49 protein-coding genes and 4 pseudogenes (1 of these 53 running past the window's edge) are annotated in these 57,671 nt (G+C 68.1%); 22 read left to right on the top strand and 31 right to left on the bottom strand.

All coding sequences use genetic code 11. From position 1 onward, the window contains the following. The 9 genes and pseudogenes from AAW14_RS20950 to AAW14_RS20910 form a co-directional block, all read left to right on the top strand. Positions 1-259 carry the 3' end of an enoyl-CoA hydratase/isomerase family protein gene (locus AAW14_RS20950; RefSeq protein ID WP_265565438.1) on the top strand. 491 nt of this gene lie to the left of the window's left edge, so the window shows 259 of its 750 coding nt (coding positions 492-750); its start codon lies off the left edge, out of view; its stop codon occupies positions 257-259. Continuing rightward, positions 256-1,110: a 3-hydroxyacyl-CoA dehydrogenase family protein gene (locus tag AAW14_RS20945; protein ID WP_265565437.1), complete on the top strand. Its 855-nt coding sequence runs from the start codon at positions 256-258 to the stop codon at positions 1,108-1,110. The genes AAW14_RS20950 and AAW14_RS20945 overlap by 4 nt, the downstream gene beginning before the upstream one ends. Continuing rightward, entirely contained in the window at positions 1,101-1,367 is a 267-nt protein-coding gene (locus AAW14_RS20940; protein ID WP_265565436.1) for a hypothetical protein, read from the top strand. The genes AAW14_RS20945 and AAW14_RS20940 overlap by 10 nt, the downstream gene beginning before the upstream one ends. An 83-nt stretch (positions 1,368-1,450) precedes the next feature. Continuing rightward, positions 1,451-2,437: a 1,2-phenylacetyl-CoA epoxidase subunit PaaA gene (gene paaA, locus AAW14_RS20935; protein WP_265565435.1), complete on the top strand. Its 987-nt coding sequence runs from the start codon at positions 1,451-1,453 to the stop codon at positions 2,435-2,437. Next, positions 2,434-2,736, top strand: a complete 303-nt coding sequence (gene paaB, locus AAW14_RS20930) for a 1,2-phenylacetyl-CoA epoxidase subunit PaaB (protein ID WP_265565434.1) — start codon at positions 2,434-2,436, stop codon at positions 2,734-2,736. The genes paaA and paaB overlap by 4 nt, the downstream gene beginning before the upstream one ends. A 9-nt stretch (positions 2,737-2,745) precedes the next feature. Beyond that, positions 2,746-3,576, top strand: a complete 831-nt coding sequence (gene paaC, locus AAW14_RS20925; RefSeq protein ID WP_265565433.1) for a 1,2-phenylacetyl-CoA epoxidase subunit PaaC — start codon at positions 2,746-2,748, stop codon at positions 3,574-3,576. Continuing rightward, on the top strand, positions 3,570-4,085 hold the full coding sequence (gene paaD, locus AAW14_RS20920; RefSeq protein ID WP_265565432.1) for a 1,2-phenylacetyl-CoA epoxidase subunit PaaD: 516 nt from the start codon (positions 3,570-3,572) through the stop codon (positions 4,083-4,085). The genes paaC and paaD overlap by 7 nt, the downstream gene beginning before the upstream one ends. Beyond that, positions 4,085-5,203 (top strand): 1,2-phenylacetyl-CoA epoxidase subunit PaaE, encoded by a 1,119-nt coding sequence (gene paaE, locus AAW14_RS20915; RefSeq protein ID WP_265565431.1) that lies wholly within the window; start codon positions 4,085-4,087, stop codon positions 5,201-5,203. Before paaD ends, paaE begins: the two co-directional genes overlap by 1 nt. A 9-nt stretch (positions 5,204-5,212) precedes the next feature. Continuing rightward, positions 5,213-5,463: pseudogene (locus AAW14_RS20910) on the top strand (enoyl-CoA hydratase/isomerase family protein); the annotation flags it as partial. Between the two features lie 230 nt (positions 5,464-5,693). Here AAW14_RS20910 and AAW14_RS20905 read toward each other — a convergent pair. After that, positions 5,694-6,710, bottom strand: coding sequence for a L,D-transpeptidase (locus AAW14_RS20905; protein ID WP_265565430.1), 1,017 nt, complete (start codon positions 6,708-6,710; stop codon positions 5,694-5,696). A 353-nt stretch (positions 6,711-7,063) separates the two neighbouring features. Here AAW14_RS20905 and AAW14_RS39780 point away from each other — a divergent pair. Then, positions 7,064-7,216: pseudogene (locus AAW14_RS39780) on the top strand (IS701 family transposase); the annotation flags it as partial. A 52-nt stretch (positions 7,217-7,268) separates the two neighbouring features. Here AAW14_RS39780 and AAW14_RS20900 read toward each other — a convergent pair. Continuing rightward, positions 7,269-8,258: a CHRD domain-containing protein gene (locus AAW14_RS20900; RefSeq protein ID WP_265565429.1), complete on the bottom strand. Its 990-nt coding sequence runs from the start codon at positions 8,256-8,258 to the stop codon at positions 7,269-7,271. A 245-nt stretch (positions 8,259-8,503) separates the two neighbouring features. On the opposite strand from AAW14_RS20900, the gene AAW14_RS20895 reads away from it, so the two are divergent. Beyond that, positions 8,504-8,983 (top strand): hypothetical protein, encoded by a 480-nt coding sequence (locus AAW14_RS20895; protein WP_265565428.1) that lies wholly within the window; start codon positions 8,504-8,506, stop codon positions 8,981-8,983. 724 nt (positions 8,984-9,707) lie between these two features. Next, positions 9,708-10,328: a C39 family peptidase gene (locus tag AAW14_RS20890; RefSeq protein WP_265565427.1), complete on the top strand. Its 621-nt coding sequence runs from the start codon at positions 9,708-9,710 to the stop codon at positions 10,326-10,328. Between the two features lie 263 nt (positions 10,329-10,591). Here AAW14_RS20890 and AAW14_RS20885 read toward each other — a convergent pair whose 3' ends face one another. The 6 genes from AAW14_RS20885 to AAW14_RS20860 all read right to left on the bottom strand — a co-directional run bounded on the left by AAW14_RS20885 (position 10,592) and on the right by AAW14_RS20860 (position 21,959). Beyond that, a complete protein-coding gene (locus AAW14_RS20885; protein ID WP_265565426.1) occupies positions 10,592-12,094 on the bottom strand; it encodes a hypothetical protein in 1,503 nt (500 codons plus the stop codon). A 1,838-nt stretch (positions 12,095-13,932) separates the two neighbouring features. After that, on the bottom strand, positions 13,933-15,336 hold the full coding sequence (locus AAW14_RS20880; protein ID WP_265565425.1) for a hypothetical protein: 1,404 nt from the start codon (positions 15,334-15,336) through the stop codon (positions 13,933-13,935). A 908-nt stretch (positions 15,337-16,244) separates the two neighbouring features. Beyond that, the gene (locus AAW14_RS20875) at positions 16,245-16,658 is read right to left on the bottom strand and encodes a hypothetical protein (RefSeq protein ID WP_265565424.1); all 414 of its coding nucleotides are present in this window, start codon (positions 16,656-16,658) and stop codon (positions 16,245-16,247) included. 528 nt (positions 16,659-17,186) lie between these two features. After that, positions 17,187-17,798: a hypothetical protein gene (locus AAW14_RS20870; protein ID WP_265565423.1), complete on the bottom strand. Its 612-nt coding sequence runs from the start codon at positions 17,796-17,798 to the stop codon at positions 17,187-17,189. Positions 17,799-18,813: 1,015 nt separating this feature from the next. Then, on the bottom strand, positions 18,814-20,370 hold the full coding sequence (locus AAW14_RS20865; protein ID WP_416223346.1) for an MDR family MFS transporter: 1,557 nt from the start codon (positions 20,368-20,370) through the stop codon (positions 18,814-18,816). 143 nt (positions 20,371-20,513) lie between these two features. Next, positions 20,514-21,959: an aldehyde dehydrogenase gene (locus AAW14_RS20860; RefSeq protein ID WP_265565422.1), complete on the bottom strand. Its 1,446-nt coding sequence runs from the start codon at positions 21,957-21,959 to the stop codon at positions 20,514-20,516. 131 nt (positions 21,960-22,090) lie between these two features. Between AAW14_RS20860 and AAW14_RS20855 the strand changes: the two genes are divergently transcribed. Then, positions 22,091-22,633: a TetR/AcrR family transcriptional regulator gene (locus AAW14_RS20855; protein ID WP_265565421.1), complete on the top strand. Its 543-nt coding sequence runs from the start codon at positions 22,091-22,093 to the stop codon at positions 22,631-22,633. An 832-nt stretch (positions 22,634-23,465) separates the two neighbouring features. Here the strand turns inward: AAW14_RS20855 and AAW14_RS20850 are convergent. Beyond that, positions 23,466-24,266 (bottom strand): alpha/beta fold hydrolase, encoded by an 801-nt coding sequence (locus AAW14_RS20850; RefSeq protein ID WP_265565420.1) that lies wholly within the window; start codon positions 24,264-24,266, stop codon positions 23,466-23,468. 120 nt (positions 24,267-24,386) lie between these two features. On the opposite strand from AAW14_RS20850, the gene AAW14_RS20845 reads away from it, so the two are divergent. Further along, positions 24,387-25,352, top strand: a complete 966-nt coding sequence (locus AAW14_RS20845; RefSeq protein ID WP_265565419.1) for an AraC family transcriptional regulator — start codon at positions 24,387-24,389, stop codon at positions 25,350-25,352. A gap of 137 nt (positions 25,353-25,489) precedes the next feature. On the opposite strand, the gene AAW14_RS20840 is transcribed toward AAW14_RS20845, so the two are convergent. The 4 genes and pseudogenes from AAW14_RS20840 to AAW14_RS20825 all read right to left on the bottom strand — a co-directional run bounded on the left by AAW14_RS20840 (position 25,490) and on the right by AAW14_RS20825 (position 28,729). After that, positions 25,490-25,738 (bottom strand): hypothetical protein, encoded by a 249-nt coding sequence (locus AAW14_RS20840; RefSeq protein ID WP_265565418.1) that lies wholly within the window; start codon positions 25,736-25,738, stop codon positions 25,490-25,492. 767 nt (positions 25,739-26,505) lie between these two features. Continuing rightward, a complete protein-coding gene (locus AAW14_RS20835) occupies positions 26,506-27,333 on the bottom strand; it encodes a hypothetical protein (protein WP_265565417.1) in 828 nt (275 codons plus the stop codon). Positions 27,334-27,476: 143 nt separating this feature from the next. Continuing rightward, positions 27,477-27,662: pseudogene (gene tpg / locus AAW14_RS20830) on the bottom strand (telomere-protecting terminal protein Tpg); the annotation flags it as partial. Positions 27,663-27,913: 251 nt separating this feature from the next. After that, on the bottom strand, positions 27,914-28,729 hold the full coding sequence (locus AAW14_RS20825) for a hypothetical protein (protein ID WP_265565416.1): 816 nt from the start codon (positions 28,727-28,729) through the stop codon (positions 27,914-27,916). A gap of 469 nt (positions 28,730-29,198) precedes the next feature. On the opposite strand from AAW14_RS20825, the gene AAW14_RS20820 reads away from it, so the two are divergent. Beyond that, on the top strand, positions 29,199-32,099 hold the full coding sequence (locus AAW14_RS20820) for a SpoIIE family protein phosphatase (RefSeq protein WP_265565415.1): 2,901 nt from the start codon (positions 29,199-29,201) through the stop codon (positions 32,097-32,099). A gap of 159 nt (positions 32,100-32,258) precedes the next feature. Here AAW14_RS20820 and AAW14_RS20815 read toward each other — a convergent pair whose 3' ends face one another. From AAW14_RS20815 to AAW14_RS20755, 13 genes are all read right to left on the bottom strand, one after another. Next, on the bottom strand, positions 32,259-33,758 hold the full coding sequence (locus AAW14_RS20815) for a carboxylesterase/lipase family protein (protein ID WP_265565414.1): 1,500 nt from the start codon (positions 33,756-33,758) through the stop codon (positions 32,259-32,261). Beyond that, positions 33,755-34,783, bottom strand: coding sequence for an ACP S-malonyltransferase (locus tag AAW14_RS20810; protein ID WP_265565413.1), 1,029 nt, complete (start codon positions 34,781-34,783; stop codon positions 33,755-33,757). The genes AAW14_RS20815 and AAW14_RS20810 overlap by 4 nt, the downstream gene beginning before the upstream one ends. Then, complete coding sequence (locus tag AAW14_RS20805) at positions 34,780-35,454, bottom strand: malonate decarboxylase holo-ACP synthase (RefSeq protein WP_265565412.1); 675 nt, start codon at positions 35,452-35,454, stop codon at positions 34,780-34,782. The genes AAW14_RS20810 and AAW14_RS20805 overlap by 4 nt, the downstream gene beginning before the upstream one ends. Continuing rightward, positions 35,451-36,299 (bottom strand): biotin-independent malonate decarboxylase subunit gamma, encoded by an 849-nt coding sequence (gene mdcE / locus AAW14_RS20800; RefSeq protein WP_265565411.1) that lies wholly within the window; start codon positions 36,297-36,299, stop codon positions 35,451-35,453. The genes AAW14_RS20805 and mdcE overlap by 4 nt, the downstream gene beginning before the upstream one ends. Then, on the bottom strand, positions 36,296-37,156 hold the full coding sequence (locus AAW14_RS20795; RefSeq protein WP_265565410.1) for a biotin-independent malonate decarboxylase subunit beta: 861 nt from the start codon (positions 37,154-37,156) through the stop codon (positions 36,296-36,298). The genes mdcE and AAW14_RS20795 overlap by 4 nt, the downstream gene beginning before the upstream one ends. Further along, positions 37,153-37,443 carry a malonate decarboxylase acyl carrier protein gene (mdcC, locus tag AAW14_RS20790; protein WP_265565409.1) on the bottom strand — a complete coding sequence of 97 codons (291 nt, stop codon included), beginning with the start codon at positions 37,441-37,443 and terminating at the stop codon, positions 37,153-37,155. The genes AAW14_RS20795 and mdcC overlap by 4 nt, the downstream gene beginning before the upstream one ends. 2 nt (positions 37,444-37,445) lie before the next feature. Next, positions 37,446-38,312 carry a triphosphoribosyl-dephospho-CoA synthase gene (locus AAW14_RS20785; protein ID WP_265565408.1) on the bottom strand — a complete coding sequence of 289 codons (867 nt, stop codon included), beginning with the start codon at positions 38,310-38,312 and terminating at the stop codon, positions 37,446-37,448. Positions 38,313-38,314: 2 nt separating this feature from the next. After that, the gene (mdcA, locus tag AAW14_RS20780) at positions 38,315-39,940 is read right to left on the bottom strand and encodes a malonate decarboxylase subunit alpha (RefSeq protein ID WP_265565407.1); all 1,626 of its coding nucleotides are present in this window, start codon (positions 39,938-39,940) and stop codon (positions 38,315-38,317) included. A 182-nt stretch (positions 39,941-40,122) separates the two neighbouring features. Continuing rightward, positions 40,123-41,034, bottom strand: coding sequence for an alpha/beta hydrolase (locus AAW14_RS20775; protein ID WP_265565406.1), 912 nt, complete (start codon positions 41,032-41,034; stop codon positions 40,123-40,125). Positions 41,035-41,356: 322 nt separating this feature from the next. Continuing rightward, entirely contained in the window at positions 41,357-42,016 is a 660-nt protein-coding gene (locus tag AAW14_RS20770; RefSeq protein ID WP_265565405.1) for an alpha/beta hydrolase, read from the bottom strand. A 302-nt stretch (positions 42,017-42,318) separates the two neighbouring features. Beyond that, positions 42,319-43,758, bottom strand: a complete 1,440-nt coding sequence (gene pntB / locus AAW14_RS20765) for a Re/Si-specific NAD(P)(+) transhydrogenase subunit beta (protein ID WP_265565404.1) — start codon at positions 43,756-43,758, stop codon at positions 42,319-42,321. Between the two features lie 8 nt (positions 43,759-43,766). After that, complete coding sequence (locus AAW14_RS20760) at positions 43,767-45,317, bottom strand: Re/Si-specific NAD(P)(+) transhydrogenase subunit alpha (protein WP_265565403.1); 1,551 nt, start codon at positions 45,315-45,317, stop codon at positions 43,767-43,769. Positions 45,318-45,621: 304 nt separating this feature from the next. Beyond that, on the bottom strand, positions 45,622-46,341 hold the full coding sequence (locus AAW14_RS20755; RefSeq protein ID WP_265565402.1) for an SDR family oxidoreductase: 720 nt from the start codon (positions 46,339-46,341) through the stop codon (positions 45,622-45,624). 566 nt (positions 46,342-46,907) lie between these two features. Here AAW14_RS20755 and AAW14_RS20750 point away from each other — a divergent pair. Next, positions 46,908-47,774 (top strand): NAD-dependent epimerase/dehydratase family protein, encoded by an 867-nt coding sequence (locus AAW14_RS20750; protein ID WP_265565401.1) that lies wholly within the window; start codon positions 46,908-46,910, stop codon positions 47,772-47,774. 55 nt (positions 47,775-47,829) lie between these two features. Then, entirely contained in the window at positions 47,830-48,690 is an 861-nt protein-coding gene (locus tag AAW14_RS20745; RefSeq protein ID WP_265565400.1) for a LysR family transcriptional regulator, read from the top strand. Positions 48,691-48,837: 147 nt separating this feature from the next. On the opposite strand, the pseudogene AAW14_RS39775 reads toward AAW14_RS20745, so the two are convergent. Then, positions 48,838-48,915 (bottom strand): annotated as a pseudogene (locus tag AAW14_RS39775) (HAD family phosphatase); the annotation flags it as partial. Between the two features lie 103 nt (positions 48,916-49,018). After that, positions 49,019-49,312, bottom strand: a complete 294-nt coding sequence (locus AAW14_RS20740) for a hypothetical protein (protein ID WP_265565399.1) — start codon at positions 49,310-49,312, stop codon at positions 49,019-49,021. 140 nt (positions 49,313-49,452) lie between these two features. Here AAW14_RS20740 and AAW14_RS20735 point away from each other — a divergent pair, with 140 nt between their 5' ends. From AAW14_RS20735 to AAW14_RS20725, 3 genes are all read left to right on the top strand, one after another. Then, positions 49,453-50,397 (top strand): CehA/McbA family metallohydrolase, encoded by a 945-nt coding sequence (locus AAW14_RS20735; RefSeq protein ID WP_265565398.1) that lies wholly within the window; start codon positions 49,453-49,455, stop codon positions 50,395-50,397. A gap of 45 nt (positions 50,398-50,442) precedes the next feature. After that, a complete protein-coding gene (locus tag AAW14_RS20730) occupies positions 50,443-51,006 on the top strand; it encodes a hypothetical protein (protein ID WP_265565397.1) in 564 nt (187 codons plus the stop codon). 64 nt (positions 51,007-51,070) lie between these two features. Beyond that, positions 51,071-53,152, top strand: a complete 2,082-nt coding sequence (locus tag AAW14_RS20725; protein WP_265565396.1) for a hypothetical protein — start codon at positions 51,071-51,073, stop codon at positions 53,150-53,152. A gap of 158 nt (positions 53,153-53,310) precedes the next feature. On the opposite strand, the gene AAW14_RS20720 is transcribed toward AAW14_RS20725, so the two are convergent. The 3 genes from AAW14_RS20720 to AAW14_RS20710 form a co-directional block, all read right to left on the bottom strand. Then, positions 53,311-54,006: a DUF4232 domain-containing protein gene (locus tag AAW14_RS20720; protein ID WP_265565395.1), complete on the bottom strand. Its 696-nt coding sequence runs from the start codon at positions 54,004-54,006 to the stop codon at positions 53,311-53,313. Positions 54,007-54,145: 139 nt separating this feature from the next. Continuing rightward, complete coding sequence (locus AAW14_RS20715; protein ID WP_265565495.1) at positions 54,146-54,889, bottom strand: VTT domain-containing protein; 744 nt, start codon at positions 54,887-54,889, stop codon at positions 54,146-54,148. A gap of 2 nt (positions 54,890-54,891) precedes the next feature. Further along, a complete protein-coding gene (locus tag AAW14_RS20710) occupies positions 54,892-55,308 on the bottom strand; it encodes a hypothetical protein (RefSeq protein ID WP_416223345.1) in 417 nt (138 codons plus the stop codon). 633 nt (positions 55,309-55,941) lie between these two features. On the opposite strand from AAW14_RS20710, the gene AAW14_RS20705 reads away from it, so the two are divergent. Beyond that, positions 55,942-57,054, top strand: coding sequence for an FAD-dependent oxidoreductase (locus tag AAW14_RS20705; protein ID WP_265565394.1), 1,113 nt, complete (start codon positions 55,942-55,944; stop codon positions 57,052-57,054). Positions 57,055-57,283: 229 nt separating this feature from the next. Continuing rightward, positions 57,284-57,671: cupin domain-containing protein (locus AAW14_RS20700; protein WP_265565393.1), on the top strand; the 388-nt coding region annotated here is incomplete at its 3' end.

Below are 57,671 nucleotides of genomic sequence, written 5' to 3'. Positions count from 1 at the left end.
GAACCTCGACGCGCCGGCGGCGCTGGCGGCCGGGCTGGTCATCGCCGTTGTCCCGGCAGACAAGCTGCTGGACGAAGCGCACGCGCTGCTGGACCGCATGGCCCGCTCCTCGGCCATGGCCCTGCGCCTGACGAAACTCGTCGTCGACTCCCCCGGCGCCCACCCGGTCGCCGACGACCTGGCCCAGGCCCTGCTGTTCGAAGGAGAGGACAAGAAGGACCGCATGGCACGTTTCCTGGAAAAGAGGAGCCGCGCATGACCTCAGCACCCGCAGTCGTCGGGGTGATCGGCGGCGGCCGTATGGGCGCCGGGATCGCGCAGTCCTTCGCGGCGGCCGGCTCGTCGGTGACCGTCGTGGAAAGCAGCCACGGCGCCGCTGTCGCGGCCTTGGACCGCGTCGCCGTCGGCCTGCAGCGAGCCGCCGAGCGCAACCTGCTGTCCGAGCCCGCCCAGCAGGTGCTCGCCCGCGTGTCGACGATTCAGCGCGTCGACGCCCTGCCCCCGGAGGCAGACCTGGTCGTGGAGGCCGTTTTTGAGGACGCCGCGCTCAAGGCCCGTCTCCTGGCCGCCGCCGAGAAGGCCGTGAGCCCGAGCACGGTGCTGGCAAGCAACACCAGTTCCTTGTCGGTCGCCGAACTCGCCTGCGCGCTCACCCGGCCCGGCCGCTTCCTGGGCATGCACTTCTTCAACCCCGTGCCGGCCTCCGAGCTGGTCGAGATCGTCCTCGCGCCCGGCACCGACGCCGGCACCCTGCACCGTGCACTCGGCTGGACGCGCTGCCTCGGCAAGAAGGATGTCGTCGTCAAGGACTCCCCCGGCTTCGCCAGCAGCCGCCTCGGCGTGGCGCTGGGCCTGGAGGCGATCCGCATGGTCGAGGAGGGCGTCGCTCAGCCGGAGGCCATCGACGACGCCATGCGGCTCGGCTACAAGCACCCGATGGGTCCGCTGCGCCTGACCGACCTGGTCGGGCTCGACGTACGTCTCGCCATCGCCGAGCACCTGCACACCACGCTCGGCGAGCGCTTCGCTCCGCCCCGGCTGCTGCGGGAGAAGGTCGCCCGCGGCGAGCTGGGGCGCAAGAGCGGACTGGGGTTTTACACATGGCAGTGAGCACCACCGCCTCGGCCGTGGCCGAACCACCGCGGCACGGCACTGTCAGCCGCTGCGCACCTCCGCGTCCCGCCGCAGGTCCCACGACCGCGTACCCCGGGGCCAAGGCGCTGCTGCGCAGCGGGGGCGCGGCAGGTGCTCCCGCCCTACCACGACGCGAGGCTGTGGCGCAGGAACCGCTGGGCAGCACAAAGGACCACCAGGGCGCGGTGCGGGTCCTCCTCGCGCACCGGCAGCCGTCCTTCTCGGGACGCTGAACCAGGCCCCGCACATGGCAGAAGCACGAGGGACTCACCACAACATGATCCAGAAGAACGGTCGGTAGGGGAAGGTGGTACAGATGGCCACGTCACAATCAAGCCGGTCGACGGCGGGCGGCGCCGGGTCGGATCTCCAGGAACACTTCGACGCCACAATCGCGCTCAATCAGCGGATCGAGCCACGCGACTGGATGCCGGAGGGCTACCGCAAGACGCTGATCCGGCAGGTGGCGCAGCACGCGCACTCGGAGATCATCGGCATGCAGCCGGAGGGCGAGTGGATCACCCGCGCCCCCTCGCTGCGGCGCAAGGCGATCTTGTTCGCGAAGGTGCAGGACGAGGCCGGCCACGGGCTCTACCTGTACTCGGCGGCCGAAACCCTGGGCGCCGACCGCGCGCAGCTCACCGAGTGGCTCATCGAGGGACGCCAGAAGTATTCGTCGATCTTCAACTACCCGACGCCGAACTTCGCCGACGTCGGCGTGATCGGCTGGTTCGTCGATGGCGCGGCCATCTGCAATCAAGTGCCGCTGTGCCGCAGCTCGTACGGGCCCTATGCGCGTGCCATGGTGCGGATCTGCAAGGAGGAGTCCTTCCACCAACGGCAGGGCTACGAACTGCTGATGACGATGATGCGCGGCACCGACGCCCAGCGCGAGATGGTCCAGGACGCCGTGAACCGCTGGTGGTGGCCGTCACTGATGATGTTCGGCCCGCCGGACGACAACTCCCCCAACTCGGCCGCTTCCATGGCCTGGAGGATCAAGCGGCACAGCAACGACGAACTGCGCCAGCGCTTCGTCGACATGACCGTCCCGCAGGCGGCCAAGCTCGGCGTGACTCTGCCCGACCCCGAGCTGCGCTGGGACCAGGAGCGCGGCCACCACGACTTCGGTACACCCGACTGGGACGAGTTCCAGCGTGTGATCTCCGGCGACGGCCCCTGCAACGCCCAGCGCATCGAGCGGCGCCGGACCGCTCACGAGGAGGGCACCTGGGTACGCGAGGCGGCCGCCGCACACGCGGCCAAGCAGGCCACCCGGGCACACAAGGGAGCGGCAGCATGAGCACCACGCAGCATCAGAGGGACGATTGGCCGCTGTATGAGGTGTTCGTACGCGGAAAGCGCGGCCTGAACCACGTCCATGTGGGTTCGCTGCACGCCGCCGACGACCGTATGGCCCTCACCCACGCCCGGGACCTGTATACCCGGCGCAACGAGGGCGTGAGCATCTGGGCGGTGCGCTCCGAGCACATCGCGGCCTCCACACGCGACGAGAAGGACCCGTTCTTCGCGCCCAGCGCCGACAAGGTGTACCGGCACCCGACCTTCTACGACATCCCCGACGACGTCCCCCACATCTAGGAGCAGGACTTGAGCGACGACCACGTCTACCTGTCCCTGGCCGAGGGACACGAAAGCGGCGACGAGCGCTGGGCCTTCGGCACCGGCTTCGAGGACCCCCTGTACGGCGTGGACACCGCCGTGCCCGACGGCGTGGACACCGCGGAGCTGGCCGCATCCTGCCTGGCGCTCGGCGACGACGCCCTCGTCTCAACCCAGCGCCTGGCCGAGTGGACCACCCGCGCCCCCGAGCTGGAGGAGGAGGTGGCGCTCGCGAACATCGGCCTCGACCTGCTCGGCCAGGCCCGACTGCTGTACGCGCGCTGCGGCCAGGTCGACGGCACCGGGCGCGGGGAGGACGCATACGCCTACTTCCGCGACGCGGAGGACTTCCGCCCCGTACGCCTGGCCGAACTGCCCAACGGCGACTTCGCGTTCTGCGTCGCACGGCTGCTGGTGCTGTCCAGCTGGCGGCTGGCGCACTTCCACCACCTCACCGCCTCTCCCGACCCGGTCCTTGCGGCCATCGCGGCGAAGGGCGTGAAGGAACTGACCTACCACCGCCAGTACGCCGCGGAGTGGGTGGTCCGGCTCGGCGACGGCACCGAGGAGTCCCACCGCCGGATGCGGGCCGCACTGGAGCAAGTGGGCCCGTATCTGGACGAGTTGTTTACCGCGTACGACGCCCAAGAGGAGGTGGCCGCCGTGCTGCGCCAGGTCACCCAGGCCGCAGGGCTGCCCTTCCCGGCAGGACAGTCGTTGCCCGGTGCGGGGCGCGACGGCGATCACACCGAGCACCTCGCTCTCCTGCTCGCCGAGCTGCAGAGCGTGGCCCGCGCCCACCCGGAGGCGACATGGTGACCCCGCCGACGGATGAACGCCTCGCCCGGCACATCGCCGAGCGGGTGCCGGACCCGGAGCTGCCCATGCTGACCCTCGCTGACCTCGGCGTACTGCGGGAGGTGTCGCTCACTGCGGACGGGACCGTCGTGGCCACTCTCACCCCGACGTACTCCGGCTGCCCGGCCATGTCCGAGATGCGCGCCGAGGTGGCGGCGCGTCTGAAGGCCGCCGGGTACGAGCGGGTGGAGGTGCGCACCGTCCTCGACCCGCCGTGGACAACGGACTGGATCACTGACGCCGGGCGCCGCTCGCTCGCCGAGCACGGCATCGCGCCCCCCGGGCCGGCGCCGCGATCCTCGACCGGCCCGGTGCCTCTGGTGCTGTCCGCCGCCCGGCCCGCGGTCCCCTGTCCGCGTTGCGGTTCCGCCGACACGGAGGAGACCTCCCGCTTCGGCGCCACCTCCTGCAAGGCGCTGTGGCGCTGTGGTGCCTGCCGCGAACCGTTCGAATACGTCAAGGAGATCTGATGGAAGACCTGTTGGCAGCCGGCACCGCGGCCCTGGCCACGGCACGGCGCACGCGCCGCCGCCCGGCCTTCCACCCCCTCCGCGTGGCTGCCGTGCAGCGGCTGTGCGAGGACGCGGTCGCCGTCGGTTTCGACATCCCCCCCGGCCTGGCCCAGGAGTTCGCCTTCGCTCCCGGGCAGTCGCTCACTTTGCGCCGCCGCATCGACGGGCGCGACGAGCGGCGCTCGTACTCGGTCTGCTCGCCGGTCGGGTCCCGGCCGCGGATCGGGGTTCGGGAGGTGCCCGGTGGTGTGTTCTCCTCCTGGCTGGTCCGCGAGGTGACGCCCGGCGACACGATCGAGGTGATGAGCCCCACCGGTGCCTTCACGCCCGACCTGACCACGCCCGGTCACCACGTCCTGGTCGCCGCCGGATCGGGCATCACCCCGATGCTGTCCATCGCCGAGTCCGTGCTCGCCGCCGACGACCGCTCCCGCATCACGCTGTTCTACGGCAACCGCCGCACCGACTCGGTGATGTTCGCCGACGAGCTCGCCGACCTCAAGGACCTCCACCCCACTCGTTTCCAGCTCGCCCACGTCCTGTCCCGCGAGCCCCGTGAGGCCGACCTGCTCTCCGGCCGCCTGGACGCCGACCGGCTCGGCGCACTCATCGACGGCCTGGTGGACATCGCCGACGCAGACCACTGGTGGCTGTGCGGCCCGCATGGCATGGTGCGCGACGCGCAGCGGGTCCTGGCAGCACTCGGCGTGTCAGGCGACCGGATCCACCAGGAACTGTTCTTCGCCGACGAGGAACCGGTGCGCACCGCACACCACGCGCAGGCCCCGGCCGACGGACCGGTGAGCCAGGTCACCGTCGTCCTCGACGGCCGCTCCACCACCTCCGCCCTGCCTCGCGACACCACCCTCCTCGACTCGGCGTCACGCATCCGTCCGGACCTGCCCTTCGCCTGCAAGGGCGGCGTCTGCGGCACCTGCCGTGCGATGGTCACCGAGGGCGAGGCCGACATGCGCCGCAACTACGCGCTCGAACCCGCCGAGGTCGACGCCGGCTACGTCCTCACCTGCCAGACCTTCCCCCTCTCCGACGCCCTGACCGTCGACTTCGACGGCTGAGGACCACCACCGGCCGACGAGGTGTACAGCGAGGCGCACGCCTGGGCCACGAAACTCGCCCTGGGCCGGCAATCGCACTGCGCGCCGCCAAGGAGTCCATCGACACGGGCCTCGAGACGGACACCGAGACCGGACTCGCGGCGGAGTGCACCTGGTTCGCGGGCCTCTTCGCGGCCGAGGACCGCGAGCGCGGGATGCGCAGCTTCGTGAAGGAGGAGCCGGGCAACCTCCTCGGCCGTACACCACGTCCGTTGACGTGACCCATCAGGCATGGGGAAGCTCCTTGGTGCGGCGCACAAACCCACTGAGGCGTGCGGCATGTCCAGGTGCTCCACACCCGGCGCAGCGGTTGCGGGGGCAGACCAACACTGCCGGTTCCGCCCCGGATCCTCACTGGACGGGAAACCGGCTCCCCGCCGTCAGCGGCGGGGAGCCGGAACCCGTGCCCTGACGGGCGTTTGCGCACCCCTGACCGCCCAGAGCTGCTGGGTCAGGAGGCGATGGTCGTTGTCTCGCCGGCGCCGCTGTTCTGGAGCCACTGGGACCAGGACAGGTTGAAGTCCGCGTAGCCGTTGTCGCCTGCGGCCTTGCCGCGGGGGGAGCCGGTGATGGTCATCGGGTCGCCCTGTTTGACGAAGTCGTAGAACCACTTGGCGTCGGACAGCGACAGGTGCACGCAGCCGTGCGAGCCCTCGCCGTGGCCGGGTTGCGGGTCGCCGTTGGAGTAGTGGATGTAGGTGCCCGAGGTGGTGAGATGAACGTCCCAGGGGAGAGTCACGTCGTAGTAGTTCGGGTCGCCCTTGGTGCAGCTGATGCCGACGCTGCAGGAGGTCATGTGGACTTTGGCCTCCTTGTCGATGACCGCCATGGTGCCGTCCCAAGAGGGAAAGCTCTTACTGCCCGCGTCGATGGGAAGAATCTTGACGACCGTACCGTTGTGCGTGACTTGCATGGTGTGGCCCGTCACCGACACCTTGGCCTCGTTGTCGTCACCGATGGTGAAGGCGTGACGGTAACTGTGCGTCCCGTACCGGCCGTTGCCGTCGGTGACGCCGGTCAGCTCGGCGTCGATGGTGACCGTGGTACCCGGCTTCCAGTAGGTCTCCGGGCGGAAGTCGACGCGGGTGCTGCTGAACCAGTGCCACGCGCCGGTGGTCGGCACGGACGTCGTGATCTTGAGAGCCTTCTCGACCCCGGCTCGTGCCGAGACGGCGACCGGCTTGTTGAAGACCACCGACACCGGCATCGCCACACCGACGGTGGAGCCGTCTCGCGGAGCGATGGAGTCCAGGAGCATCGGCGGCCCCGCCGGCGTGCTCGGCTTGGGGCTGGCGCTCACCTTCGCCGCGGCCGCCTTGCCGTTGGACGTGGCCGCCGGGTGGGCGGCAGCATCGCATGCGCTTGTACCCGCGAGTACAGCGCCGGTCACCAGTGCGATCTGGATGCCGGTCCTGACCCGGCTCGTGGTCGCGCGCCTCTTCCCCCACAGCTGTGCATGCCTGCGCAAAACATCGCTCCTTGCGTTGTCGCCGAAACGCCGCGACGCACAGGCCGCGCGCTTCCCCCCGGCGGCCCCATCACCGGGCCCCTCATATGTCGAACATTTGATCAAACCGTCAAGACCGATCCATCACGGGTTCGTCTTGACTGTGTAACCGTGATCCCTGGGCGAGCGCGCCGCTACGGCGTTGTGAGGGACCGCCTCCGGCGGCCCACACATCCTCAGACGTGACCCCGACGCCCTCACGCCTGGTGGCTCCTCGGCAACCAGGCTCATCGAGTTGCCCCAGTCTCTTCTCATTGTGAGCTACGACGCCGTGGGAGAAACGGTTCACTTCCTCCTCTTGGAGCCTCACGCAAACATCCTTGTCGGCCCAGGGGCTTACGCGCCATCCGTTCCTGGCCCACCCCCGCCATAACCCTCAACCGGTGGTGGCGAGCCCGGACGGACAAGGACCCACCCTCCGAGCTCCAAGCCCTGACCGACGCGGTCACCACCGGATACGGCATTGACCTCTACTGCCGGAATCAACGAACTACCGGTGGCGTGCCCGAGCGAGCCACATCAGAACAGCTGGCCACGCACGGCACCGTCGGGGAACTCCCCCGTGTGGAGGTTGAAGTAGAAGCCGAGGGGCTGGCGGCGGATCTGGGAGACCAGGGCAGGGTCCTGTCCGGTCACGGTGCCGGATACGGCGAAGATGTTCTGCGGCATCTCGCTGGTGAACAGCGGAACCTTCACTTCCCCGTTGACTCCGAAGTTCCCTTGGTGGATGTGGCCGAAGGTGGGAGCGGTGATGTTCACCCAGGCGGTGGAGTAGTCAACGCTACTGCCATGGGCGTTCACAAAGGCGATGGCATGCCCGTCGGGATCCCCGACCTTCTTGCCGGGGACCTTGACCTCCTGGCCGCCGTCCGCCAGGGCGAGAAGATGGGTGCCATTGATGATGTCAAGTGGATTGACGCGGTGGCGCACCGGAATGAGCTGGCCTCGGACGGCCCCGCCGGGAAATTCCTTGGTGTGCAGGTTGAGGTAGAAGTCCGACGGATGACTGCGCAGGGACTCGGCCAGTTGAGGATCATCCACCGCAACCTGGCCGGCGGCAGCATGGACCGTGTCGGGCATGGGCGTGGTGAACAGTGGCACCTTCACGTCCCCGTTGACGCCCGCTGTGCCCTGGTGAATGTGGCCGAGAGTGGGAGCCGAAATGTTCTGCCACTGAAATGCGAAGGTGATGCGATTGCCCTTGAGTGTGACCAAGGCCGTGGCGTGACCGTCCGGGTCACCGACACGGGGCTTGCCCGCCACCTGAACCTCCTGATTACCGGTCAGGTTGGCCCTGAAATAGGCGGCTGTCCCATGCACGGCCGTCATCGGCGAGGAGCTCTGGGAGCTGCCGGAGTCGCCGTGGGACATGTCCATCCCCGGCATGCTCGACGCCGACGCCTCCCCGGTCGGATGCGCCCTGTATTCGCCCCGGGCGACCGCAGGTCCCGCGGTCGCCAGTGTGAGGACGGCGGCAGCCGCCAGGAGCCTATAGCGCTTGCGCAGCATGGTTTTCTCCTTCGGTTTAGGTGAAGTCGTGTCGGCCCCAGGGGCGGTCGTTCAGTCACTACGTGGCCCCATGGGGCACAGTTCACCTGCGAGCCGCGACGCTCTCGGCTCGATATTTCCGCAAAGGACGAGGCAACCGTGGTGAACCCTTGCGACCGTCTGGTGCGTGTACACCGATGCTGTGCCTACTCGGGCGGGTGAGGGGCCTCAGACGTCCCTTCACCGTTGATTCAGGGAGATGACTGATGCGTGTGCGTATCGCTGTGCTGGCCGCTGCACCCCTCCTGCTCGCTCTGGCTGCCTGCAGTCCGAGTGCTGACCACTCCAGTGACAAGGCGGATTCCGTCGCCTCTGCCAAGGGGCAGCAGAAGGTGGAGGTCCAGGTCGTGAAAACGGACCTCGGGCCCGTCCTGGCTGATCAGACTGGCCGGACTCTTTATGCCTTCGTCAAGGACAAGGCCAACAGAAGTAACTGCGACGCCAAGTGCATAGCGGTTTGGCCGGCTCTGGCCGGTCGGATGCAGGCGAGCGCGGGCCCGGGGGTCGACAAGGGCCTGATCAGTGGGATCAGCCGCACAGAAAAGACAGTGCAGACGGCCTACAACAAGTGGCCGCTGTACTACTACGTCGGCGATGCAGCAGCGGGAGACATCAACGGGCAGGGCCTGGATGACGAGTGGTTCGTCGTGGGCGCCGATGGAAGGCTGATCGCGAAGACCAGCTGAGTCGTCGTTGCCTCCCCTGGTGGAATCCCCTGCCGCCGGGCCCCGACCTATTCCGGGGCGGTGCCGCCCCAGCCAGGGGCCAGCGGGAGTGCCGCATCTGACCGGCGTGCTCGAAGGCGCCGCCACGGGCCCCGCAGGGGCCCAGCCCCAGACTGACCTACGGGATCAACGTCCCGACGAAACAGCGGAGTCGGCGAGCGGGCACCCCGCCGATGCTTTCACGCCGGTACGGCGCACCCGGCGGTAACAGGGGCCAGGCTCCCGGCACTGTCGCTGCCCGCCCGCCACGGCCCGAAAAACCCATGGAACAACCGGCCCGGGTCTCGGGCACAAGCCATGCCCGCCCGGCGCCCGACAGCCGACACCAGCAGTGACCAACCGTCAGCCCGCCTCAGTCGCCCGAAGCGAAACGGGGAGGCTGAATCTTGAGCATTGCTCACCCGGCTTCGCTGCATGCCGAATATCCCACCGTCCTGGGCGAAAGCCGCTGATGTGCTCTGGCTGTGAACCACAGCGGGCAAGAGCGCCGTTCGTAGATTCAGGCGGAAAACAAGCCGCCACTGCACAGCCCACGAGACTCATCGCCGCCTGATCAGCTGACCGAGGCGCCGTGGGTTCAATCACGAGAGGGAGAAACAGAAACATGGGCACACGTTCACCAAGACTCCGGACGCGCGCAGGGGCCGTCTTCGCCTCGATAGTCACTTCTGCGGGCCTCGCCGTCATGCTCACCCAGGCTGCACCTGCCTCGGCGGCCAACCGCACCTTGTCCGTTCCCTTTTACCACCAACAACTCAGTGACGACTGCGAGGCGTCCGCCTTGAGGATGGTGCTGGCCTACCGGAGCCATCACCTGACTGACTGGCAAATCCTCAACGAAATCCACGTTGACCGCCTCCACCCCCATGCGGGTTACTCTGGCCCGACATCAGGTGACCCGTACATCGCCTTTGTGGGGGATCCGAACGGCGGCGAGATCTCCAACACCGGCTTCGGTGTGTACTACCCGCGGATCGCCGCCGTTGCGCGCCACAACGGCCTGCGGGTGCTTGCTGACGGACAGGGCATCACCCCCTTGCGCCTTTACAAGGCTGTCGCCAACGGCAACCCGGTGATCGTCTGGGCCGACTACCTCTGGCGCGCGAAGCGGGCCACGTACTATTACGCCTTCGACGGTCGCCGGATCCCCTACGCAGGTCCAGCCGAACACGCCGTCGTCATAACCGGGGTCACCCCCAACGGGGTATGGATAAACGACCCGGCGCGCGGACGCTACTGGAAGTCCAAGTCCTCCTTCGAGGCGGGCTACTCAACATACGGGCACATGGCCGTCATCGTTTCCTGAGGCACGCGGCGCAGTCGAGGACCAGCCACCGAACGCGCGGCCGTGCATGAGGCTGCCCGGTGAAGCGTGCGTGTGTGCGACATCCCGTCAGCGCCCTTGAGAAGGGCCGGGGACTGGTGCGGTGGCTGACGCTCCGTTTCCAGTCCCCACGCCCCTTCGGCCATGCGCTGCCCGTCCGGCGCTTCCAGACGATCGCGTCGACCACCTCCCGGTGGTCTCGCCACCAGCCGCGCCGCTTCAGGCCTCCGGTCCGGGAGTACGGCTCAATCCGTGCCCAACTGCTCCTTGTATTCCTGCAACGCCGCCTGGGTGGCCTTCCAGGAATCCTGGGCTTCGCCCTCTTCCGTATACACAATGCAGACCTGTCCCGCATCGCCTTCTTCGCTGATTGCCCACCACCCGTTTGACACCTCCCACAGCACGCGGATGTCGCCGCTTCGGAGGGTGAAGGTATGGCGTGTGAGTTTCGCCCACAACCCCCAGCCTTCGGGGCCGCAACTATGTCGGTGGTCATGCCGCCAGGCGCTCAGTTCCTCGGCAGCGTATTCCTGGGCCGTGACGAGCTCGACGCCGACCTGCGCTGGCACCGGAATCTCTGAGGCCGCAGCGAGATCTCTCGCGTGTATGGCTGCGGCGGTCGGCCGTTCTCGGTGAGCCGCGACTGCGGCCTCAACAGATGAGAATCCTGCGGATCGGAGCTCGTAGGACCTCGAAGACGTGATTCCTGCAGCTGCCAGAACTACTGCCTCGGAAGCTCGCCAGCTCTGATGCGGCTCTGCGTTTCGAAGCGCCGGCGTATGAGTCGTACTCACGAGATCCCAGCCGTCGTCCTGCCACTGATCGGGTGTCCGATCGAGCAGGCAAACCGCGTCATCAGCCGTCCTGACGCTCATCACCGGGAGGAGGTCCCGCAAGGTCAGCGGATTCCAGGGAGTCGTCAGAAGTATCTCTGCAGCCCCCGCGTCAGCGCCCACGCTCTCGTAGGCAGCAGCTGAATACAGGTATTCCTGCCGCATCTCACCGACAAGAAGAGAGCGCTCCGCTGTCACGGGTAGTGCGTATTCGCTCCCGTGACCGTTGAACCCAAAACGCCGAACAACGAGGGTTACCTTGTCTTCGTCCAAGAATACCTCGTCCATCGCAGCGAGCCCTGGGTACTCTGTCGGGACGGACTCATACTTTCCGGACTCCTGCCATGATGAATCGACCGGGATTGCATCGCCAGGGGCCAGTGGGATGTCGCTGTGATATCTCGTTCCCAAGAGAGAGAAAGAAGCCCGTCGCAGCGCGTCAGCTGGGTCGTCGTTGCTCGAACTGATGTCAATGTAGCTGGCTGCAGGCAACCCTCGGAGCGATGGACGCGGTAGGTCCTTGACGATCAGTATCGTGCCGCGCTCCCAGGCGATCCGGCGGCCGTCACCGGCGCCCGTGAGTGAGAGGGCACCATTGTGCAAGGCACATCCATGCAGTTGCGGCGCCTCCCAGCCCGGCTTGGCGCTGAGCAGCAATTCACCCGAAGGCAAGCCGAGATCCATCGTCGGTCGAACGGCAAGGAGATCCAGGCTCAGCAGGATGTCCACGTGTTCAACAGGCTGGCGGCCATCTCGACCGAGGCTGCGAGTAATGGCCACGAACCGCGGGTCTGCGGTGTTCGAGAAGCCAAGTCCTGGCGAGCCACCCAACTCCTCGGCCCCATGAAGTCCAGCGGTCGCACCGGCCACCGGATTCGCGGTCCAGGGCTCAGGAGCGTAGACGAGCGTACGCATCCAGGTCCAGGGTGCCTGCCAGTGAAAGCCCGCGCGCACGGGTTGGTGGTTTGTGAGCAGTCGTACTGCTTTGCCATACCCTGCTGCGGCGCTGGAGAGGCCGACACCAACGCTTCGCATGAGTAACTCCCTTGATTTCCTTCGCACAGCGCAGCACGGAGCCCACGGCCAAGTGATGAGGCTCCATCTGTCACTCAGACAGAGGTCGCGGGGGCATCCGCTGTGCCCCTGGGCGTCCAGACGATCGCCCAGGCCATCGGCGACAACACTACTACTGCCGGATTCCGGTTTCGGTGGGTATAGCCACTGCTAGCCGGGCGGTTTGGAGGCAGCCCAGGCAACTGCGAATGAAACCTTGTACGTCGGCGACCATCCGGCGAACGACGTCTTCCCTGCGCGAACGAGGCGAGCGCGGCATCAGCGAATCCACCCTCGAAGCCATCGCGGATGCTCTCGGCGTCGACCCCGCGCGGCTCCGAACCGGCCGCGACGCGATCCACACCCGCGTCCACGACGCGGGTGTGGACACTCTCCGCAGCGATCGCCACCTACGACGTTCCAGAGGACGGTCCGGTCCGCCCACTTCACGAACTCCGCGAGGCCGTTGATCAGGCCGTCGACTGGCGCCTGGCGGTTCCCCTCCCGCCAATTCCAGATCAACGTCGCCTGCAGCGAACTGGCGCCGCCCCACTCTGCAGTCAGCATGCACCCGCGGAGCCCTGAATCTCATGCACTTCAGCCTCCGCCCCCGCAGACACGTCCCCACCTTTGCTGGACTTCTCAGAGGGAATACCACCCGACCCTTCTCCGTGGACGTACCGAGAGAGGGGGTTTCTCAGTCCTTCACCTTTAACAGCGACGGCCTGTAAAACCATCGCACAATGAATTGGATCTTGCACGCAACACCTCGCGAAACGAAATGGGCGGACCGCGAAAACGAACGCTCGCATGGACACTGCTCGCGTTCGCCACCAACGGCGAGCCGACGAAGGTCCCTTGGCCGTCTCCCCAGGAGATCCACTGCCCGGGTCGGCGGACGGGTGAGCCTGGTACACGGCCTGCGGGCGCTCCGGTGCCACCCGCAGCAATGAAGTACGAAAACGGTCAGGGGACGCCGTGCAGGGCCGACCGGCAGTGCCCTCCCGGCACCGGCACCGGTACCCACCGAACCGACGCGACGGCACAACCCGCGTCACCGGCCCGGGAAGTCTCCGCCACCGAAACCGGCGGCACATGAGCCTGGGGTGCCGGGCCGGACCAAGACCCAGGCCTCTGGCCCGGATGACGTATGCACGTCCTGCGACGACACAGACGCACCAACAGACGCACCGGCGCGCTCTTGACGGCGACGGCATCGAGCAGCGTCCGCTCCGGCTCTGTCACCCCCTCAAGGCCACGGACTTCGCCGCTTGCCCCATGTTTGACAGCCGCGGGAGCAACATTTCTAGAGTTCGCGTATTCAGCTTGGGTCATGCGGGAGTTCGCGATGAAACTCCGCAGCTTTACTGTCACCAGTTCCGGCTTCATTGGCATGAAAGCTCCCCATTGGAAATGGATCGCCGCTGGCGGCCAACGGAAGACTCTGCCTTGCTCTACGCACACCCACCCGCCGTGGTTCACACACCGCCCGGATCGGACCCACTACGCGCAGGCACCTGCTCAACGAGCCGCAGCAGCCCAGTGGGACCATGCGGGCACGAGCCGGCTTGCCCCGGACCATGGGACGCAGACCAAACGAAACTGCTTGTGTCCTTGTGACATGTCGTTCAGGAGCGCAGTGGCAAGGGTCCAGGCCGATGCCGTCCGCCACAGGTCTGGCGGACGGCTTCACGGGCTGGTCAGTTGGCGAAGCGTACCGAGGCGACATCCTCGGTGAAGCCGATGGCGGAAAGGTCGGGGACACTGGCCGTCAGCACCGCAGAGGTGCCGGTGCAGTTGGGCTTGGACCAGATCTTGATCGGGCCGCCGAGGAGCTGGGCGGACTTGGCCGGGAAGGGCGGGATGCTCCTGCACCCCGGGCCGGACACGCCGATGGACCCGTTCGGCTCCTGGAAGTTCGTACCACTGTCCAGGATGACGCTGCCGCTGCCGAGGGCGACGGACGGCGCGCCCGTGTTACCGCCCTGCGGCGGGTTCTGGTCGTTGCCGCCCTGCGACATGGGCAGGACCTTCTGGCCGGCCGGGGACACGGCGAACCAGGTACCGCCGACGCCCTCGCCGTTGGTCTGGCCGGGCGCGGTGTCCTTGCTGAACCGGTAGACGGGCCAGCCGCCGATCGTGACCTGGAGGCCGCCGTCATCGCGCCGAACGACACCCACCTGAGATGCGGGCACGCCATCCACAAAGATCTTGGAACCGGGGCGGACGAGGACAGGCGGCCAGGTCGTGGCACAGGCACCGTTGCAGTTGGACTTTGACGGCTGAGCCGTGTCCTTGTCGAACCGGTACAGAGTGAAATCGGCGCCGTCGTGCACGATCGGATTCAGGGCGCCCGCCGAACCGGCGGACAGCTGCACCCACTTCATGGCTGCGGTGTCGTTGCGAGGGCCGTTGTAGAAGTCGCCCGTGTTGGCGGGAGCGTTGTTCTGCTGGGCGGTGCCATTCAAGTAGTCGAGGCCGGAGTGCGTGGCGCCCTGGGACGGCAGGGCCTTCGCACCGTCCGGTGTGACGCCGAACCAGGTGCCGCCGACCCCCTCGCCGTTGGTCTGGCCGGGCGCGATGTCCTTGCTGAACCGGTAGACGGGCCAGCCGCCGATCGTGACCTGGAGGTCGCCGTCATCGCGCCGCACAACGCCGATCGCGGACCTCTCCACGCCGCTTAGGAAGATCTTGGAACCGGGGCGGACGAGGACCGGCGGCCAGGTCGTGGCACAGGCATCGTTGCAGTTGGACTTTGACGGCTGAGCCGTGTCCTTGTCGAACCGGTACAGGGTGAAACCGGCGCCGTCGACCACCACAGGGTTGAGCGGGCCCGCGGCACCAGCAGTGAGCTGCACCCATTTCATCGCGGCGGGGGCGTTGCGGGCGCCCCTGTAGAAGTCGCCCGTACCGGGCGGGGCATGGTTGGCCTGGGCCGTGCCCAGCTTGAAGTCCAGGGTGTGTCCCAGTTCGCTTGGGCCGGAGGTGGAGGACGAACTCCCGGAAGACGACGATGAGGTGTTGTTGCCAGGACCGCAGGCGGTGAGGGCGAGTGTGCCCAAGGCTGCCGCTGCTGCGAGCAGGGCGACACGGTTACGCAACACGATGGTCAGCTCCTTGTCTGTGCGTTTTCCGGCCAGTCCGGTCACGCACTTGCACCACGGTCCCCGGCTTCCGACCGGGTCACCTCGTCACCGTTCTGAGACGAAACGCGGACCTCTCCGTGGTTTGTGTCAACCGCCCCGCGCTCTTGGGAGGCTCGATTCCGTATGAGGATTCAGCCATGGCACATCTCTCCTCTCGTGCGCATGCAGCCAACTGGGAGGGGGCTACTGCACTTGCTTCTGTGACACCAAGACGGCGCCCCATGGTGCGGTGCGACGCTGTCTCACCCGCTGTCGGCAACCGCCGGACAGCTGGGTACCGGGAGCCGTACTTCTGTGCAGCAGGCGGGGCTGTGCGTGAGGCGAGAGGTCGCTGCTGGATCGCACAGTGGTGGTAAGCGGAAGGTGCCGCGGGCTTGCTTCGAGGCAGGGACACCGCGAGCCGTACCTCAAGTGCCCCGCACCAGTTCCTTGTGCCGTGCGGGGTCTTCCTGCCTTGGGAAGTCCACCGGCTCGGTGCCGTGGGGTGGGTCTGGCCTGCGACGGTACTGCCACCGGGCCGCGCGCAAGCGGGAGCCTTGCGGGCGGCCGCCCGGACCGGGGAGTGTCCCGACGGCCGCCCTGACCCTGCCGCCTCTCGGGGAGGTGCCAGGAACCCTTTCGCCTCGTGCAACGGGTATGGCGGGGAGCGGGTTCACATGGCCTGTGGGGAGGTGTGCTGTGCGCACAGGGGCCGGCCTCGCCTCATGCGGCGGAGTGCACAGGCCGGCCCGTATCGGATCGGCCTCCCAAATGTGGCGCCGACCCGTGCCGCCCGGAGGGGGACGTAGTTCCTCCAGGTCGCTTCTGCTCGCCCGCGCCGCAGCAGGGGGCCGGGCACTGCTGGGCCGGCTGCAGCTGGTTCGCAACTACCTACTGCTGCTGGGCTGTTGGACAATGGCATTTGGGCTTTGCGAGGCGGCTGTTGCAGCCCGCTGCTGCCGCTGACGGACTGCCTCCTCAAAATGTCGCCTGGCGCCCGCCTGGTACCCTCGCATGTCCTCGAGCTTCCTGTACTGTTTCTCGACCCGCGGGATCATGGGCTCAAAATACTCAGGACCGCGCAGCGGGTTGTTCTGGATCTCACGAGTGTAGTGATCGGTTACCGCACTGGCAACAAGCATAATGTCTGCCAGTTTCCCGTTTACATCCCGCGCGCCCACCGCCTCAGGGCTGACATCCCCCATGGCCAGTTTTTCCAGCTCGACATAGTCCTGATTCGCTTGTACAAGACTCTGATTTGTTCGCACAATTACCTCCCGCAACCGAGTGGAAGGACGCATAGGCTGCACGCTGGGCCCTGTTGGCACTCCTGATGGGGGCCTGTTTTGACTAGGCATGTCAGCCTGCTTCCTTTGCCGCGGTTTCTGAGGTTGAGAGAGCTGGTCAGGGACAGGATCTATCGATTTCTGCACGGAACATCTCGATGAACTCTCAGCAATAACCACGGATCCAGCAAGGATGCGGTTCGACAGATGCCGATCTCAATTCGGCAGGGTGGTTGGCAGGACTGTGTCACTTTGGAGCTGCCCGGTTTGATCACGGGATGTCCGAGGTCGTGAAGGGCCGGGTGGAGTTGCGGGCATGGTGGCGGAGGCCGACGGTGATGTTCGTGTGTCCGCTGAACCTGAGTACCCCGATGGCCACGTTCCACGGAGCGGCCCTGGCCCGAGGCGCGATGCCGGTCTTGAGCCGTGCGTCCCGTCAGGCGCGCTGACTGCCAAAGCCCGCGTCGCCATGGCCCCGACCAGTGGAAACAGCCCAACTCACCGGCACTGCAGTTCAGGAGCGCTCCTTGCGCTCTCATTCACCTACCGGACAGCCCACCTCGTGAGGGCGCGAGGCCAGCTGCAAAAGCGGACTGTGGGGGCAACGTTCCAGCCGCCTCCTGGCCGTGGCACCAGCGGGATGCCCGCCTCCTGCAGCGCCTGCGCTTGCCCGTCGCCCGCCCTGTACGTGGGATTGAGAAGGTTGCGCAACCGCTGTCCGACCTTCACCGTCCCGTGGCCGGGCACGTCCACCGTCACCCGTACGGCCGGCAGGACCCCGCGGCATGCCTTGGCAGGTGTTCCGTCCAGGCCGTACAGGCAGCGGATCGCCCTGGCGTTCCTCATGTCGGCAGCCTCTGCATTGATGGGGCTGGCCCGCCGCACGCTCGGGTCAATGCGCCAGCCGCCTCCTGGCCGTGGCACCAGCGGGATGCCCGCCTCCTGCAGCGCCTGCGCTTGCCCGTCGCCCGCCCTGTACGTGGGTTTGAGAAGGTTGTGCAGCCGCTGTCCGACCTTCACCGTCCCGTGGCCGGGCACGTCCACCGTCACCCGTACGGCCGGCAGGACTCCGCGGCATGCCTTGGCAGGTGTTCCGTCCAGACCGTACAGGCAGCGGATCGCTGCCGCATACCCGGCGTCATTGGGACCAGGCACAACACACCCCACAGAATTCGTAAGAAGACCGTACGCCCCACACCAACGCACGGGGTTGGCCCGGCGGTTCAGCAACCGCCCACTGACCGGTCGGAACCGGGGTGAAGCTGGTGTTCGACCCCGGAATTCTTCTGGGCGGCCCCTTGCTTCCACACGCCGGTCCTGGCTGGCCAGTCGCAAAATCAGCGGACTCCTATCCGCGCCACCTGCGGGATTTTAAACTCCGGGAAGATCAGGAGGAGGTCGAGCGACGCTCCGCGCGGCCTGCCGCAATATGCCGCGCTTGTGGCCGCCGGTCCCCTTCCGGGCGACCGGATCCGCTGCCGTCCGGGACGTGGATTTCATGCGGTGGTGCCGGCCTAGGGGTTTGACCAGATGCGTACCCTGTCGGCGTAGTGTCGTGGCTGACAAGCGCGTACCGCCCGGCTCACGATGTTCCGCCGGCTCGGCTTCTACCACCACGAGCGCAGGCACTCCGCGATCGGCTACCTCGCGCCCGCCCATCTGCGGGCAGAGATCACTGCCTGGCCGTCGACGCATGACAAGTCGACGCATGACAAACGGTGTCCACGGCCAAGGCTGAAGCCCGTGTTGTCGAGAACGCGTGAACCGTATTCCGAGGCGGCCCTTTCCAGCGATAGAGGTATCCAGGCAACAGAAAAGGGATGGCAATGCCACCTCAACCCGGACGTCAAGGGGCTCTTGATATCTCCTCGGACGTCGATGGCCCGGACGAAACACCCCCCACCGCCGCCATCGAGCGCACCACCAACGGGAGAAACGTCTGTTCGCCACGCGCGTCCTGGTCACCGTTGCCACGTACCGCCCGACTGACTGAGAGATCGGGCCTCGCGGAGCCGCTCGACCACGAGCAGGCGCCGGTGGCCGCGCCCGATCAGCGGCCTCGACCGGTCGCTGGGGCGGCGGCCGGCTCGGTGGTGCCGGTGTGGACGGAAGGACTCGACGCCGCCGCGCTCGTCCGGCCGATGACCATCTCGGGGAACGGGGGCTTTGATCATCTGGCCTGCGTGGCGCAGGTGGAGGAACGCGCGCGCGTCCTTCTGCCTGTCCCTTCCTTGAGGAAGAAGGTGAGGACGAGGCCGACAGTGACCAGCGGGACCGTGAGGAGGAAGGCGCTGGTCATGGCGGCGGAGAAGGCGGCGAGGACCGGTACTCTCACGAGATCGGGCAGGGCTGCGACGGCTTCGGTCCTGCCGGGGTTGAAGCCGCCCGGCAGGTGCAGGCCGCCGGTCACCGTGCTGAGCCGTTCGGTGAAGCCGTTGTTGAGCAAGGTGCCGAACGCCGTGACGCCGAAGGCGGCACCGATGGAACGGGCGAAGGTGACCACGGCGCTGGCCGCACCGAGGTCCGCTGGGTCCACGGAGTTTTGGACCGCGGTCATCACCACCATCGGCACCATGCCGATGCCCACCCCCAGGACGAAGAAGTACAGACCGAGCGTCACGGTGCCGGTTTGCGGGACCATCGTGGTCAGCAGGAGCAGGCCGAGCGCGTTCAGTGCCATTCCGGCGATGAGGCAGGTCTGCCAGGCTCCGCCGCGTCCGGCCCACCGGCCGGCCAGCGACTGGCTGAGGACCAGGCCGCCGACCAACGGCAGCATGTGCACACCGGACAAGGTCGCCGAGACGCCGTGGACGACTTGCAGATAGGTCGGCAGGTACACCAGCACGCAGAACATGGCAGCGTTGGCGATGAATCCCACAGCCGATGCCAGGGCGACGGTGCGGCTGCGCAGCATCGGCAGCGGGAGCACGGGCGCTGCCGCACGCTGCTCAACGGGCTTGAACAGGGCGACCAGGGTTGCCGCCGTGCCGGCCAGCCCCAAGGTCGTCGGCGAGCTCCAGCCCCAGTGGCCGCCGAAGGAGATGATCAGTACCAGGCAGGTGGCCAGGGCCGCCAGTAGCAGCGCACCGAGGTAGTCGATGCGCGCGGTGGCGCGCCTGGTGCCGGCGGGCAGGGCGCGGGCCGCGATTACCAGCGCGACGAGACCGACGGGCAGGTTGGCCAGGAAGGCCCAGCGCCAGGACAACTGGTCGGTGAAAACGCCGCCGAGCATGGGCCCGACGATGGCCGCTGCGCCGTAGGCGGAGCCGAACAGGCTTTGGTAGCGGCCGCGGTCCTGCGGTGCGGCCACGTCCCCCACGAGGGCGAAGGTGAGGACGATCATCCCGCCGCCGCCCATTCCCTGCAGTGCGCGCGTGGCGATCAACTCGCCCATGTTGCGGGCGAGTGCGCACAGAGCCGAGGCGAGGAGGAAGAGGGCCATCGCGCCGAGGTACAAACGCGTGCGGCCGAACATGTCGCCGAGCTTGCCCCACAGGGGGGTGGCAGCGGTCGAGGCAAGCAGATAGGAGGTGCTGATCCAGGCGATCGACGTGAATCCTCCCAGGTCCGAGGCGATGGCCGGGAGGGCGGTGGAGACGATGGTCTGGTCGAGTGAGGCGAGCAGGACCGCCATGATCAGAGCGGATACGGCCATCGCGGTTCTCGGTATGGCTGACGGTGTCCTGTCGTGAGAACGATTCGGAGCTGGGGTGGCGGTAGGAGACATGGCCGGCCTTCTGGACAGGGTGTCGGCAGGGATTCCTCGTGCCGCACAGCGAGCGGCAGCCATCGGGGGCTGGCTGCGGTAGGGCCTGTCTCTCGCCCGGCGGGGGCGCAGGTCCCAGGTGTCTGTTCTTCGGAGCGGCGAGGTCAGGCGGTGATCGTCTTGTACTCGACGTAGGTGGCCAGCCCGGTGGCGCCGTATTCGCGGCCGATGCCGCTGGCCTTGAACCCGCCGAAGGGCCCGTCGAAGCCAATCGGGGTGCCATTGACGGTGACGGTGCCGGTCCGCACGCGCCGGGCGACGGACAGCGCACGGGTCTCGTCGCCGGACCAGACGCCGCCCGAGAGGCCGTACTGCGAGTCGTTGGCCATGCGCACCGCGTCGTCCTCGTCCTCGTAGGCAATGACCACGAGGACCGGGCCGAAGATCTCCTCCTGGGCGATCCGCATCCGGTTGTCGACATCGGCGAACAGGGTCGGGGTGACGTAGTTGCCGCCCTCCAGCCCCGCGGGGACGTGCGGGCCTCCGGTGACCAGGCGCGCACCCTCGTCGATGCCGAGCCGGATGTAGTCACGCACGCGCTGCTGCTGGTCGGGGCGGATCATGGGACCGATGAAGGTGTCCTCGTCGGCCGGATCGCCCACCTTCAGGGACTCCACCATCTCCTTGAGTGCCCCGACGACCTCCTCGTAGCGCGAGCGCGGCGCCAGGATGCGGGTCTGCGCGATGCACGCCTCTCCGTTGTTGAGCAGCGAGGCGAACTTCAGGCCCGCGACAGCCTGGGGGACATCGGCGTCTTCCAGGAGGATTGCCGCCGACTTGCCGCCCAGCTCCAGGCTCACCCGCTTGAGCTGCTGGCCGGCGATCGAGGCGATGCGACGGCCTGCCCGGGTGGAGCCGGTGAAGGAAATCTTGTCCACACCGGGGTGCGACACCAGGTACTCGCTGGTCTCGCGGTCGGCGTGGAGCACGCTGACCACTCCCTCGGGGAGCCCGGATGCATCCAGCAGTTCGGCGAGCAGGTTCATGCTCAGCGAGTTCTCCGGCGAGGTCTTGAGCACGACCGTGTTCCCCACCAGCAGCGCCGGAATGAGCTTCGCCAGCGCGGCGGAGAACGGGGAATTCCATGGGATGACGGCGGCCACGACGCCGATCGGCTCGCGGCGTACCACGCTGCGGAACGGCAGCGCCTCGTCGGAGGGCTCGAGAGTCTCCTCCCAGCCGAACTCCTCGGCCGCCTTCAGATAGGCGTTGGCCTGCCGGGTCAGCCCCGGCTGCCCCGCCCGTGTGAACCAGCCCGCCGAGCCGTTCTCCGCGGAGATCAGTGCCGCGATCTCCTCCGCCCGCTTTTCCCGCAGGGCGTTCAGGCGGCGCAGGACGGCGATCCGTTCTGCCGGTGCCGTCTTCGGCCACGGTCCGTGGTCGAAGGCCGCACGGGCTGCTGCCACCGCGCGGTCCACATCCGCGGGGGCGGCCTGCGCTGCACGTCCGATGACGGAGCGGTCATGTGGCGCCTGGATGTCCAGCGTCAGTGTCGGATCACTCGGCGCGGTCCAGGTGCCGCCGATGTAGAGCTCGTCGTTGATGATCACGTTTTCTTGCCTCCAGGCTTCAGGACCCCCAGGCCCTATCTGTCACGCCAATGTAGCACTTAATTTTCTTACCGCTACTCAGACGTGCTTGTTATCTCAGCATGTGCCGCATCAATGGTTAGATATGGCAGGTGAGAGCCGACGCCGCACGCAACCTGGAAGCTGTCCTGACCACAGGCGCCCGCCTGCTCGCAGATGATCCGTCCGCGAGCATCGCCGCCATCGCCGCCGCCGCGGGCATGGATCGCCGCACCGTGTACCGGCACTTCGCCTCGCGCGAGGACTTGCTGGCCGCCATCTACCAGGCGCGCCTCGATGCGATCGAGCGCGCAAGCGAAGCCGCCCGGCTGTTGGAGGCCCCGGTCGCGGTGGCGCTGCACCGCTACGCCGAGGGCATCATCGAAGTCAACCGGACCTGGCCCGTCGAACTGGGACGCATGCGCGCCGACGAGACGATCCGCGAACGCCGCGGCCGACTGATCGAGCAGGTCGACGTCTTCCTGCAACGCGCCACCGACGAAGGCCTCCTGCGGGCCGACCTGCCGGCCGGATGGGCCAGCGCCCTGCTGCAGCAGCTGCTGCACCTGGCGACAGCACAACTGCCCAGCCTCGATGCGGGCCAGGCGGCGGACGTGCTGGTCAAGACGTATCTGCGAGGGGTGGGACGGGCATGACCACGCCACAAACGCGGCGAGGAACCGGCAACCACGCTCCAGCCGTTGCCGACACCTGAACGCAAACAGCGAGGCACTCACCCAGAAGTCATCACCCGGCCGCGCGGACGCGCCCACCGGTCTTCTGCGCAGCGCCCCCGTCATGGTCGTCGTCAGCACAACCCCGCCAGGACGGCAGGTCCGGCCGGTGGTCCGCTCCGCACGCACCCCGAGCAGGCCGGCCCCGCCCTCATGCAAGAGGGCGGGGCCGCCGGGGATCAGGCCTCCGGTGGCAGGGCCCTGACCCGCGTGACCCGGATGTCGGGATCCAGGTCGCCTATGCTCGCCCGCGCCGCAGCGGGGACCGCACGCGGATGAGCTGGAGCAGCCGCTCTCGACGAGGGGTCGTGAGCCAGGTCGGCCGCCCCGCCCTGCCGCTCCATCGATCCGGCAGCAGGGACTTCTACTGGCTACTACGCGGCCGTCGCCCTGCACGGTTCACGGCCGTTTCCGGAAATCCCACCGGCGTCAAAAAGGCGAGATCGCCGCACAAGACGGTGCCGTGCGGGAGTGGTGCCCGGCCGGACGGGGTGACCCTTGGGAACGAGTTCTGCTCGACGGTGGTTGGGGCCGTTTCCGTGGGCACGCCGAGCGGACCGCCGGTCAAAGGCGCCGGTGGGCAGCTTTGTTCCGGTCACGGCGTGCGCAGCGTGGCCTCCTGCCCGGGAGGCGCCAGTCGACCGACGCGGCCGGGCAGTCCCGGCACCCCTGGTGGCTCGCAGCTTCGCGCTGTGGTGGCGCCGACGCCCGGGCACGCGGTGTGGAGGCCGTGGAGGCCACCGGATCAGTTCGGTCAAGCGGTCGTTTCGGCGAAGAGCCGCTTGAGGTGTTCGGCGACGATGTCGGACTGCTCCAAGGCGACTGAGTGACCCGCACCGTCGACGGTCACGTGAGTGCCGCCGCTCGCGGCGGCGATGTGTTCACCGGAAATCGGCTGCGGGTAGGCGTGGTCCTCACTGCCGGCGATGGCCAGCACCCGAACCCCGCAGCCGGAGAGTTCCTCGATGATGCGGGAGCGGTGGATGACGCCGTAGGCGCTGTCGCCGATCCTCGGGGACAGGCGCGACATGAACTCCCGCCACCGCGCGCACAGTTCAGGTTTGTTTGCAAGGCTGGTGTCGCCGAACATGATGTACATCAACGTGTCGACCACCTGCTCCGGCCCGTGATCGGTGAGGTGGTCGACCAGCGACCCGAACTCCTCCAGCTTGTGCTCCTGCTCCGCCGACGAACCGAGCGCGGTGGCGGACAGCAGCAGGTCGGGACGGCGCGCGGCGAGGCGCAGGGAGATGAAACCGCCCATCGAATTGCCCACGAAGTGACACTTTCCGAGCCCGAGGTGCTGGATGAGCGCCGCGGCGTCCTCGGTGAGGGTGTCCATGTCCACTTCCCCGCGCGGCGCGGGGGCGCTGCCGCCTTGATTACGGTGGTCGTAGGCGATGACCCTGAAGCCCTCACGCACGAATCGTTCCCGGTGGCTGTCGAACATGCTGTGGTCGAAGAACAGTGAGTGGCTGAAGACGATCGGCGTGCCCTCGCGGGGCCCCTCGTCGACGTAGGCGAGTTTCGTACCGTTGACGGCGGCGCTGCGCATGCTGCCTCCTTCGTGTGCTACGGATCGCTATACTGACGCGACCCTAGGGGTGTACCGCTGCCTGTTCGCCCTGATCCGCGCAGCGCACGCACGAAAACGCGCACACCGGATGGAGGCGCCATGCCGGTCGCCGAATATCCCGAATATGTCGTGGAGCAGACCGACACCGCCCCGCTGCCGGCAGGCGATCCGGCCAAGTTCTGGGCCGAACATGTCTGCCGCAACCAGGGCACCCTGCGGTTCAGGTTCGCCGATCCCGCCACGTTCCGTGGCGGCACAGTCGTGCAGCGCTATGGCGGGTACCAGCTCATAGACTTCTGGTCCGAAGGCATCGTCTACTCGCGCACCCGCATGGACATCCGCAGCGACAGCGACGACAGCCTGCGGCTGCTCGTGCCCACCGCCGGCACGCTGCGCCTGGGCCAGGCCGGGGTCACCGTACAGGCCGGGCCGAAAAGCGCGGGGCTGGTGACGAAGGCCAGGCCGTTCGACGTCGGACACACGCAGTGGGCCCGGGCGTGGGTGATGACGATGCCTGCGGGGGCCCTGCCGCTGGACAAGCACGCGGGCCCCACGGTGCTCAACCTCGGACACGGCATGGGATCCGTGGTCCGCGGCATGATCACTGAACTCGGAGCGCAGCGCCAGGCCCTGGACGGGGCCGCGTTCGCCTCGGTATGCGACACGATCACCGAGCTTCTCGCGCTGTGCATCCACCCGCGGAACGAGCTTCCCAGCACCCTGGCTGCCGTGGACGCCGCTGTCCGTGACTACGTCCGTCGGCACGCCGCCGACCCCGACCTCACCCCTGCCGAGATCGCGCGGGCCCTCGGCTGGTCACTGCGGCAGGTCCAGCTCGCCCTGCACCACTACGGCACCACGCCGAGCAGGCTGCTGCGGACCACGAGGCTCGACCTCGCGCGCCGCCTGCTGTGCGAGGCTCCCTCTCAGCTCACCATCGCCGGCATCGCCCACGCCAGTGGCTTCCGCTCGCTGAGCGCCTTCGGCGCGTCCTTCAAGGCACGCTTCGGCGTGACCCCACAGGAAGCCCGGACGTCCAAAGGCAGCGGGGGCCGCCCTCAGTGACGTGTTGATGGGGGTTATGGGCCGACGGGACTTTCATCTCCGGCACACGCTGCCGGCCCGACAGCGAACACCGTCGAGCCCGGCCCCCGGGAACCCGTCCGCGCCGAAGGCTGTCAAGCTCATGCCGCACGGGTGCTTCAGTGATCCTCGTACCCGTCGGCGTATGGCTGAACGTCGCCGCAGTACTGGCACATGTTGCCACCCGGGAGGTCGACGGTGCGACCATTGCAGCGCAGGCACTCGCCCCGCTCCAGGACCGGGCCCCTGCCGCCCGTACAGGACGGGCACGTGTGACCGCCCCGTACATGCTGCCAGCCCGCGGCTCCCGAGACGGTCTCTATGTACTCGCTCTCAGGGAGGTCGTCGGGTTCGAGGAACAGGGCCATGCAGTTGGGTTGGTCGCAGGTCACAGCGTTACGGATCACCAATCCCCCACTCGGTCGGTCGGTTGGTCGCCGGCCCGAGGGGTCATGCTCGGGCCGGCCAGCTCCGAGACAGGCAGGCTCTTCCCGGCCACGCGGTCGTGAACCCCCAACACGGTGGTGTGATGCACGTTCAAACGATCCGCGCGGCTGCCCGCTGGTCACGGCTGACTCAGGATGAACTAGCGCCGTACAACCGATGCGTTGTCACAGGCTGCGGCCTCGATTCGGATTCGGGCCCTGGTTGGACCCTCTGTATTGAGAGGGCTGGGATGATGTGCCTGAGCTCATGGTTTGGGGTGAGGACTGAGGCCCGGCCGTGTTCACGGCCCCCGTTGTCCCCGGTACTGTCAACCATGCAGCTGTCGCCTGCGTGTAGGAAGGCAGCCTTGTCGCCTCCGTGTAGGAAGGCAGCCTTGTCGCCTGTTCGTAGGATGGCGGGTTTACAGCCGCCTGCTCTCGGCGTGCTTCCGTCGCCTGCGTTTCACGGAGAGCATCGCGCTCCGCAGCCGACATTGGCTGCGGAGACCCTGCTCGGGTTGGCGGCTGGATCTCGATCGAGAACTCACCGTCCGAGTCGACGTCCAAGGACACATCAAGAGCACCTCGACGTCTGGGTTGCGGTGGCATTTTCTTCCCCTCTGCTGCTTGGTACCTCCCTCGCTAGAACGGGTCAGCCCGGGATGTGGTTCACACGTTCTCGACAACGTGCAGCGTCACCCCTCGGACTGTCAGCGGGCGGGTCCCTTGGGGCTCGTGGTGGAGTGAGTGGGTGCGGCAGTTGAAGGTAGTTGATGGGGGGGCGCGGTTGAAGGCGATGGCCTGCTCTTAGTTCCCGGCGTGCGGAGGGAAGCCGCTGACGCGATGGTGGGCTTGTGGTCACCGCCAACCTGAATGAAGTCCGCCAATGCCTTCAATGCCGAGGGCGAGTCGTAGCCAGCACCCTTGGCAATCCTGACAGCCTCGTGCTGAGCCAGCGTGTTTCGCACGGCAGCTATCTGCTCGGAATCCGACTGGATGATCTTCTTCGCAGCCTCCGCCAGAGAAACTGGCTTGGGCGGAGGCTGCTCTGTCGGGATCGGCGGCGACGGCTTGTTCATGTGGTCATCGGTGGGAGACGGCCCTGCTGTGGGCGGCGAATAAGTGGGAGAGACGGATTGCAGACTTCGGTTCGACGCCTGGGGAGCGATGGGGGACTTGCGGTCAGCCCTGCTATGCACTTTTTTAATGCCGGCGTAAATGGTAGAGAGGAAACGGGCGGCGAGCCCAGTGGGGCGACCGGTCGGTACAACCCCGTCAGACTTCATACCAAGTTGACTGCCTGCCCGACTCCGCAAGACCGGCCTACGTTTCTCACTTGCAAATTCACGTATGTTGCCGCTGGTAAGCAGGTCTTTGACGTTGGGCAATCGCCCCTCATAAAGGGCTTTCCGATAGTCGGGGTTTTCCCTGATCTCTTGCTGTACAGCCATTTTGATGAGATTTCGGCGTTCGTTGGTGCGCACATCCATGATCCGTACAGCGGCGGCCGGGAACTCCTCGGAACGCTGGTAATCCATGGCGATGAGCTCTCTGGCGAGTCCGGTCGCCCACTCAGAGTCCTCAGGCCGGGGTGGTGTGGCCATCATGTCTCCTCACGTTCTGCCCGTCTCTTACTCGACGTGCCCCTCCCCGGTTCAGGTTCAAGACCCTGTCTGGCGGCGAGGCCGTCGGCGGCGATTCCGCGCAGCTGCCGTTCGGTAGCGACGGCCTGTTGGGCGTCGAAGAGACGGGCCGCGTATTCGGGTGGGAGCGCCACATTGAGGTGACGCAGCCGAGCGTCGTCGGTGGTGCCGGGAGCAGCGGTGCAGCCGAACCGGGCGCAGGTTTCGATGACGATGCCGCCTGTCGGCGGGGGTACTGCGGCGGGAGAGGTCCACAGGGCGAGGGCTGCCTGGCGGTCCATGGGGGTGGTGTCGCCGGAGAGGAGGAAGACGCCCGCGTTGGCGTCCCGTCCCTCGCTGATCACCGGCGCAGGCGGCTCCAACGGGCTACCGCGCCCGGGCCTCGAGGACTGAACTCACCGCGCTCGCCGACGAGATGGGCCCCAATGTCACCGTGTGCCACCGTGCCGCCGCCCGGCATATCCCACACCCCGCTTCATGAAAGCGCGAGGGTCGTAGGAGCAATTGCCTGTGAAAGGGAACTCGTTGGCTGCTGATGGGCTTCACGGGTCCGCCGCACGCTCGGGGCAATGTTCCAGCCTCCCTCTGGCCGCTGCACCAGCGGGATGCCTGCCTCCCAGAGCGCCTGTGCTTCCCCCTCGCCCGCCTTGCGCTGCGGCTTGAGGAGGTTGTGCAGCCGCCCTCCGATGTTCACCGTCCCATGGCCCGGCACGTGCACCGTCACTCTCGCGGCCGGGAGGACCCCGCGGCTTTCTCCAGCCGGTGTTCCGTCCAGACCGTACAGGCAACGGATAGCCATGGCATTTATCGTGTCGGTGGACTCTGCACTGATTTGGCGGGTCCGCGGCACGCTCGGGTCGATGCGCCAGCCGCCCTCCGGCCGTTGCACCAGCGGGATGCCTGCCTGCTGCAGCGCCTGTGCTTCCCCGTTGCCCACCTTTGAGGCAGGTCTGAGGAGGTCGTTCAGCCGCTGTCCGATGTTGACCCTCCCGTGGCCTGGCACATCCACCGTCACACTGGGGGCCGGGAGGACTCCGCAGCGTGCTTTGCCCGGTGTTCCGTCCAAGCCGTACAAGCAGCGGATCGCCACGGCGTTCGTCATGTCGCTGAAGTGGCGAGCCTGCGGCACGCTCGGGTCAATGCCCCGGCCGCCGGGCCGTTGCATCAGCGGGATGCCTGCCTGCTGCAGCGCCTGTGCTTCCCGCTCGCCGGCCCTGGATGCGGGCCTGAGGAGGTTGTGCAGCCGCTTTCCGATGTTCACACTCCCGAAGCCGGGCACGTCCACGGTCACTGTTTGGGACGGAAGGACTCCGCGGCGTGCTTTAGGCGGTGTTCCGTCCAGGCCGTACAGGCGACGGATCGCCGCCGCATACCCGGCGTCTTTGGGACCAGGCACAACATACCCCGCAGGAATCGTAAGGAGACCGTACGCCCCACACCAACGCACGACCCCGGCCCGGCGGTTCACCAACCGCCACTCGCCGGCCAGAACCCGGAACAGGGACGGAGCCGCTGTTCGCAGTTCGGAAGTCTTCTGAGCCGCCCCGCCTTCCACACTGCCGGTCCTTACCGGCCGCACGCAGAATCAGCAGACCCTGAGCGTTCGTAGTATGGTGTTCAACCTGCCACCGCGGGGTGACTCAAAGCGGCGATGTAGCGACTGACCGCGACCACCATGAGCGTGATCAGCTTATTCTCTCCCCGCCTTCAGCCTGTATGTTTGTTCTATACGTCCGTCTGCGGCGGAGGTAGGTGAGGGTATGAGCCCGCGCCGAGAAAGTTCTCGGCTGGCCGCCGCGCCAGGCGGGGCCTCGGAGTCGCCATCGTCGGTCCCGGAGCGTATTCGTATCCTGGCCGCCGTCGGGGAGGGCCTCAGTGCCCCGGAATCCCTGCGGCTCGGCCTCGACCAGGCTGTGGTCGCGCTCCATGGGCTGGGGGGGCTGGTGCATCAGGGCGTCCCCGGGAGCCATGTGCTGCACCTGACGGCGCACACCGGACTGTCCGCAGCCCTCCTCGAGGCATGGCAGGAGGTCGCCCTGGACGACGCCGTGCCACCCGCCCGTGCCGTGCGTGAGGACACCGTGGTGTGGACCGGCCGGCACGCCCCCGGATTCCATCACCTTCCCGCCGGGACCGGACTTGTGTCGCTACCGTTGCCCGGCCCGAGCGGGCCGCTGGGCGCGCTCACCGTCCTGACGACCACGCCGGGCGGCCTTGAGGCGGAGGATCAGCAGTCACTGGATGCCGTGGCCCAGTGGACCGCCGAACGACTGCGCTTCGCCGAAACCCCGCGCCCCTCAGCCCTTGGGCCGCAGTGGCAGTCCGACTCCCAGCTGCAGGAGACCGTCGAGGAAGCGGGAATCGGTACCTGGGACTGGGACCTGCGCACGGGGGCGGTGGTCTGGGACGAACGGTCCGTGCGCATCCTCGGCGTCGACCCGAAGAGCTTCGACGGGCGGATCGACACCTGGGTGAGTCTGGTCGACCCGGACGACCTGCCGCATGTCTTGGCGTACACCGAGGACGAGATCCGCGCCGCCGACCAGGCATACAGCGTCGAGTACCGGATACATCGACCTGACGGGGCCGTCCGGTGGGTGGAGGCCCGTGGCCGAGTACTGGTCGACCAGCACCGGAACAAGTTCGGGCTGACCGGCACGCTGCGAGACGTTACCGATGTCCGTCGCAGACCAGGTCCTGTCGGCCGGGACCTGACTCAGGTGAGTGACGCGGTCTTGGACATCGACGCCCAGGGGCGGATCGCCTCCATAAACAGCGAGGGAGAGGGCCTCCTCGGTCCCGCAGACCGGCTCCTCGGCCACGTGCTGTGGGAGGCGGCTCCTGTCCTCCAAGAGCTCGGCCTGGAGGACCCCTGCCGTCGAGCCGGCACCAGCGGTCAACCAGTCGACTTCGAGGCGCGATGGCCTGCTGACCATCGGTGGTTCCGCCTTCGGTTGGTCCCCGTGCCTGGCGGCCTGAGGGTGTATTTCATCGACATCACCGACGCTCGGCGGGTGGAAGCGCAGCAGGCTGCCGCCGTGGAGCGCACGGTTCGGATCGCAGACCTCACTCACGCCCTCGCGGCGGCGGTCACCGGGCAGGACGTCATTGATGCCGTTACGGATCATGTGCGGACGCTGTTCGACGCAGCAGGTGTCACCTTCTGGGCCCGGGAAGGCAGGGACTTCCTCCTGTTGGGCGCCGTGGGATTCTCGAAGGAATTCCTGGAGCTGATCAGCGCATTCCCCGTGCAGAGCAACCTTCCGGCCTACCAGGCCCTGCAAATCGGTGTACCGGTCTATGTCTCCTCGGCGCAGGAGTACATCCGCAGCTTTCCCCATCTGTCGGAGGTCCCCGCCCGGGGCGGAAGGGAGGCCTGGGCATACCTGCCGTTGGTCACCTCCGGGCGGACAGTCGGTGTCCTGTGCATCTCCTACGCGCAGCCGCACACCTTCAGCAGTGAGGAGCGCACTCTCTTCACGGCACTGAGCGGGCTGGTGGCTCAGGCCCTGGAGCGGGGCCGACTGTATGACGCCGAGCACCGCCGAGCCCGTGAGCTGCAGCGCGGCCTGCTGCCCCACGACCTGCCGGTCCTGCCCGCCGTCACCGCTGCCGCCCGCTATCTGCCCGCCGGCGGAGGAATGGAGGTCGGCGGCGACTGGTACGACGTCATTGCGCTGTCCGGTGACCGGGTGGCCCTGGTCGTCGGGGATGTCATGGGCCACGGCCTGTCCGAGGCCGTCACCATGGGGCGGCTGCGCACGGCGGTGCACACGCTCGCCGACCTCGAACTGCCGGTGGACGAAATGTTCTTCCACCTCAATGACCTGGTCTCCGCTCTCGGCGACGACTTCTACGCCACCTGCCTGTACGCCGTTTACGACCCCACCAGCGGCAGCTGCTCCATACTCACGGCCGGGCACCCACCGCCTGCCGTGGTCAACCCCGACGGAACCGTCCACTTCCCCGATCTCCCGCTCAACCCGCCGCTCGGCGCCGCGACCCCACCCTTCGACTCGGGATCGCTGGAACTTGCCCCGGGCAGTTTGCTGGTGCTCTACACCGACGGCTTGGTCGAGTCGCCGCAGCGCGACGTGGACCTGGGTATGTCTCTCATGGCCCGGCATCTCGGCACCGTCCCGGTCCGCGCAGCGCAGGCCAGGCCGTCGGCCGCACAACTCGACGCAATGTGCGACTCACTCGTCGCCGCCGTAGTGCCCCCCCAGTATGAGGCCAGTGACGACGCTGCCCTGCTGGTCGCCAGCGTCCATCCGTTTGCCTGCGAGGACATCGCTTCCTGGCCGCTGCCCGCGGACCCCAAGGCCGCCGGCCAGGCCCGCGGGTATGTCCGCGAGCAGCTTTCCCGGTGGGACCTGGAGGAGCTGCAAATGACCACCGAACTGCTGGTCAGCGAGCTTGTCGGCAATGTGGTGCGCCACGCGGGGGGACCGGCGACCCTACGCCTGCTGCGCAGCCGGACACTCATCTGTGAGGTCAGCGACGGAAGTCTCACCATGCCCCAGATCCGCCGTGCGGCGGACACCGACGAGGGTGGCCGGGGACTCCAGCTGATTGCCGCGCTCGCCGAACGCTGGGGTGCCCGCTACACCCCCTCCGGTAAATGCATCTGGACCGAACAGTCGTTGCCCCCTGTCCTGTAGTGCCGGGCCCGGTGGACAGCGATCGCGCGGGAGCAACGACCATCTCTGCCGTGTCGCCGCCGTACTCCGTCGGCTCTCACGGATCTGGACGGAGCGGGCCGCGTGGGGGTGCGCGGGTACTCGGTGGGTATCGGCGGAGCCCAAAGAGCGTCTCAGTGGTCAGGCCTGCGGCCACCAGGTGCCAGGATTCCACTCTCGGTTCGCCCACAGGGGTGCGTACTGCGGCACGGCGCCGTCGAGGGTGATGTGGGGGGTGGTGCCGAGGACCATCGTGGCGCGGGTGACGCCGTCGTATTCAGGCCAAGTCGGCAGGTGCGGCGAGTAGGGGACGGCGTGGTGGCGGAAAGCCGTCCAAGCGTCCAGGATGGCGCGGCACAGCGTGGCCGCGCCAGGGTCGTCGCTGTTCTCGAACAGCCCCCATGCGTAAGGTATGTCGGTGCCGTGGAACATCCAGAACTCCGGGGGCTGGCCCGGCAGAGGGCCGGTAAAGCGATAGTGCCAGACGGGAGCGTGCCGGGACTGGGCGTCGGCGAGCTGCAGGCTGGGGACTCCGTACCGTTCGTCGGACATGAACATCCGGTCGGTCTCCTCCTGCGTGGCATTCGGATGGAGCGCGGCGTACGTGGCCGCCGCGTGGTCGGCGTCAGCGCCGAAGATCTCCTGCCGGACGGCCGCGGTGTGCTCCCTGGCGGTGGGGTCCATCAGGTGGTAGGCGCCCGCCTCGTTGCCAGTTGATCCGATCAACAGTGGGATGCCTGCTGCCTGTCCGAGGCTGAGGGCGCGGGTGGGGCGCTGCGGAAGCAGACCGCCGTCGATGGTGGGCCGCCAGGTCCAGGTGGCCCGTGTGCCCTCGCTCAGGGCGAGTTGGGCGGCCAGGAGATCCACGGCGGGCACATCGCGCAGGCGGCTGAGGTCGCCGCCCGGCAGGCCGAGCAGCTCGGTGAAGCGCCGGGCGAGGTCGGCAGAGTTGTCGGGCTCCGCGACATGGTCTCCGCCGCTTTGCACGATGGCGCGGTGGAACAGGCCCTTGGCCGCGGGAGTGGCCATCAGATTGACCACGCTCTTGCCCCCCGCGGAAACGCCGTGGACGGTGACGTTGCCGGGGTCGCCGCCGAACGCGGTGATGTTTTCACGCACCCACCGAAGGGCGGCGATCTGATCACGCAGTGTGTTGTTTGCGGCACAGCCTTCTTGCGGCCCCAGAAGTGCACCGAGGTTGAGCATCCCCAGTGCTCCCAGACGGTAGTTGAACGAGACGACCACCACGCCCCGCCGGGCAACTGCGGCGCCGTCGCCGAAGTACTGGGGGCCTGACCCCACGACGTACCCTCCGCCGTGGACCCATACCTGGACCGGCAGACGGGAGCCTTCTGGAGCGTCGGGCGCGCACACATTGAGGTAAAGGCAGTCCTCGTCCATCGGGGTGTCGCCGTCCGCGCCCTCGCCGTATCCGAGGTTCAGGGCTTGCGACGGCTGTTGCGGGGCGCGGTTGCCGAACCGGCCGCCGTCGCGTATGCCCTGCCAGGGGGCTTCGCGCTGCGGGGCGGCCCAGCGCAGGTCGCCAACCGGAGGGCGTGCGTAGGGGACGCCGCGCCAGGCGCGTACGCCGTCGAAGGAGATGCCCCTTACGGCGCCCGAGCGGGTACGGACGACAGTCATTGCGGCTCCTGATGGTGCAGGTACGGGGAGAACGAGCAGGGGAGGGGTAAAGCGCCGAAAGGTAACTTGAAGCGCCGCATCAGAACAGCCGCCGAATCCAGGTCTCGTCCGACGGCGTAGGAACGTGCGTGGGGGAAGGCGGCGTTGGCCAGGGCGGTCAGCGGGCCGGCGGGCGGTAGTTCGGTGAAGAGGGTCACCCCGCGCTCGTAGAGCCCGGTGGTTGCGTCGTACCAGCGGACCGGCCGGGCGACGCCCTGTGCCAGGTCTGCCGCCATCCGCTGGGGGTCACGGGTGGGCCGGCCGTCAATGTTGGTCACCCAGGCGCACTGCGGTCGACGCAGCCGCCCGGCTCGGGCCAAGTCGGCGAGGTGGTCGGTGAGCGGTGCGACGACGCCGTCGAGAAGTGCGCAGTGGGCCGGGATGGGAACTCCGAGGCGGTTACTGCGTTTCGCCCCCCGCTCACGGCACAGCGCCGCCACCCGGTCCAGGCCGGAAACACTCCCTGAGACGGTGACCTGGTCCGGGGCATTGACGTTGGACGCGTACACCGTCAGGCCCTCGGCGCGCACCTGGGCTGCGCACCTCTCGACCTGGGCCTGTGACAGTCCGCCGATCGCGACCATGCCGTATTCGTCGCTGGTGGGGACCGCGGCGGACATGAGGGCAGCGCGCAGCCGTACCAGGTCCAGAGCGTCGGTGAGGTCCAGGGCGCCAGCCGCGACCGCTGCGGTGACCGCGCCCACGGAATGCCCGGCGACCCAGTCGGGACGGCATCCCCTGGCTGCCAACTCGCGTGCGCCGGCAGTTCCCGCGATGAGCAGGGCGAGCTGGATCGCGGTGGTATCCGTGCGCATCGGCCCCTCGGAGTCGAAGGCGTCCGCTCCGTCGTCGCCCGGGCCGACAGGGCGCCCCAGGAAGGCCGCTGCGTCGCTGAGCGTGCGGTACGTCTCGGAACCAGGGGGGAGGTCGTGCAGCATGCCTGGGCGCTGCGCCCCCTGGCCGGGGAAGAGGAAGGCGACGGTCATGACGCACCCGCTTCAGGCTGCCACGGATCGATGACCAGGCGCGGGCCCGTGACACCTCTGAGCATCACCCTGCCGCGGGACTCGGCATACTCGGTGAGCGCGACAGCGCCGCGGCCGGTCTCCAGCAACGCGTCGACGTGCACCGGAAGTGCGGCGAGGGCGTCGGCGAGTTCCCGGGCCCGTTCCCGGGCAACGGGTTTCGGTACGCGCAAGGCCAGGTCGAGGTCACTGGCCCGGTGGGCCGTGGGGGCGCCGGTGGCCAACTCGTAGCCCACCGCGCCGACCGGCCCCCAGGTCAGTGCGAAGCGTCGGAGTACGGCGGCGGCTGCGGGCAGTGCGCTCAGGACAGGGATGTCGAGTACGCGGCCCTGGTCCAATCCGGCCAGCCGGTCCGGCAGGGACTCGGGGGTACGCACCCGTACGACGGCGGTCCGGGGCACGTAGGCAGCGAAACGCTGGGCCCGTGTGGCGCCTCTGACCCCCACGGGCAGCCAGGTCTGCCCGGCGGCCCGGACGGTCGGGGCGCGCCGCACGACCACCCACGGGAACGTGCTCAGTGCCTGTGACACCCAGTCCGGTGGAACGTCCGGCCCTGCGGGAGCGACTCGTAGCGCTGCGTGCGGGTCCCGCAGCTCCAACAAGTCATGAACACGCGACTGAGGATGGGTCATGATCGTGCGTGCCAGGTTGCTGCGAGCCTGCGTCGAACCTCGACGGAGGCGGCTCGCCGGCGTGCGGCTCCCGGCGCGCGAAGCCGGTCGGAGAGGTCGCCGTGGCCGTTGAGGGCGGCGGTCACCGCGTCCGCCAGAACCGCCTCGACGGTTCGGGCGTCCTCGGGCGTGGGCTCGTCGGCGGACTGGACGGCGACAAGACGATGGACGGCCCCGAGAGTGGCGAACGTGGCGCCGTCGTAGGCGGTGGCCGGCACCGACCGGGCAACGGCATCGAGTTCGGCGACCGTACGGTGGGTGATGCGGGCGGCGGACTCCTTCGACATGACCTGCACCATGACGTCCGGATCATCAAGGGCGACGATCCGGTGGGCCTGCAGGCCGTGAGCAAGGAAGGCGCCGGAGATCGCGCGCCCGACGACAAAGGCGATGACCGGGTGACCTGCCAGTCGCGCCGCGCTGTAGGCGTCGACGGCTCCGGCCAGTGCCTGGTGGAGGCCGAGCAACTCCTCACGATGGCCGTATGCCTGGCTCGGGACGTCTACCACGGCGACGACGGCCCGCTTCACCCCGGCGTGGGCATCCGCAGCCACCGCCTCGCGGACGGCAGCGGCAAGCGCCCAGCCCTCGTCGAGGCCGACCTCGCCCAGGCGGGCGCGCGGCCACCGGCTCGCCGGATCCGGGACCACGGCCAGGAACCGGGCAGGGCGTCCCAGCAGCGGCGCATCGGCGACCGCGAGTGAGCGGACCGGCCCAGGTCGGCCGGGGAATGCCGACTCCTCGGGCTTCGTCCCGGTCAGTGCTTCGAACCAGACGGCCGCGCGCCCCTGGCTTGCCTGGATCATGACCCCACCTCCTGGTCGTCTTCCCACAGGACTCGCAGCGTCGGGCCGTCCAGCGGTTGTCGGGGATCGAGTGCGGCCAGCCGGGCGCGGTAGTGTTCGATGCGAGCGCTGCGGCAGCGGTCATCGGCGATCGGGCCGGCTCGGAAGATCTCACGGACGGCCCTGCGAACGGCCTCGGCATCGTCGGGGACCAGCATGTCGGCGAGGCCGACGGCGACGCGCTGTTCTCCTCCGACGGTCCGCCAGGTCTCGGCGCGGTCCGCGGAGTCGAGTTCGGCTATGCCGGCTTCCTGCTCGATGACCTCAGGCCCGTTGAGCCCGACCCGGGCCTGCGGGGTGACGACCAGGTGACTGCAGAGCCCGGCGGCGATGCCCATGCCCCCGAAGCAGCCGATCATGCCGGTGCACACGCCGACCACGGGTACGTGGCGGCGCAGCGCAGCGATGGCGGCGTGGATCTCGGCGATGGCCAGCAGACCCAGGTTGGCCTCCTGGAGGCGGATACCGCCGGTCTCCAGGAACAGCACGGGGCGGATGGCGAGTCCGGCTTCGGCGTCGCGGAGGGCGAGTTCGAGGGCACCGGCGATCTTCGCACCGCCGACCTCTCCGACACCGCCGCCCTGGAAGGCGCCCTCGATGGCGAGGACCACGGCGCTCACGCCGTCGATGGCACCCCGGGCGACCACCACGCCGTCGTCGGACTGGGGGGTGATGCCCTGCGGCGCCAAGTGCGGGGAGATCATGTTCTCGAACGGGTCGATCAGTTCGCGGAAGGTGCCGTCGTCCAGGACGCGGGAGGCGCGCTCGCGTGCGGTCAGTTCGGTGACCGGGGCTCGCCTGATCGGGACGGGACTCATGAGATGACCTCCTTCAACTGCGCCAGGCGCAGCGCCACCATGCCGGGCGTGGCCCCGCAATCGCGGATCACGAGGTCGACGGCCAGGGGGTTGGCCGTGAAGAAGCGTCCCAGCACGTTGTTCCACACTGGTGCGAAGCCGTCGACGCTGGTCTGCACCCGGACCGTGGCCTCCGGAACATCCCGGGGGAACGCGAGGATTTCCAGGTCTCCGGAGGCGACCACGCCGACTCGGCCCCGGCGCCTCGGCCCGACCGTGGCGTAAAAGGTGTACTCCAGGTTCTCCACGGCTATGTCTCCAGTAGGTCGAGGAAGAGCGCGGCTGCCAGCAGGTCTGCGGAGCCGCCCGGGGACAGTCGGCACAGGGCCAGCTCGGTGTCGAGGCGGTTCAGCAGTGCCGTTCCGGCTTCGGTGGCGCAGCCGCCGGCACCGATCACCCGTGAGGCGCCGAGTTGCACTCTGCGCAGACCGGCGGGTCCGCCGCGGTGCAGGAGACAGGTGTCGTCCAGGCCGGCCATGAGCGCCATGAGCGCGTCGAGCTGGGCCCGGTCCTCCCCGGCCCCGCGTGCTCGGGCCGCGGCCAGAGCGGGCAGCGCCACGCGGACAACGTGCGGGAAGCCCGCCTCCGCCTGACCACGGGCGCCGTGCGCCCCGTACCGGGCGCGCACCGCCGCGCCGTGGCCGGCCAGTGCTTCGGGTGGACAGGCTCGGTCGGGGAAACGAGCGATGCGCCCTGCGGTGCGGCTGACCGCGGCGGCGCCCGACCTCGCCGGCAGCATGGCGGCCGCGGCCACGAGCAGGCCCAGGGCCCATACGGCCCCTCGATGGGTGTTGACCCCTCCGGTCGCGGCGAGCATGTCCTTCTCGGCGCGCCGCCCCGCAGCCGCCAGGTCCTCGCGTAGTTCCACGCAGGGGCGCCGGTGACGGGTCGCGAGTGCGGCCATGTGTCCGAAGCCCGGTCGCAGCCGGTGAGCGGAGCGCAGCATCAGCGGCAAGTCCATGTCGGTGTGCGCACCCCGGCCACGGCGGTCCACCAGTCCCGGTTTGGGGGTGAGTTCGGCCTCCCGGACCAGAGCGTGCACGGCCAGGTCGGCCAGCCGGTCCGGGTTGGGGGCAGTCCCGGCAGAGAGCGGTTTGCGGCTGCTGGTGACGGTCACGGTCACCAGCTCCGCAGGCGCGAGGGCGGTTCGTACAGACCACCGGACCACTCGACCAGGTCGGCGATACTGCGTGCGGCGAGCAGCGAGCGGCGGGCGTCCGTGCGGCGCACTCCGAGGTCCTCGGGGGAGGCGATCAACCCGTCACGCCGCATCATGTCGTCCTTGCGGCGGTCCCGGGCCAAGCCGAGCGGTGTGGCGCCGGCCGCCCAGGCCACGGCCTGGCGGCGCTCTTCGAGGTCGCGGGCTTTGTACAGATAGGCGACGCCCTCCTCGGTTACCACATGAGTGATGTCGTCGCCGTAGATCATCACGGGTGGGACGGGCAGACCGGCGTCCTTCCCGGCCTGGACCGCGTCGAGGGACTCGACGAAGTGAGGAGTGCCCTTGGCGCCGTAGGTCTGCACGGTTTGGACGACAAGCTTGCGCCCTCGGTCGGTGGTCATCGTTCCCATGCCGAGCCAGGCGGGTGTCGAGTGACGCCTGCCGCGCGGGTCGTGGCCGAGATTGGGCGCGCCGCCGAATCCCGAGACGCGGCCCGCGGTGACCGTGGAGGAGTTGCCGTCGGCGTCAATCTGGAGGGTGGAGCCGATGAACATGTCCGTGGCGTACAGGCCGGCGGCCTGGGCGGCCATGCGGTTGGAGCGCAAAGTCCCGTCCGGGCCGATGGGGAAGATGTCCGGGCGGGAGGAGACATAGGGGCCCATGCCCACCTCGCTGCCGAACGGCATGACGCTGTGTACCCAGCCGGACTCGACGGCCGGGATGAGGGTGGGGTGCGGGTTCAGCGCCCAGTCGCGGCAGATCCTGCCCCGCAGACCGAGCGATTCCCCGTACGTCGGCAGCAGCAGCTCGATCGCGGCGGTGTCGTAGCCGATGCCGTGGTTGAGCGAAGTCACCTCGTGGCGTTCGTAGACCCCGCGGATTGCGATCATCGCCATGAGGATCTGCACTTCGTCGATCTGGCGTGGATCGCGGGTGAACAGCGCCTCCAGTTGGTACGGCCGGTCCGCGGTGACGACAACGTCCACCCAGTCTCCGGGGATGTCCACCCGTGGCAGGGAACCCGGCTCCACCAGCTCGTTCACCTGGGCGATCACAACGCCTCCGCGGAAGGCGGTGGTCTCCGACACCACTGGTGTGTCTTCGGTGTTGGGGCCGGTGTAGAGGTTGCCGTGAGCATCGCCCTGGTCGGCGGCAATCAGCGCGACTTGGGGAAACAGGTCGAGATACATGCGCGCGTACAGTTCGAGGTAGGTGTGGATGGCACCGACCTTCAGCGCTCCGTCCGCAATGAGCTGGGCGACCCGGAGGGACTGGGGACCGCAGTAGGCGAAATCCGCTGTGGTCGCGATGGACGCCTCGAACAGGTCCAGGTGCTCGGGGCGGGTGATGCAGGACATCACCATGTGGAGGTTGTGGACCACCGACGGGTCGACCTGGGCCAGGCAGCGCGAAAGGAAGTCCGCCTGCTTCTGATTGTTACCCTCGAGCGCGACCCGGTCGCCGGGCAGCAGGACCGCTTCGAGCGCTTCGACGGTGCGTTCGGTGGGAAGGACCTTGCCTTGCAGCAGCGGTTCCACCCGGGCCAGCCGTGCCCTTTTCCCGGACGTCATCGTGATCGACACCACCCACCTCCAATCGTTGGGTTCGTTCGTGAGGAACGAGGGTCGACGGACCGGCAGGTGAAGGACGTACCGGCCCTTTGTCCGTACCGGCCCTTCGTCCGTACCGGCCCTTTGTCCGTGCCGGACGCCTCGGCCCGAAGCCGTGGTGGCGGCCGGGTGCCTGGCCGCCACCATGTCCTGTCTCATGCAGCGAAGAGGTGCTCCAGGAACCAGTCGCGAGCGGCCTGCGACGCCACCGTGAAGCCGTCTCCCGTGTAGGCGGCGAAGTGTCCACCAGGCAGAAAAACGATCTTCTTCGGCTCGGACGCGGTCTGGTACGCCGAAGCGGCCAGGTTCCCGCCGGTCAGGCCGTCCTCACGGCCCACGATCATCAGCAGCGGAGTCGGGGTGACATCGGGCAGGTACCGCGCCGGCTCGTAGCCGTAGAAGTTGTCCAGGCTGCGCAGCGTCACCTCGTTGGGCCAGTCGGGGTCGAGTTCGGCGCGGGCATGGGTGAAGTACTCATAGGAGTCAGGGGTAGGCAGACCCACGAGCTCGCTGGGGTCCGAGCCGACGACCGGTACGGTGACGGGCGGCTTCCCCAGGGCCCGCGCGCGACGGTCGGCGGTGAAGATCTCCGGCCCCACCACGAGGTTGTTGACTCGGGCGAGGTTCGCGTAGGTGGCCCGGCCACTGATGAAGGGCGCCTGTCCGCTGACCGCCTTGACCCGCCGGTCGATCGCCGCCACAACGAAAGCATGTGCAGCGGAGAAACTGGTGCCCCACACCCCGATACGCTCGGCATCGACTTCCGGTCGATTCTGCGCATACGTGATCGCGTGCTGGTAGTCCCGGATTTGCTCCCACGGGTCGATTTCATGACGCGGCTTTCCGGGAGCGGTACCGGAGTCGCCCCAGCCGCGGTTGTCAAAAACCACCACCGCAAGACCCGCCTCCGCGAAGACCTCCGCGAACTTGTCGAGATACATGCGCTTCGTGGACGTCCATCCGTGCGCCATGACCACACACGGGGACGGCCCAGTCGCCCCCCGCGCCTCGTAGAACCATCCGCGAAGCAGGGCTCCTTCGGCGTCGAACTCAATATCGTGGCGCATTGATGCTTCCTTTCCATGGGCAGCGGAACGGCACTTCCGGGTATACCCGTCGTTGCCTCGTTCTCACGCCCTATGATTTCCGGACCGCTCTGCCGCAGTCCAATACGGATTTTGATTTCCCTGATACTTCACGGGCATCACACGGCTCGGCCGGAACCATTCGTAGTCGCGCGACCACGGGGCTACGACTTCAGCGACTGCGCGCCGTGAGCCCATGAATTCCACAACGGTGGCGTCGGTGAGGGTGGTGGTGTTGCCGACGAAGACGACGAAGGCCGGCCGGTGGTGGGGTCGGTGACGCCCGCGGCGGGTCGAGTACCTGTCAGCCCGCTTCGACCCGGCGGGCGATGAAGGCGGCCAAGTCGTGGACCTCCTGGCCGGCGACATCGTGTCCCAGCCGGGGATAGACACGGATATCGGCATCCGTGTGTGTGGCCATCCAGGTACTGGTGCGAGCTATCGCATCGTTGGGTATGACTCCGTCGAGGGCGCCGCGGCCCCAGAAAACGGGGGGCTTGCTGTCAGCGAGCATCCGATCCCCGGGTTGGCTGTCGTTCACCACGAATCCGGCGAGCTGTACGGCGTAGGAGAAACGTGCGGGAGCGCGCCTCAGCAGTTGCAGCGCCATTCCGCCGCCTTGCGAGAATCCGATGAGCCCTACGGAAGAGAAGGAGGGCTGAGCGTCCAGCCAGTCGAGTACGGCATCGGTCATGGCATTCGCCACCGCCGGCCGGGGATTGCCGATCGGGTTGCCTCTGCTCGGGAACCAGGCGTACCCGCCCGCCTCGGGGATGGGAGCCCGCAGTGACGCGACCACCAGCTCACCCGGCAGACGCGGAGTGAGCTGGAAGAGGTGGGTCTCGTCGTAACTCCAGCCGTGCATCATCACCAGGAGAGGCCTGCCCCGCCGGTCGGCCTCAGGGACCGACCACAGCACGGCGTCCTCGTTGATCGAAGGGCTGATCTCGCTGGTGATACTCACGACTGGCTCCTATGCGCGGTTGGGGGACCACCTGGCGCACGTCCGGTCGGTCGCATCAGCGGGGATTCGTGCGGCTCGCCCAACCGGGCGGTGCTGGTGGCTGGTTCGTTGATGGGATGTCTCAACCTTGAACGTCGCAATGGACGGTGTCCAATACCCATCCATGCAGCTGTGATGCCGGGTAGGTATAACGTCTGGCGGCTTCAGGGATGCGGTACTGCCGATGCTGCGTCGACGGCTGCCGTCCCGTCGTCGGTCTCCGGCAGCGTTGGCTGTTCCGGGCGTCGGTTGAGGGCGGCGTCTCACACCCCGATGCGTTGCCGTGAAGCGGGGTGGGCGGTGAGAGCTGCCAGGATGTCCTCCACGCGCTGCTTGGCGTCGCCGAAGAGCATCTGGCTGTTCTCGCGGTAGAACAGCGGGTTCTGCACGCCGGCGTAGCCCGAGGCCATGGAGCGTTTGAAGACGATGACGTTCCTGGCCTCCCAGACGCGGAGCACAGGCATGCCCGCCAGCGGGCTGCCGGTGTCTTCGGCGGCGGCCGGGTTGACGGTGTCATTGGCGCCGATGACGAGGACGACATCGGCATCAACGAGGTCGTCGTTGATCTCGTCCATCTCGAAAACGATGTCGTAGGGGACCTTGGCCTCTGCGAGCAGCACGTTCATGTGGCCGGGGAGCCGCCCGGCGACCGGGTGGATTCCGAAGCGCACGTCGACTCCCCGTTCACGCAGTTCCCGGGTGAGTTCGGCGACAGGGTACTGGGCCTGGGCAACGGCCATACCGTATCCGGGGGTGATGACCACCGACGATGCGTTGTTGAGGAGTTCGGCAGCATCGGCAGAGTCGATTTCGCGGTGGTCGCCGTGGTCGGCGTCATCCTCAGCCGCCGGTGCAAGACCGAACCCGCCGGCGATCACGGAGACGAAGGAGCGGTTCATCGCCTTGCACATGATGTAGGACAGGTATGCGCCGGAGGAGCCGACGAGCGCTCCGGTGATGATCAGCAGGTCGTTGTCGAGGAGGAAGCCCGAAGCAGCAGCGGCCCAGCCCGAGTAGCTGTTCAGCATCGACACAACCACCGGCATGTCACCGCCGCCGATCGACGCGACGAGGTGCAGTCCCAGCGCGAGTGCGATCACGGTCACCGCGATGAGCAGTGCGGGGCTCGGAGTGACCACGAAGGCGATGGTCAGGCAGAGGAACGCCGCCAGCGCTGCGATATTGATCAGGTTCTTGCCCGGAAGCGCGAGGGGGCGGGACTTCATGCGTGCCGACAGCTTCAGAAACGCTACAACCGACCCAGTGAACGTGACCGCCCCGATGAAGACGCCGATGACTACTTCGGCGTGGTGGATACGCAGCAGTGACTCGATGAATTCATGTTGTCCCGGCCGGCGCTCGACCGTGTCATAGCTGTTCCAGCCGACCAGGACCGAGGCGAGGCCGACGAAGCTGTGGAGGATGGCGATGAGTTCGGGCATGCTCGTCATCTCGACGGCCTTGGCGCGCCGTAGACCGATTGCCGCGCCCACGGCGACAGCGATGGCGAGCACTACGGCGGATGCCGCCGGCCGATGCCATGTGGCCAGGCCAATCGTCGCTGCCAGCGCTGCGAACATGCCCGATGCCCCGTAGACAAGGCCCTGTCGGGACGTCTCATGCCTGGACAGTCCGGCAAGGCTGAGAATGAACAGGAGGGCGGCGACGATGTAGGCGGCGTCCGCGACACTTGTGGTGTTCATGCAGGCGTTCACCCTTTCTGGAACATGCTGAGCATGCGCCCTGTGACGGCGAAGCCGCCGAAGGCGTTGATGGATGCGAGGAGGGTCGCGATGCCGGCGATCACTCGGACTGTCGTGTCGGCGCTGCCGATCTGCAGCATCGCGCCGACCACAATCACTCCGGAGATCGCGTTGGTGACTGACATCAGCGGCGTGTGCAGTGCGTGGTGCACCTTGCCGATCACGTAGTAGCCGATCACGACGGCCAGCATCAGCACGGTGAAGTGCCGTGGCAGGGGCTCCGGTGCGAACACGTTGACCAAGAACAAGGCGGTGATGCCGACCCCGGCGAGAGTGAACCGGCGTGCGGGTGAGGAGGGCCGCTGCTTCTCCGGCTGGGTCGCTGCTGGGCGCCGCTGGGCCGGGGCAGGTGCCGCGGACACCGGCACGGGCGGCGGAGGCCACAGCTTCTCGCCGGCCCGCACGACTGTGATGCCCCGCTGGACCACGTCGTCGAGGTCGAGAACGACACGGCCGTCCTTGCCCGGCGTCAGCAACTTCATGAGGTTGACGAGGTTCGTGCCGTACAACTGTGAGGCCTGTGCGGGCATTCGGGACGCGAGGTCGGTGTAGCCGATGATCGTTACACCGTTGTCGGTGACCACAGTCTGCCCGGGCTGCGAGCCGTCGACGTTGCCGCCCTGTGCGGCCGCGAGGTCGACAATGACGCTGCCCGGCTTCATGCGTGCCACGTCTTGCGCAGTGACCAGCTTTGGTGCCGGTCGTCCGGGGATGAGCGCGGTGGTGATGATGATGTCCACGTCAGCGGCCTGTTCGGAGTAGATCATGGCCGCGCGTCGGTCGTAATCACCAGAGGTCTGCTTCGCATAGCCGTCCGTGCTGGCCTGCTGCTCGGCGTCCACGGCCAGATACTCACCGCCCAACGACCTGACCTGCTCGGCCACTTCGGGGCGGGGATCCGTCGCCCGCACGATCGCCCCCATGCCGGAGGCAGCGGCGATCGCCGCAAGTCCGGCAACTCCCGCCCCTGCGACAAGTACCTTGGTCGGCAGAATCTTGCCGGCGGCGGTGACCTGGCCGTTGAAGAAGTGCCCGAAGGCGTGCGCGGCTTCGATCACAGCCCGGTACCCGGCGACATTGGCCATGGAGCTGAGCACGTCCAGTGACTGCGCCCGCGATATGCGAGGCACGGCGTCCACCGCGAGTGCCGTGATCGGGCGGGCGGCAAGCGCGTCCAGCAGCTGTGCATCGCGCCCCGGACCCAGCAGCGCCACCAGGGTCGCGCCGTCCGTGAGCATGTCGATGTTCTCGGCCGTCGGTGGGTGGACGGCCAGGACGATGTCAGCGCCCCACGCCGCCTTCAAGTCGCTGACCTGCGCCCCGGCTTGTTCATAGGCGAGGTCGGTGAATCCTGCCGCCGCACCGGCATGGTGCTCGACGACAACGTCATATCCGAGGCCGATGAGTTGACGCACGGTCGTCGGGGTTGCCGACACGAGCGTCTCGCCCTCAGCGGACTCCCGCACAATGCCGATGCAGGCGCTGCGGACCTGGGTCATCGCGTGACCTTTCTTCTACTTCTGCTGGATCGGCCCACGTGGGTGCCTGAAATGGCATGAGTTCATGAGTTCATGAGCCGACTGCTGGCGCCGTCAGCTCAGCCGGAACGGCCCCAGCACCTGAACGACCAGCCGGTGGGCCGGGTGGGCTGGGACGGGCTGAGGCTGCCGGGTCAGGCCGCACCGTGGTCGCGCCATGCTTGTCGGCGCGGCCGGCGTGTGCAGCCGTTGTGCTGGCGGGGCGCCGTGCGTCTGGCGGTGAAGCCGGAGGGCACGGCGCCGCGCCCGGGGTGGTGGTGGCCGGTTACACCAGGACGGTGCCGCCGTCGATGGTGATGATGCTGCCGGTCGTGTAGGGCTGGGTGATGAGGTACAGGTACGCCTGGGCGATGTCCTCGACCTCTCCCACCCGTCCGACGGGCAGGGACTTGCCGATGTTCTCGAACATCGCATCCCGGTCGCCTTCGCTCATCCCCGACCACAGCGGGCTGCGGACGACTCCCGGAGAAACGGCGTTCACCCTGACCGGGGCCAGTTCCACCGCCAGGGCCTTGGTGAGGGCCTCCACCGCGCCGCAGATGCCGGCGGCCACGGCCCAGCCCGGGCCGGGCCGGTCCTTGGCGATGCCGGTCGTCAAAGTGACAGAGCCACCGGCACGCAGCCGGGGCGCCGCAGCGCGCACGGCGTCAAGCGCGCTGAAGAACCGCAGGGTGAAGAAGGACCTGGCCGCCTCGATGTCCAGGGTCTCCAGCGGCATCAGGGCGAGGGGCTCACCCGCGGTGTAGACCAGATGGTCGACGTCCCCCAGAGACGCAAACAGATCAGCGATCTGCTCGGTGTCCGCAAGATTGACCACACGCCCTTCCGCCTCCTGCGGCAGTTCGCTGAGCGCCTTGTCCACGCTTGACTGCCGGCTGGAGACGACAATGGCCTGAGCGCCCTGCGCGCTGACGGCCTTGGCCGTCGCCAGCCCGATGCCCGAGGTGCCGCCCATGAGTACGACGCGCTGCCCGGTGAGATCCACAGTGATGCCTTCCAATTTTCGGCTTGGCCGACGTGCCCCTCAGGCAATCGACCGCTTGCGTACTCAACAGTGCGGGCCCACCGCTACCGCGTCCAAGACCAATTGCGTCCGCTGTGATGCCTTACGGGCATCACTTCGCCCCCAGAGGGGCTTCTCGTTCCTGGGGCACATGGCAAGGCGACGGTCAGAGTCATGATCCTCACCTTCGCGTCTCACCGTGCACATCACCTCTCACCGTGCACATATTGGGCGTCCGTCCCATGCACACGCGGATGCGACCGATCACAGCGGCTCTCCTCCGGAGATGACGCAGCGGGCGATCACTCAGTCGTTCGCCACCCAACGCTTCAAAAGGTAACGATTCGTGTGCGACGAGTAGCCGCATGGGCCGTGAACGCCTCGGTGCCCACTCCCCGCAATGCCCCAAGGGCGGGTCGGCGTCAAGGGTCCAGCCCCGGTCCATACCCGACGGGTATCACAGAGGCCGGATCAGGTCTTGGACGCCGGCACATGCAATTCCAAGACTCAGTCGTGTCGCAAGGACATCAGTCGGAAAGGGCACGACCATGAAGGTCTTCGTGACCGGAGGCTCCGGGTACATCGGCAGAGCGACCATCGACGCTCTGGTCAGGAGGGGAAGCGAGGTCTCTGCGCTGGCGCGCAGCGACGACTCGGCGCAAACCTTGGCCGGCGCGGGTGCCAAGCCGGTGCGCGGGGAGCTCACCGACACCGCGGTCCTGTACGAAGCGGCGCGGGCCGCACATGGCGTGATCCACCTGGCACAGCACCGCGGTCCCGACGCGGGGGAAGTTGATCACAAAGCTGCTGAGGCACTGCAGGACGGCGCGGGACCCGGGCCCTATGTACACACCGGTGGTGTGTGGGTCTACGGGGACACCGGTGGTGTGGTCGATGAGGATGCCCCGATGGCGCCGCCGCGGCTGACCGCGTGGCGCCTGGCCAACGAGCGGTGTGTGCTGGCCCGCGCAGCGACTGGTGAGCGGCCCATCGTCGTGCGGCCTGGTCTGGTCTACGGCAACGGGGGCGGCCTGATCGACTCCTTCTACGCGGAGCCGGGACGCGTCTCCGGCGCGGTGCCGTGCATCGGCGACGGGTCCAACCACTGGTCGCTGGTCCACGTGGACGACCTCGCCGAGCTGTACGCGCTGGCACTGTCCGCCTCACCGGGCTCGGTGTACCTGGGCGTGGCCGACACGAATCCCACCGCCGGGCAGGTCGCCCAGGCGGTCAGCCGGGCCATCGGCCGCCCGGGATCGGTGCGGTACCTGTCTGAGGCAGAGGCCCACTCGCAGATGGGGCCGGTCGCCGAGGCATTCCTGCTCGATCAACAGCTCACGGGGGCCAAAGCCCGGCGAGAGCTCGGTTGGCGGCCCACCCACACGGACCCGCTGGGAGAACTGAGCCGCCCCTGACGCCCCGCCGTGAGCACGGCTACGCTTGAGATGTCTGGTCGGCGGAGGTGGAAGCGTGGAACTGGATCTTCGCAAACTGCGGTACTTCGTCGCTGTGGCCGAGGAACTGCACTTCGGGCGAGCTGCTGAAAAGCTCCACATAGCCCAGCCGGTGCTCTCCCGGCAGATCAGGTCCCTGGAGAGCGACCTCAAGGTACAACTGTTCGCCCGCGACAAACGCGGCACCGAATTGACGGCGGCCGGGGAGCAACTGTTCAGCGACGCCCGGCCGTTGCTGTCCGCAGCAGACGCCACAACCCGCCGTGCGGTCCGTGCCGCCCGCGCGCAGAACGCCCTCACCGTGGGGTTCATGCCTGGCTTGATCGTCACCGCCGCTGTGCGTCTCTTCAGCCGGCGTCACCCCGACGTGCAGGTCGAGGTCATCCGCACGAACTGGGATGAACAGACCGAGATGATCCGTGACGGTCGTATCGACGTCGGATACGTGCGGCTGCCCTGCGAAACCCACGGGCTCGAGCTGCGCGACCTGCTCTCCGAGCCCCGAGTGGTGATCCTGCCGACCACGCACCCCCTCGCCGGCAAGTCCTCGCTCAGCATCAGCGACCTGGCCGGGGAACGCCTCCTGCAGAACCCGGCCGCGATCCCGGAGTGGCGGAGCACGGCGAATCCGAGCGGCTCCTTGGAGGACACTGGGCCGACGCTCGTCCTGCGCAGTGTCGAGGAGAAGCTGGAGAACGTCGCGGCCGGCCGCGGTGTGGTGATCCTGCCCTTGTCCACCGCAACGTATTACACCCGCTCTGACATCACCCACATCGAGATCAGCGACATCGGCCCGAACCGGGTCTGCCTGGCCTGGGACAGCACCCGGCAGGAGCCGCTCATCGACGAGTTCGTCGAGATCGCCCTGACAACCTGAGTCAGAACGCCCGGCGTCGAGGTGCGCGACAACCACGGCACCGTTCGTTTTCTCCCTCGGCGAGGCATGCGGCCTCTCGATGAGCGCAGGCAGGTGCGCACCGAGCACCATACGGGTCGAGGCTGCTTCCGTGTGCAGGACCGTGTGCATGCCTACCGCGGCAGCGCCGATGACGTTCGGTTCGGCGTCGTCGACGAACACGACCTGCGATGGCGCGAGGCCCAGTTTGCTCGAGCATCAACAGGTAGATGTCAGCGTTGGGCTTGCGGAGTCCGATGTCTCCGGAGATCAAGACGGGTGCGAAGGCCCGATTGATTCGGTCGCGCGGCTAGGTGCTGCCCCAATTGTTCGACAGCAGTGCGGTGCGGACACGCAACGCTCGAAGGTCTTCCACAATCGAGAACATCTCTTCGTCCGTCGACAAGGTTGCGAACAATCGGGACAGGAGGCCGCTTGGTCTCTCGACCCGCGGATGTCCGACGAACTCGCTGGCGCCGACGAGTTCCGGTCCATCCGCAGAGAAATCGATCGGTTCATTCATCGAAGGCACAGCGACCAGCCCCTGCCTTCTGCACACGGCCGTCCACGTCCACGTCATGGCCACCGAGCCGGTGCCGGGCACGCTATGACGATGGCAGAACCAGGCTTGGCGATCACACCGTCTACTACAATGATCACCACCTGGAGGAAGCTCGTGTGCATCACCGTCCAGCTGGCCCCAGGCTTGATGCACGCGACGGGCACGTGCGCGAAGGGGGCGCATTGAGCGGCGAAGAACGGGTGGAGGTTCTGCCCTTCACCCGGTCGGGCCGGTTCTGGCGAGGCAACCTGCACACGCATTCCGACCGGTCCGACGGAGCGCTGTCCCCTGAGGAGACCGCGCGTCATTACCGGGACGCGGGATTCCACTTCCTGGCGATCACGGATCACTTCCGTGCCGAGTACGGCTACCCCGTGACGGACACTCGGTCGCTGCGCTCGCCGGGCTTCACGACGCTGACGGGTGCCGAACTGCATGCTCCGCGCACGGAGGCCGGACCGTCCTGGCACATCGTCGCGGTGGGCCTGCCGCTCGATTTCGCGCCGCCCGAGCCCGGCCAGAGCGGTCCCGCACTCGCCCGACGGGCTCGGGCCGCGGGAGCGTTCATCGGCATGGCGCATCCCGCAGCCTCGCTGCTCACCGCAGCCGATGCAGAGAGCCTGGACGCCACCCACGCGGTCGAGGTCTACAACGCGCTGGCGGACCGCGAGCATCGGGGCGACAGCTGGCACCTGACCGACATACTGCTCAACCGGGGGCATCGGCTGCACGCATACGCTGCCGACGACGCCCACCTGCAACCGCACGACCCTCCCCCCTGCGCCGCCCGGGTTCAGGTACGGGCCGAGTCCCTCGACCCGGCACAGCTACTGACGGCGCTCAAGGCCGGGCACTACTACTCCAGCACGGGCCCCGAGCTGCACGACGTCCGACTCGACGGCGGTCAGCTCACCGTGAGCTGCTCACCCGCCAGGAAAGTGCTCCTCACCGGGGGAGCTCCGGGAGCCCAGGTGAGAGAGGGCGAGTCACTGACCGAGTGCTCCCTTCCGGTGGCGACGTTCCGCAACGCCGGGTACTACCGGGTCACCGTCGAAGACGCCGCCGGCGGACGGGCCTGGACCGACCCGATCCGCCTGTCCCCACTTTCTGCCGACTCCGAGTCCTGACCGTCCTCCACCCGGCACACGCCGCCGAAGAAAGGATCTTCCACCATGCTGTGGCCCGCACTGCGCGCGCTCTCGCACGGCGAACTGTCCTCCGACCAGATCCAGTGGCTCATCGACACCTTCGGGGTAGACCAGGAGCCCCGTATCGAGGGGCCCGGAGCCGCGCAGAGCATCGCGCACCGCTCGTTCACCGACGTGGCCGGAGCCCGGCTCGTCCTGGACCTGGCCCGTACCGGCGAAAGCGGCTGGGTGTTCACCCTGTTCCACCAGGGACAGCAGCCCTCCGCCGGCACCGTGGAAACCCACCGTTCCCTGTTCCGGGAGGCCATCGGCAGACTCGGCCTCACCTTGATCGAGATCAGCCCCGCCGCCACCGCCGACGAGATCTTGGTGGCGTCCGCCGAGGGCCCCGAACCGGAGTCGGCCCTCGGCGCCCATTGGGCCCTTCCCGACGAGCTGGACCTGGTGTGGCCGCACGTCGGCCTGCGCAAGGACGCTCCCCGGGAGGTGAAGGAGGTCAAGCTGCGCGAGCTGATGAGCACCCCGGCCTGGGCCGCGGCTCCGACGAGCCTGCGTGAGCAGGCCGAGACGTTCTTGGGGAGAGCCTGACACGCCCGAGGGCCTACCGCTCAACAACCGCAACGAACAGTAACGACCAGCAGGGGGGAAGGCCTTGAGCGAGGGGCCGATCAACGAGGTGCACAGGACCACCGCCATCTCGCTGCCGCCAGTGGGCTCAACGGAGCGGCTCGGCCAGCAGCTTCTCGCCGAGGCTCTGCTGACCGACGACGGCCGTGTCACCGACACACCTGAGGCCAAGACCGTCGCCATCGAGGCCCTCGCCCGGCGCATGCGTTCCTCCACGCCTGCGCTCGTCCTCGCCTCGATGGGGCTCGTGGTCGGCAATGACATGGCGTCTCATCTGAGCAACGGCCGCTACGTCCTGGTCCCGTACAACGACCGGTATCCCTCCATGGGCGCCGACGTACTCCATGTCGACGAGCTCAACCCTGCAGATCCGCGTCACGCTGCAGAGAAGGTCGTAGCCATGGACTCCCCACGGGCCGACACCCTGGTCCGCATGATCGCGGTCAGCGAGCTGATGGGGTCCTGGGCGTACGGATCCGACAACAACGTACGGGTACTGGCACTGCAGCAGGCAGCCCAGGAGGAGTTCAGCCTCGCCGGGGTGCTGGAGTGGCACATGGACGCCAAGACCCGCTTCGCTGTGAGCCTCGAGCTGGACTACAACCGCGAGACGCTGCGGGACTTTCTGCGCACCCAGTACGAGATGACCCAAGAGGTCCTCGCCTCCCGCGGCATCACCGAGGTGCTGTCCTACCGCGCTCTCAGCTGGCCGGAGAGTGCCCGGCGGCCGGACTGGGCGGTCGACCAGAATGTCGGCCAGGTCGTAGAAGCCCGTCAGCGGCCGCTGGCCAGCTGGTCGGCCGATCGCCAGATCGTCACCGACTGGCTTGAGGAACGCCGCGGCACCGGCGTGATCCTGGCCGCCCGCTTGCCCGCCCGGGACATCCTGTCCCTCCCCACGACCGGCATGGGCTACCTCGGGCAGAAGGAATGGGTGGCCCTGCCGGGCGACCACCGGGCCGTCCTGGACGGCATCGTCTCCCACACCGCCCCGGCCGCCACCACCGGACAGAGCGCGGCCGCCGCTGTCTCACTGGGCGCGCCCGCCCTGGCCGGCGCCGCGCACGACCAGGCGTCCGCGCCGATACCGGCACCGGGCACTGCCCCGCGATGGCGTCCACTGCCAATCACCCAACAGCTCAACCCGGGCGACCCCCTCGACAACCGGATCACGCGGATCCTCGACGGTGCAGAACCGGCGCCGAGCTGGTGGCCGAAGGACGACTCCGGCTACGCCATCACTCGGCGCGACCTCGATTTCCTCGGGATAAGCCCGATCCAGATCAGGTGGCTGCTCACGGGTGAGGCGCCCATGGGCATGACGCCCGAGCTGTACCAGCAGTTCGGCTCAGAGATGCTGGCGGCGCTGGAACGTGACGGCATCGACCCGTCACAGGTCGACATCCGCCTGAAGGGAACAGGCGCCGGATTCTTCTCCGGCATCCACAAGACGCTGCCGCGCGAGGTCGACGTGGCTGACAACCCACTGGCTCTGCAGCGACTCCGGGAGTGGTTCGGTAACGACCAGAACCGTCCTCTACGCCGCCCGTACGACGCGATGTGGCGCCTCGGCGTGGAGCCCGAGCCGAGCGACTTCGACCTCGACATCAACAGCACCGCTATCGTCCGGGCTGCCCGAGAGTACTGGCGCACCCACCATTCCGACCGGTACCCGGGCGACTTCATGGGCGGACACGGCTACCTCGACAAGCAGACCGTAAGCGGGACCCTGCCGGCCCTCGCCGAATGGGCGGGCGCGTGGGAGGAAAAACTGGGACGGCCCCTGTCCCTGGGCGTGTTCGAGTCCACGGGCCCCTTCGACGCCACCGTCCTCGGGCGGGCGCTCTCCTCCCACTTCAAGGAGTCCGACTGGATCATCCACCAGCCGGACACCCCCATGGCCTGGCGGACTCCCCGATCCAGAATCAGCCCCGGTGCTACGGAGCGGACGGGCACACCTCGGCCGTCCGCCGCTGCCGCCCGCTCCCGCAGTACGACCCGCTCAAAGCCCTCTCCAGGAACGACGGCGTCCGGCACGGGACCGGACCGGTCAGCACCGCGGCACGGGCCCGACGGTCCCGCCCGCCGCAGGGGGCGGGGCAAGTAGATCCCGCTCTCCGGTACCAACCGTGGCCAGAGCTGCGCAGGGCACCCGTCCATTCTGCACAAGCGGGGCCCCAACACTGCTGGGGTCCCGCTTCTGGCTTTCAGAGCCGGGCCCGGTTCCTTCGGGGGCACAGCAAGAGAGTTGCGCGGCTAGCTTGGTCAGGAAGAGGAGGGGACGGCCTGAGAGGGAGAGGTGTGCCAGTTGGTGACGCTCGGATGATCGACGACGATCCTGCCGACCTTCAGGCTCACCGGGGTGTCGTCGTCGTTGTCGACGGCGACGATTATTTCGTCCAGCTCCTTGCCCCAGGCCGAATCGGTGGTCTTGGGCTTGACGCCGGCGTAGACGGTGACTCCTGCGCGCAGCGTGATCGGGGCATCTTGGGCCTGCTCCACGGGCTTGGCCATGGTTCCGTCCGAGCCGAAGGCCACGAGCGGCGAGCCGCCCGGCAGGGTGCATGTGATACCGGGCCTGGCCTTGGCCGTGATCAGGATGTAGCCGGTGGTCTGGGTCTCGGACCTCGTGCTCCAGAGGATGTCGTCGGCACCGCAGCGCTGCCCGACCTTGTTGTCCGGGGCGCCCCCGCCCGCCGTCGAACCGGCGGCGCCGCGAGCCGAGGCTCCGTCGCCGGGCGCCCCCGGGCCACCGGACGCGCCGCTTGGGCTGCTCGCGCCGCTGCCGGAGTGCTTGCCGGCCTCCTCAGCGGTCCCCTGACCGGCCTCGGGGGTGGACCCCCGGCTGCCGGTCACGGCGGACAGCGCGCCTGACGTAGCATTGCTCTGGCAAGCCGTCATCAACAGTCCGGCGCCGAGCGCGACGGTGGCCATGAGCGTCGTACGCAGGCGATGATTCATGAGGTACGTTTCCTCTTCCTTTTCTGTTGACGGGTACGTGACCCGCGACCCTGAACAACAGATGTCGTTCGACTTCGATCGGCACAACGGCCGCATTTGACAGCCGGTTCGGTTCTGTCTCACGCCCATGAAGTTGCGGTCACCCGTCCGTGTTGAGGACGTTCAGCGCGCCAACCTGGTCCGCGCCGGGGGTGAAGCCGCACGCCGTGCACTGGAACTTTGCTTGGGTGACGCGGGTCTTCTTCGCGACGAGCCCGCCTTCGCGACGCGAGGGTGCCATCCGTGGGTGCAGAAGGCGCCGGCGTTTCTTCACCCACAGCAGCGCGCCCCCAGTCACGATCAGGGCGACCGCGGCGAGAGCCAGGCCACCAAGAGTGGGGATTCTCCGAAGAGATGTCGCGGCCGCGTACCCGGCGCCGGCTTCCGATGTGGCCCACAGGCATGCGGCGGTGGCACTGTAGGGAGCGATGCGGTGGTAGGGCAGGCGGGTGGCGCCTGCGAAGTGGGGGGCGAGAGTGCGGACCACGGGCAGGAAACGAGCCAGGAAGATGGCTCGGCCGCCGTGGCGAGTCATCAGCGTCTCGGCGTGCTGCCAGACGGTGCCGGGGATGTGACGACCTACGCGGCCTACGCGCAGTTGATCACCCATGGATCTTCCGGTGCGGTGGGCGAGGAAGTCACCGGTGACGACGGCGCCGACAGCGGCCGCGATGACGAGCGGAAGGCTGACGTGGCCGGTGCGGGCCAGTGCGCCCGCGGTCAGCAGCAGGGTGAACGTGGGGACGAAGGCGCCGATCAGAGGGATCGACTCGGCGAGGACGGCCAGGGCCACTACCGCGTACGCAGGGGCGGAGGGAAGGTGGCCGAGGGTGTCCGACAGCATGTTCACCGCCTTACTCCGCCGTGCTGCTGGTCGCGGGGGGGAGGCAAGGGCAAGGGGGCGTTGCAGGTGCCGGACGATGGCTGGGGGCAGGTCGGACCACACTGGCCGATGGCCGGTGGCATGGCTGCGCTGGTAGAGGCCATGACTCCGTCCACCGCGGCGTGTCGGCGTACCTCGGCTCGTGATGCAAGGAGGGCACGGGCTCTGAGGGTGCCGAGGTAGGCGAAGTAGGTCAGGGTGCCGCCGGGGTGCACCATTTCCATGGTGGCCGCGCCGGCGCCGGCGCCCGTTTCCAGGGTGGCCGGCGGGCGGGGTGCCGGGGCCCGCACCGGATCGGTCAGTGCGTGGGCCAGGGCTTCGCCGCTGGGGATGATCGCGCCGGTGGTCCGCGGATCGCGGGCCGCTTCGATCGGGAACATCCGGTCCTCGGTATGGCGCTGCGCAAGGGCCGACAGGACGTGGTCGACGCAAGCCCGTGTTCCGTCCAGGCCGGACAGGCAGCTGACCGCCGCCGCAGACCCGGCATCACTGGGACCAGGCACTGCATACCCCCCGCAGGAATCGTCGGATGACCGTGCTGCCCGCAGCAACGCACAGCGCCGCCCCGACGGTTCAAATACCGTCAGGCTCACACGGACACACCGAACGCCGCCCGGACCGAGTGATCTGCCCCCTGCTCGCTGGGAGTTGATCGAGCCTGCGTAGGCTGCGCGCCGGGACGATCGCCGCGGTCGGGCCTGGATTGGGCACTGCACCCGCCTGAAACGGATGCAGTGCCGGCCCGGCCCGCTCGACGGATTCATCACCGAGACCGGACTGGTCCCGGTCCCGTCATGACGTCACCCCAACACCGGAAACCTCAGTAGCCAGGCGTGATGCCGGCCACTGAAGATCGCTTCCCGTCGAACATCGAGATCGTCTCCCGCCGTGCTGGTGTCACTACGGCCAAGCTCGGGGGCCAAGGGACCCACCCGGAAGCAGCGACCGAGAACCAGGCCGCTGAACGGGACGTAGTGCAGAACGTACCTGCGGAAGCCGTACAGGAGAATCGCATGCCCAGCAACCTTGACGTCCTTGTGGTGGGAGCCGGCATCGCCGGCCTGGCCACCGCCACCGCGCTTTGCCGCGGGGGAATGTCCGTCGACGTCATCGAGCGTTCGCCCGAGAGCCGAGCCACGGGGGCCGGTCTCTTCCTGCCCGGCAACAGCGTCCGCGCGCTGACCGCACTGGGGCTGGAGGAACACCTCAGCGCGCTGGGAGCGGCCGTGCCCGGCCAGCGGCTGATGAGCCACCGGGGCAGGGTGCTGGCCGACATCGACCTGGCCGAGCTGTGGAGAGGCACCGCCGGTTGCGTCGGCATCACCCGAGGCGACCTCCATGCCGCCCTGCAGGACGTCGTGCCGGTGCCTGTCCGCCACGGGGTCACCCTGGGCTCGCTCAAGCAGTCCGACGACGGTGTGCACGTGGAGTTCAGCGACGGCGGGAGCGGCCGGTACGACGTGGTCGTGGGAGCCGACGGCATACGGTCGGGCCTGCGGGAGTCGGTCGACCCGGCGGCCCGTGCCCGTTACCTCGGGCAGGTCTGCTGGCGCTTCCTGACCGGTGACGCCCCCGACATCGACCGGTGGACCGTGTGGCTGGGCCCGGGGACGGCCTTCCTGGCGTACCCCGTCGGTGGGGGCCGGGTGTGCTGCTACGCCGACCTGACGGCCGCCTCACCCGAGGACCCGACCACCACCTCCGGTCTTCTCCGGCTCTTCTCCGACTACGACCAGCGCGTACGGGACCTGCTGGCCACACCCGCCGCCCACAAGGCGTACTTCTCACCGGTGGAGGAGGTCGGCGGCGAGACATGGGCCCGGGGACGTATTGTGCTCGTCGGCGACGCCGCCCACGCCAGCTCACCCAACATGGCGCAGGGCGTCGCCATGGCCGTCGAGGACGCTCAGGTCCTCGCCGAGGTGCTGACCACCGGGGGCGACACCAAGGACCTCCTCCAGCAGTACGTCCAGCGCAGGCTCCCCCGCATCCGGTGGGTGCAGCAGCAGACGCACCGGCGCGACCGGACCAGGTCCCTGCCGACCGCCGCGCGCAACATCGCGTTCCGCTACGGCGCCAACGCCTTGTTCGAGCGCGGCTACGCCCCGCTGCGCGACCTGCCCTGAAGCCGGCCCTACCACCGCCTCAACGCACCACACCGATGCCGGTCGTGGAGGAGGCGGTCTCGCATGACGCCGCTCCTTGCGGCCTGGCGCCGACCGAGCTCGTCGAGTACCCGGTCCCGCCACGTCCGTGCCCCGGAGCCCCGCCCGTGACAAGGCGGACCACGGCCGAGGCTGTCGCGGCACTGTGCGGACACTGACAACCGCACCCAACCACCGAAGGAAGTACATCGTGAACCGGGCCACCGTCACCGAACAGATCATCGAGACGAGTATCAAGAAAGGCAGTAATTCGCCCGACGTGCGATCTCTGGTTGACCCGCTGTCCGATGTTCTCGCCTCGTTGAACGTCAGGACCGGGTCGCTGTCGGGCCTTGAGGCGTGGGGCAGCTGGGCGCTCCGCTTCGGTGTCCACGAGCACATCAAGATCGGGGCCGTACTCGAAGGCTTCTGCTGGCTCGGCGTCGACGGCGCCGACCCGGTGCGCCTCGAGGCCGGTGACTGCTTCCTGCTGGCCGCGCACCGGTGGTTCACGGTCTGCGGAGACCTGGACGCGCCGTACCGCAGCGCAGAAGAGGTTTACCGGGCCTCCTCCAGCCGCATCGTGGAGATCGGGCGGA

Origin of the sequence: Streptomyces hygroscopicus (assembly GCF_026168105.1) — a bacterium.
GTDB lineage: Bacteria > Actinomycetota > Actinomycetes > Streptomycetales > Streptomycetaceae > Streptomyces > Streptomyces hygroscopicus_D.
The sequence above is the reverse complement of the archived record's forward strand: the minus strand, read 5'-3'. Positions and strand labels throughout refer to the sequence as shown.

Bases quoted from the DNA above. Each gene is read 5' to 3' on its own strand.
- AAW14_RS20945 (WP_265565437.1), top strand. From the start codon at position 256: ATGACCTCAGCACCCGCAGTCGTCGGGGTGATCGGCGGCGGCCGTATG.
- AAW14_RS20940 (WP_265565436.1), top strand. From the start codon at position 1,101: ATGGCAGTGAGCACCACCGCCTCGGCCGTGGCCGAACCACCGCGGCAC.
- paaA (WP_265565435.1), top strand. From the start codon at position 1,451: ATGGCCACGTCACAATCAAGCCGGTCGACGGCGGGCGGCGCCGGGTCG.
- paaB (WP_265565434.1), top strand. From the start codon at position 2,434: ATGAGCACCACGCAGCATCAGAGGGACGATTGGCCGCTGTATGAGGTG.
- paaD (WP_265565432.1), top strand. From the start codon at position 3,570: ATGGTGACCCCGCCGACGGATGAACGCCTCGCCCGGCACATCGCCGAG.
- paaE (WP_265565431.1), top strand. From the start codon at position 4,085: ATGGAAGACCTGTTGGCAGCCGGCACCGCGGCCCTGGCCACGGCACGG.
- AAW14_RS20900 (WP_265565429.1), bottom strand. From the start codon at position 8,258: ATGCTGCGCAAGCGCTATAGGCTCCTGGCGGCTGCCGCCGTCCTCACA.
- AAW14_RS20895 (WP_265565428.1), top strand. From the start codon at position 8,504: ATGCGTGTGCGTATCGCTGTGCTGGCCGCTGCACCCCTCCTGCTCGCT.
- AAW14_RS20890 (WP_265565427.1), top strand. From the start codon at position 9,708: ATGCTCACCCAGGCTGCACCTGCCTCGGCGGCCAACCGCACCTTGTCC.
- AAW14_RS20885 (WP_265565426.1), bottom strand. From the start codon at position 12,094: ATGCGTACGCTCGTCTACGCTCCTGAGCCCTGGACCGCGAATCCGGTG.
- AAW14_RS20875 (WP_265565424.1), bottom strand. From the start codon at position 16,658: ATGCGTCCTTCCACTCGGTTGCGGGAGGTAATTGTGCGAACAAATCAG.
- AAW14_RS20865 (WP_416223346.1), bottom strand. From the start codon at position 20,370: ATGTCTCCTACCGCCACCCCAGCTCCGAATCGTTCTCACGACAGGACA.
- AAW14_RS20850 (WP_265565420.1), bottom strand. From the start codon at position 24,266: ATGCGCAGCGCCGCCGTCAACGGTACGAAACTCGCCTACGTCGACGAG.
- AAW14_RS20845 (WP_265565419.1), top strand. From the start codon at position 24,387: ATGCCGGTCGCCGAATATCCCGAATATGTCGTGGAGCAGACCGACACC.
- AAW14_RS20840 (WP_265565418.1), bottom strand. From the start codon at position 25,738: ATGGCCCTGTTCCTCGAACCCGACGACCTCCCTGAGAGCGAGTACATA.
- AAW14_RS20835 (WP_265565417.1), bottom strand. From the start codon at position 27,333: ATGGATTACCAGCGTTCCGAGGAGTTCCCGGCCGCCGCTGTACGGATC.
- AAW14_RS20820 (WP_265565415.1), top strand. From the start codon at position 29,199: ATGAGCCCGCGCCGAGAAAGTTCTCGGCTGGCCGCCGCGCCAGGCGGG.
- AAW14_RS20815 (WP_265565414.1), bottom strand. From the start codon at position 33,758: ATGACTGTCGTCCGTACCCGCTCGGGCGCCGTAAGGGGCATCTCCTTC.
- AAW14_RS20810 (WP_265565413.1), bottom strand. From the start codon at position 34,783: ATGACCGTCGCCTTCCTCTTCCCCGGCCAGGGGGCGCAGCGCCCAGGC.
- AAW14_RS20805 (WP_265565412.1), bottom strand. From the start codon at position 35,454: ATGACCCATCCTCAGTCGCGTGTTCATGACTTGTTGGAGCTGCGGGAC.
- mdcE (WP_265565411.1), bottom strand. From the start codon at position 36,299: ATGATCCAGGCAAGCCAGGGGCGCGCGGCCGTCTGGTTCGAAGCACTG.
- AAW14_RS20795 (WP_265565410.1), bottom strand. From the start codon at position 37,156: ATGAGTCCCGTCCCGATCAGGCGAGCCCCGGTCACCGAACTGACCGCA.
- AAW14_RS20775 (WP_265565406.1), bottom strand. From the start codon at position 41,034: ATGCGCCACGATATTGAGTTCGACGCCGAAGGAGCCCTGCTTCGCGGA.
- pntB (WP_265565404.1), bottom strand. From the start codon at position 43,758: ATGAACACCACAAGTGTCGCGGACGCCGCCTACATCGTCGCCGCCCTC.
- AAW14_RS20760 (WP_265565403.1), bottom strand. From the start codon at position 45,317: ATGACCCAGGTCCGCAGCGCCTGCATCGGCATTGTGCGGGAGTCCGCT.
- AAW14_RS20750 (WP_265565401.1), top strand. From the start codon at position 46,908: ATGAAGGTCTTCGTGACCGGAGGCTCCGGGTACATCGGCAGAGCGACC.
- AAW14_RS20730 (WP_265565397.1), top strand. From the start codon at position 50,443: ATGCTGTGGCCCGCACTGCGCGCGCTCTCGCACGGCGAACTGTCCTCC.
- AAW14_RS20720 (WP_265565395.1), bottom strand. From the start codon at position 54,006: ATGAATCATCGCCTGCGTACGACGCTCATGGCCACCGTCGCGCTCGGC.
- AAW14_RS20715 (WP_265565495.1), bottom strand. From the start codon at position 54,889: ATGCTGTCGGACACCCTCGGCCACCTTCCCTCCGCCCCTGCGTACGCG.
- AAW14_RS20710 (WP_416223345.1), bottom strand. From the start codon at position 55,308: ATGTTCCCGATCGAAGCGGCCCGCGATCCGCGGACCACCGGCGCGATC.
- AAW14_RS20705 (WP_265565394.1), top strand. From the start codon at position 55,942: ATGCCCAGCAACCTTGACGTCCTTGTGGTGGGAGCCGGCATCGCCGGC.